The sequence below is a fragment of the Paraglaciecola sp. genome (assembly GCF_051252315.1).
Lineage (GTDB): Bacteria > Pseudomonadota > Gammaproteobacteria > Enterobacterales > Alteromonadaceae > Paraglaciecola.
Genome location: NZ_JBPOFP010000008.1, coordinates 1 through 57,671 on the forward strand (window position 1 = coordinate 1; position 57,671 = coordinate 57,671).

The window sequence follows — 57,671 nt, forward strand, 5'->3', positions numbered from 1 at the left end:
GACTCCTATTTAGAGAAAGCCCTAACCTTACGGTTAGGGCTTTTTTGCTATGTGGCGTTTGATAACGTCGCAATACGCCAAGTAGTCAAATACACATCCATGATGAAGCTCACCCAATCTTGGCATCTCGATAACTGCGTCCTGAGTTATTCTACCTTCTACATACATGTAGTCGACTGCCAGACTCCTATTTAGAGAAAGCCCCTCACGGTTAGGATTTTTTGTGTGTCTGCTAAAAATTAAAGCTCATCTAATTACTGCCTAAACGAAATGTATTTTCCACCTATCTGGTCTTTATTACCTTACTTTAAACTTTTAATCCTTAAAGGGTTGGAATAGTCAGTACTAATAAGGGGTATTTGTGAGCCAACTAATCAGTAAAATTTGTAATCCAGCGAAGTTGTTGATGGCGCAGTTTGATTATTCAACAAAGTTTATTTTACTTTGTGTCATCATGATAAGCCCCTTAGTTGTTAGCCTAGCTTTTCTGAATTACGAATATGGTGACGAAATTAGATTTACGGAAAAGGAAAAAATTGGGTTAAACATAATAAATTCGTCACAAAGAGATTTGTTTGTAATTGCTGATAGAGTCATGACAGGAAGTGGCCAATCATTACCAAGCAGTCAATTAAAACAATTAGACAACGAAATACAAATTGGTGTTGGTAGTGATGTTTCTGCTAGCCTTGCGTCGTACTATGAATCAATTACTTTAGATGACCCTGTCATTAGTTTTGATAGGTTAGCTAAGTTTATGAAAGAAGTCGCAGACTATAGTAATTTAGAGCTGGATTTGTCACTTGATACAAGTTACTTAGTGACAACATTAGTCAAAGGACTGCCAGATCTACAGCTACAATTAGCTAAAACCTTAAATCTATCGCTTCAAGTAACGGAGGTTGGCAGTTTTACTCCTGAAACCTACATTGCTTTATCAAATGCAAATCAAAAGCTTCCACTATCAATAGAGAATACTGGGCAAAATCTAGGCGTTAGTCTTAGCGCCAATAGCAACGTCAGCTATAGACTAAAAGAAGAGTGGGAGCTATTAGATAAAAAATTAGTAAGTTTAACCAATACCATTCAAAACCAAATATTGGATCCAGACGAAATATTAATTGATAACGCGGCAATTCGGTTGCTAGGCATACAATTAAATAAAGACGTTAATAATTTTTCGAAGCAAGTGATGCCTCTACTCGCTGAACTATTACAAAACAGAATTGATAAGGCGAGTTTTAAGCGAAATGTAGTGATGAGCATTTCCGCTTTAGCTGTGGTGTTGTCTTTGTATCTATTTATAGGAATGTATTTATCGGTAATTGAAAATATCAAGCGAGTATCATCAAACGTACACAAAATAGCTGATGGTGATCTATCTACCCGAGTAGAAGTCATTGGTAAAGATGAGATGCGACTAATTGCCAATGATATGAATGTTATGACCTCAAATTTACAACATTTGGTTCAACGAATTAGCCAGGCAATCGGTACTCTAAACGAATCAGCACAAAGCCTAAAACTGGTAACTCAAACAACAATTACAGGTGTAGACGAACAGCAAATTGGTACTAGAGCTATAGTCACATCAATGAGCGAGATGACCTCGTCTGCTAAGGCAGTAGACCATAACTCAGATTTAGCCTCTAGTGCAGCTATAGACGCCGACAAAGAAGCACAACAAGGCATAACCTTAGTCACTAAATTGCAGTCGGTAATGCATGATATGCAAGAAGAGTCTGAGCGTTCTCAAGTAGCAATAGAACGATTAGTTAAAGATAGTCAGGAAATAGGTCAGTTTTCTACTGCGATTAATGAAATTGCAGAACAAACAAATTTGTTATCTCTAAATGCCGCGATAGAAGCCGCAAGGGCTGGTGAACAAGGAAGAGGCTTTGCAGTTGTAGCGGATGAAGTTAGAACTCTGGCTAAAAGGACTCAGGATCAAACTAACCAAATACATTCGATCATTTCGAATATACAAAATGCAACTGAAGAAACTAAAAGTAGTATGGAGCAAAGTCGGGAACAAATGAACTTAAGTGTTCAGGAAGCCACGATCGTCGGCGAAGCACTTGAGCGAATTTCTAGTGTGATAACGGCAATTAACGACATGAGTTCCGAAATCTCCAAATCTACTTCTGCCCAATCGTTAGTGACAGATCAGGTTGCTAGCAAAGTAGAAGAGATCGCTTCTATTTCGGAAGCAACCTTAGTAGGAGCTAAGGAGACTGGTTCATCAGCTGAGCAGTTAATGGCTGTTGTAGAGACCTTGAGCCATGAATTGGCACAACTGCAAAAAGGCCATCACTAAACAGGCCTTATTTAACCCTCTAGAGTAGAGATATTACTTTTCTAGTTCGCTAAGTCTGGCTTCAAGAGCTACTAATTTTTCTCTTGTGCGCATTAATACTTGATTCTGAATATCGAATTCTTCTCGGCTGACGAAATCTAGACGGCTTAGTTGAGTTTGCAATACTTGTTTGACTTTAGCCTCCGCCCCTTCCGCCATATTTTTGACTTCAGGTGGCACTGCGTCGGTAATTTTTTTTGCAATCTCTTCAAGTTTTTTAGGATCTAACATTAGTGAATACTCTATTTAATTAGTTGGCTTGGCAGGCATAATTTCTTACAATCGTCGCCCTTCAATTACATACTGTTAAATTTAACATGAAACTTAATCCAGGTCAGAACGAAGCGGTAAATTTTATTTCTGGACCTTGTTTAGTTCTGGCTGGCGCAGGTAGCGGCAAAACAAGAGTTATCACGAACAAGATCGCACATCTAGTACGCGAGTGTGACATGCCTGCTCGTTATATAGCGGCTGTTACTTTCACAAATAAAGCTGCACGTGAAATGAAAGAGCGAGTAGGTCAAACTTTAGGTAAAAAAGAAGCCCGAGGCCTAAAGGTTTCAACATTTCATACTCTTGGCTTGAACATCATTAAATCAGAGGTAAAGGCTTTAGGAATTAAACCAGGCTTTTCTTTATTTGATGACAAAGACAGTATGTCATTGTTAAAAGATTTAACAGAAGTTGAATTAGATGGTGATAAAGAGCTATTGGCTTTATTGCAAAGCCGAATTTCCAATTGGAAAAATGACTTAATATTACCAGAGCACCTCAAAGGACAAACTTTAAGTTCATCAGATGCAGAGTTTGCTGAGTTTTATCAACGCTATCACAACCATCTCAGGGCTTATAATGCTCTAGATTTTGATGACCTGATTTGTTTACCCACATTGTTATTAAAAGCAAATGAGACTGTTAGACTAAAATGGCAAACCCGTATTCGTTATTTGTTAGTAGATGAGTACCAAGATACCAATACCAGCCAATATGAGTTAGTACGTCTGCTTGTGGGAGACAGAGCCCGGTTTACCGTTGTGGGTGATGACGATCAGTCAATATATTCATGGCGTGGCGCTCGGCCCCAAAATTTAGTGTTGTTACAAAAAGATTTTCCCCGTCTAAAAGTGATTAAGCTGGAGCAAAATTATCGCTCGTCAGAGCGTATCTTGCACTGCGCCAATATTTTAATTCAAAACAATCCACACGTATTTGAGAAGCGTTTGTTTTCTGAATTAGGGTATGGCGACCCATTACAAGTAATAGTGGCTAAAAATGAAGATCATGAAGCAGAAAGAGTGGTTGCTGAATTGATGGCTCATAAATTTATGAATGGCACTACTTACGATGACTACGCAATTTTATATCGAGGGAACTTTCAATCTCGGGTATTCGAAAAAGTATTAATGAGCAATAGAATTCCTTACAAAATAAGCGGGGGCATGTCATTTTTTGGTCGTACAGAAGTTAAAGATATCATGGCCTATTTACGTTTATTGGTGAACCAAGATGACGACAATGCATTGTTAAGAGTGATTAACACGCCAACACGTGGCATTGGTCGAGTGAGTTTGGAGAAGTTGGGAAACTTAGCTAACAAAAATAAAACATCAATGTTTGAAGCTGCATTTGATCCTTATTTACAAGATACCCTTTCTGGTAAGGCATTAGTTTCAGTTGAACAGTTCAGTCGCTGGATTGTTGAACTTTCCGATAGAGCTGTTCGCGGTGATGGAATTGCGACAATTAGAGAAATGATAAAAGCCATGGGGTACGAAGAATGGCTTTACGAAACAAGTACTAGTCCAAAAGCTGCAGAAATGGCTATGGGTAATATTAGTACGTTATTTGGTTGGATAAGCGATATGTTAGAGGGGAACGAGCTGGATCCTCCAATGACCTTACAAGAGGTGGTCAATCGTCTGATTTTGAGAGATATGATGGAGCGGGGCGAAGACGAGGATGATGCAGAGCAAGTACAATTAATGACTTTTCACGCATCAAAAGGATTAGAGTTCCCCTATGTGTTTATGGTGGGCATGGAAGAAGGTTTGTTACCTCATCAAAGTAGTATTGAAGAAGATAATATTGATGAAGAAAGGCGCCTTGCTTATGTTGGGATTACCCGAGCACAAAAAACATTATTCATGACATTAGCTAAAGAAAGAAGACAGTTTGGCGAAGTGATAAATCCAGAACCTAGTCGTTTTTTACATGAGTTACCTCAAGATGACTTGGTTTGGCAAAATAAGAAAACTAAAGTTTCAGCTGAAGATAGAAAGAAAAAGTCTGAAGTTGGCATCGCAAACTTACGTAATATGATGAATAAGAATTAGTGAATATTCACTAATTCTTATAATGCCTTAAGCTATTTTAGAGTTGTCTACATTCGCGTCAACGATGAGCTTTTCAGGCGCTTTTAAAAACTTTCCTTGTCCAAATTCACACCCAGCATCAACCAAAGCTGCGTATTGCTCTTCGGTGGCTATTCCTTCTGCAATAAGTTTAAACCTCAAATGACTAGAGATAGATAACACAGACTGAATCAATTTAAGGTTACGCTCGGATCGAGGTAATGTTTTTACAAAGTGGTGATCCACTTTTACGTAGTCAAATGGGTAAGAATACAAATAACTTAGAGACGCCAAACCACTACCAAAATTATCAAGAACTAGCGTAATTCCCGCTCTCTTCAGCGTTTTAATGGCAGGCAAAATAAATTGTGAACGTCGATTTAATGTATTTTCATCAAACTCGATGACTAACTTTTTAGGATCAACCTCTGCTTGTATAAGAAATTCGATCAGTTGTTTAGCTAATGAAGTCTGAGTTAAATGGTGAATGGATAGATTAATGGCAATCCGTTTTTCTTGCTCAGCAGGTGTTCCATTTTGCCAAGCTTTTAATACTTCACAAGCTTTGGTTAATAGATACTTATCCATCTCTACCGTTAACCCACATTGTTCAGCTACTTGCCAATACTGCTCGCGTTTAACTTTGCCTATATTTAAATGCTGCCAACGAATATAACACTCTTCGTAAAGAGGCTGTTTAGTGTTTAAATCTAATACAGACTGAGAATAGTTTTCAAAAGTACCTGCTTGAAGAACTTTTCTAAATTCGTTTTCAATTTCAAGCTCGACTAGTAACTTTTCTCGCATAGTTTTGTCGAAAATTATATACCTACCGCGGCCTAATGCTTTTGCTTGATACATAGCTGCATCAGCATCTCGTAACACTTCATCCGCTTTTTGATAACCATTTTCTAAATAAGTAATCCCAATACTGGCTCCCGAATACATATCTTTATTTTCAATGGTAAACGGTTTAGCAATAGAGCTAATAATACGAGCTGATATTTCTTCAATATCAGTGGGTGATTCAAAGTTATCAAATAGAACGACAAATTCATCACCGCCTAACCTGGCCAATAAGTCGTGGGCTCGAATACATGAATTAATTCTGTTGGCGACTTCTTTTAAAAACGTGTCTCCGGCTAAGTGCCCTAGAGAATCGTTAATTTGTTTAAACCTGTCTAAATCGATAAAAATTACAGCGAAATTGTTTGCGGCGTACCTGCCTTTATTTGCTAGAGCTAATTCAAGACGACTGTTAAACAACACACGATTTGCTAAACCGGTTAACGCATCGTGTTGAGCATCATATTCTAACTGTCTTTGCGCTAACTTACGTTCTTCGATTTGGTTTTGTAAGGAGAGGTTTGTAGAATGCAATTCTTCAGTACGTTGTTTAACCTCTTCAGCAAGACGCAAGTTATAGGCTTGTATGGCAGCAGCTGCCTGCTTTCGACTTAAAGCAACGGCTATGTGGTGTGATACAAACCGCAAAAATTCTAAATCTTTTAGTGTGTATTGTTTCGATTGCCCATAACTCTGAACGGCAATAACGCCTGATATATTGCCATCAACAACTAATGGTGCACCAATCCAAGAGTTGGATTCTTTACAAATGGCCTTTGCAACGTCCTCTGATAGTTCTTCTGCGTCTAATAAAAGCATGGCATTAGACGGATCAATTAACTCAGCACTACCTTGACGAATAATATATTCGGTTAAACCCAATCCCATTTTACGAGGTTCAATTTGGGTTTCTACTTCGTCTTTGTAGTAGGGGAAATTTAGCTCATTGGTTTCAGTATTTATCGTAGCTACATAACAGTTAGGCGCACCAATTAAACGCGCAAGAATATCGTGGATGCTAGTATAAAAATCTCCAGTATCTCCGTCGTTAGAGGCAGATAACTCAGAAATTTCAAACAAAGCCTGTTGTAGAGACTCTACTTTTTGTCTCTCACCAATTTCTTCCTGTAATTCTTGGTTAATTTGCCTGAGCTGTTTAGTTCGTTGGCGTATTGATTTTTCGGTTACTTCTCGACTTTTAACACGGTCAACACAGTTAACAATATGTTGGGAGACAAATAGTAATACTTCTAAATCTTCGTGAGAATAACGTACTGATTCGTCGTAACTTTGTACCGCGATTGCGCCAATGACTTGGGAGCCTCGTTTAAGCGGCACACCAATCCAGTCGACTGGTGTTGCGCCGAGATGCTGAACTGATAGCTCAGCTAGCTTTTCTGAGTAGGTTTCTTGGGTTAGAAATAAATGATTGCCAGTTCGTAAAATATAACCCGTAATACTGTTTTGTAATTCTTCACTGGTTAGGTTAGGTACAACATTTTCATCAAATTCATCTACAAAATAAGCGAAATCAATAGACTTGTTTTCTTCTTCATAAAAGACCACATAAAAATTTTGGGCGTTTAGGAAATTACCAATAATGTCTTGTATTGCAGGATACAAACTTGAAAGTTCGTTAATAGAACTGGCTAATTCAGAAATTTCAAATAAAGACTTTTGAATCGCTTCAGAATGTTTATATTTTTTAGTGATCTGTTGCAGCTGAGGAATAAGCTCTCTGAGCTCCTCTAGCGATAACTGATTGGTAATATTTTCTGAAGTCATTATAAAATGTAATTCGATAAATTTTGACGAAAAAGCGAGCCACTAAAAGTAAACTATTCAAACAAAAAAGACCACATATTTGCGGCCTTTTTATTTGATTGTTTGTTTAGTGCTTGAAACTTAGAGACCTTCAATCATATGTTCAATTGCGGCTTTTAGTTCATCATCAGAACAGTCACCACAAGTGCCTTTAGGTGGCATACCACCTACACCATTAATTGCGTTTTTCCATACTTGGTCAAATCCTTTTTCTAGACGAGGAGACCAATCACCAGCATCTTGTAACTTAGGCGCACCTAAAACACCAACACCATGGCATGCAACACAAGATTTATTATAAACATCTGCACCTGAACGAGGTCCAGTCGATGCTGTTTCTGCTTTCGCTCCAGCCACATGTACTTGACCAACAGGCTTGATACGAGATGCAATGTCATCTTCTGACATATCTTGCGCAACAGCTGTAGCGGCAAAAAGAACACCTAAACACATATATAAAAAGGCTTTAAATTTCACAAAATTCTCCAAATAAGCTTGCATTTACCTTTGACTAGGACAGATTATAACCACTAATGCTTTATGAACAACTGTTTAGTGCTGCCATATTTTCATACGTTCAATTTTTGGACACTTTTAACCGGCTTTTTCAATTGAGTTTAATTGTTCAACGATATGGTTTTTAGCAAAAATAACGGCACCAAATTCTGGAGATTCTTTTACGGCGACAATATCATGTTCAAACTTGGGGTTTAACCAGCTGATAATGTCTGGAGCAATTCCTCCGATAAAGCCGATTTTATCAATGCCTTCGTTAATAAATCTTTCAATAACTTTATTGATAAAATCAGCACCTTGCTTAATCAATAAGTTAGCAACTTTATCGCCGTTACTTGCATGTTGAAATACCAAAGGAGCGTATTTTGCAAACTCAAATGCAGGTGCATTGTTTAGCCTCATGGCAACATCATTTACATTTTCTGTATCTAAGAACGTTTGGGTCATAGATGTTTTAGGTCCAATTTTATCTATATCTAAAAGCACCGCTTTAATCATCTCTAAGCCAAACCAAGCACCACTGCAACTGGCATTAATCGGAAATCCATAACCTCCAATTGAAACAAGCCGCTCTTTGGTAATTCCTAACGCACTAAAACCAGTCCCAAGTATGATGACGGCGCCATCCTGTCCTTTATGTGCTCCCAATAAGGCACAATGAGCATCAGTCGTTAACTCTAGAGAATTAAAAGGGTGTTGCCAATTGTCCATAGCTTTTTGTAGTTCGGGTAAATGTAACCCTGCTAACCCTGCTCCAACCGTTAGTTGTTGCAAAGAACAATTAAGGTTAGCTGCTTTAATGGCTTCTTCTACAGATTGAATAATGGATAGTTGAGCGAGTTCGATACCGTTTATTGGGTTTGCTTGTCCACCAATACCACGTCCTAGAAAATTTAAATCTCTGTCATAAATACTAGCTCGGCATTGAGTCCCGCCTCCATCTATACCGACATAATATTGATCATTTTTCATGGGGTTGGATTCAAACATAAACAGTGCTTGGCCCTTTATTATTATTTTTATAAGTGTAATTTTATTAGACCAATTTATCAGATTTGGAATTTTGTGCAGTGATTTTCTTACTAGTCGGGGGAGTTATTGTTTAAATAAAGGGAAATAAATTTATATTAAGCATAGAAACCAAAAAGCCCCGCAATTTCTTGCAGGGCTCTGGAATAATGGTGCCCAGACTCGGGATCGAACCAAGGACACGAGGATTTTCAATCCTCTGCTCTACCGACTGAGCTATCTGGGCGTCAACTAACAAGTTTGTCTAAAAAGACGTGCCTGCTTTGCTGTGGGTGCGTATTAAACGGATTTACGCCATTCAAGTCAACCCCTTTTTAAGGTATTTTTACTGATCGCTTACAGATTGAGCAAAAACCGCCTAAATATTGCTTAATTTAGAGTTAAATTAAGCTTTAGGCGCAACATAACCTTCAATGTCTGGCTCTTTCCCTTCAAACAAATAAGCCTGCATTTGTTCTTCTAAGAACAATCGAGCAGTAGGTTCCATCATATTTAGCTTATTTTCGTTGATTAACATAGTTTGTTTCGATTGCCATTCAGTCCATGCTTCTTTGCAGATGTTATCAAATATCTTTTTACCCAAATCTCCTGGGTAAAGTTGAAAATCTAACCCCGCGGCTTCTTTTTGTAAGCGTTGGCAAAATACGGTTCTACTCATGATGATAATCTAACTCAGGTTATTAAAAATTCTTGCTGATTGTACTAAATAGTTTCTTGGTTGGCGCGGCTAATCCCACATTTTGTGGTGCGCGTAAATCAAACCACATTTGATTGTCTTCCATGATTTGTCCATCGGGTTGCTGACTCAGGTGCAAAATGACGGGGGTGATATCTAAATGAAAATGACTAAAAGTGTGGCGAAAAGGTGTTAATTCACTCTGTTGTATATCAAAGAAACCTAACTTTTGGGCTTGAGGTATGATTTGTTTAGTTGACTCTACTTCATGGAAACCCCATAACCCCCCCCATAATCCACTAGGTGGGCGCTTGTAAATTAATACCTGTTGTTGCCACATAGGGATCAGCATTATGGTTGATTTCTCTGGGATTTCCTTTTTTGGTTTCTTATGAGGAAGTTCTGCTTGCCTGCCTTGTACAAAGGCTAAACAATCTTGTGCTAGAGGGCAGGCATCACAATTGGGTTTAGATCTGCTACACAGTGTTGCTCCCATATCCATCATGGCTTGAGTGTAATCAGCGGTCCTGTTTGCAGGGGTAAGTTTGTCAGCAAACTCCCATAATTCAGTTTCAACCTTTTTGTTACCTGGCCAGCCTTCAACAGCAAAGTAGCGCGCCAGAACTCGTTTTACATTTCCATCCAAAATACTGTGATGTTGATTACAAGCTAATGCCAAAATAGCTCCGGCAGTTGATCGGCCAATTCCAGGCAGAGCTATCAGTTGTTCTAATTTATCTGGAAAACTTCCTTGGTATTCGTCTCTAATGATTTGTGCTGCTTTTTGTAAATTCCGAGCTCGTGCGTAATAACCTAAACCCGTCCAGTGATGCAGAACTTCATCTTGAGTTGCATTAGCTAAGCTGATGACACTTGGAAAGCTTTGCATAAACTTTTGGAAATACGGAATAACAGTTTTAACTTGTGTTTGTTGCAGCATGATTTCTGACACCCATACAGAGTATGGGGTTTTATTAGTTTGCCATGGCAGATTTTTACGTCCGTGTATGTCGAACCAAGCGATTATTTTTTGACTGAAATTATTGTTTATTGTTTGTTTATTGGTTGGCACAGAATTGATTACTTTGCGCTTAGGATAATTAAGCGGATAATACCTGAATATAAAGCAAAAAGTTTAATTGAGAATAAATTGTCTAATTTGAAAATAGATCAGCCGGTGGTTTTTTTGCCGGGTACTTTGTGTGATGAAAGGATATTTAATCCTTGTTGGCAATACCTTGATATTCCAATGCGCGCATTTGTACCTTTGCAATGGGCGCAGGATCTAGAGCAAATGAAAATGTTAAGCAATGATCGTTTAGCCTATTTTGAGCAAAAAGTGCATTTAGTCGGATTTTCTATGGGGGGATATATTGCAGCGTTAACTGCATTGACTAATCCAGAGAGAGTTAAATCTTTGACCTTAATTGGGAGCACTTGTAGTCAATTATCCGAGCTTGATAAAAAAAGCCGACAACAAACTTTGCGTCTAATTAAAAATAAGCAAAATATAGCCATGACAGAAAAACATCTCGCTCAGTTTTTTCATCAATCAAATCAGCAAAATGTTGACCTTAAATCGCTAGTGAAGCAAATGGAACAAGATCTAGGGGCTGGTGTTTTAATGGCTCAATACGAAGCTACTGCAGACAGAGTTAATTTGATTTCTAAATTGGCCAAGGCAAAGTTTGTAGTAAATTTACTTGCGGGTGAACATGATAAACTCGTTAGTAAAGATGCTTTTGATAACATGGTAGCTATGCTGCCTAATGCCAAAAGTCACGTTATTAAGAATGCTGGGCATATGTCACCAATTGAACAACCGCAGGTTTTGGCTACTTGGTTGGCCGAAAACATTAATAAGTAACAGATGACCAAGTTGCCAGCCTTGCATTCAGCCTGTGGCAAAGGATAATGCGCAACCATGAATGCTGTAAAATCAGTAAATATTAGAATGAGATCCTCATATGAGTCAGTTTAAAAATGAACAAGAAGCCGCAGCAGCAGGTGTTTATGTTCGAAAAATCCAAAGTTTTGTAAAAAGAGAAGGTCGTTTAACTACGGGGCAAGCTAAATCAATCGAGCAGTATTGGCCCACTAAAGGTTTAGAACATGCAAATGGAATGCAAAATTTTGCCGAAACTTTTGGTCGTTCAGCGCCTCTAGTCTTAGAGATTGGTTTTGGCATGGGCAAGTCTTTAGTCGAAATGGCTCAACATGAACCCGACAAAGATTTTATTGGTATTGAAGTGCACAAGCCCGGTGTGGGAGCTTGTTTAGGTGAAGCTGCTGAAAAAGGCGTGGAAAATTTAAGACTGTTCGAACATGATGCTGTTGAAATATTAGCTGATTGTATTCCTGATAATAGTTTAGCTCGGGTGCAATTATTTTTTCCTGATCCGTGGCACAAAACTCGTCACCATAAAAGGCGGATTGTACAAGCTGAGTTTGTGCAAAAACTTAGAGCAAAATTAGCCATAGGTGGTGTTTTCCATATGGCTACAGATTGGGAAAATTATGCAGAACACATGTTAGAAGTCATGAGTGCTGCGGAAGGGTATACGAATCAATCCTCATCCAATGACTATGTACCTAGACCTGACCAACGGCCATTAACTAAGTTTGAACAACGTGGCCACAGGTTAGGTCATGGAGTGTGGGATCTAATGTTTGAGAGAGTATCTTAATGTTATCTGCACCTAGCCAAGTTTTAATTCGAAATGAAGAAATATTAGCTACGGGAAAGTGGCTGCTGGTAAACCCAACTGATAGCTTTATTGTGTCGAGTTTAGGTCAAGCTGATGTCTCTGTTTTTCATCAATATTACGATATTTATCAACAAAGTTGTCAGCAAGGTCAGTCAGAACAGCACCATTTTTCTGCAGCATATCCGACTGATATAAAGTTTGATGGTGCGGTTATTTATGTTCCTAAGTCCAAAGAGCAATTAAAAATGTTAATTGCGAATGTGGCAGCGAGTCTTCATAAAAATGGCAGTTTATTGCTAGTCGGTGAAAATAAAGGTGGGATTAAAAGTGCGGCTAAACTTTTAGATTCAGTGTGTTCACAAACTAACAAAATAGACTCTGCTCGCCACTGTGCTTTATTTGGAGGCCAATTAGACAAAACCGTAAAAGCCTTTGATATTTTAAAATGGCAAACAGAGTTACCGATTACTGTTGCTGGTTTAACCTATCAGGTTTGTTCATTACCCGGTGTATTTAATCATGGCTCTTTAGATTTAGGGACTCAGTTATTATTAGAAAATTTACCAGAAATTAAAACAGGACGATTGTTAGACTTTGGTTGTGGAGCCGGTGTTATTGGCTGCTTTTTAGGACTTAAAAGCCCTAATAGTGAAGTGGTGATGAGTGATGTCAGCGCGCTGGCTATTCATTGTTCTAAGCAAAGCGCAAAGTTAAATGGCCTTGAAGTAGACGTTGTGGCCTCAAATGGTTTAGCCAATGTGAGCGGTAAGTATTCTAAAATTGTGACAAACCCGCCTTTTCATACTGGTATTCAAACTGACTACTCAGTGACTCAGGGGTTTATCGAACAGTTAAATAAGTTTATCTCTAATAATGGTGACTTAGTTTTGGTTGCAAATAGATTTTTGCGGTATTCTGAATTACTTGAAAAACGTTTTGGTGTTGTGAACTTGATCGAACAGACAAGTAAATTTAGTCTTTATCAGTGTAGTCGCGTTAAGTAAGGGATAATCATGAAGGTTCTTTTTGTTGTTTCGGAAGTTGAAGATCTGGTTAAAACAGGTGGCCTAGCAGATGTTGGCAAAGCTCTGCCGCTAGCTTTAACAGAGTTAGGGCACGAAGTGATTATTGTAATGCCCTATTATAGGCAACTAGCTGAAAAGTTTAACGCAGAAGACATCTGCCCAAAACAAACTTTATTTTCTGGGCATAATGCCTATGAATTTGGGATCAAACAGCTAGATTTGCAAGGTATTAAGGTCTTGGCGATAGACTATGCAGAGTTTTTTAATCGTAAAGGACTTTATGCTGACAATTATCATGCGTATCCAGATAATGCTGAGCGATTTGCATTTTTTGCTCATGCAGCTTTGAAAACAGCACAAACGATAGAATTTCAACCAGACATTGTGCACTGTAATGATTGGCATACTGCTTTGACTCCGTACTTTGTTAGCATCGACGACACTGGTTTTTTTGCTAAATCTAGAACCGTTTTTACAATTCATAATGGCGCCTACCAAGGTAGCCATGCTTTTAGAGATATTCCCTATTTGCAACCTCATTATCAATTGCACAGTCAGCTAGATGGGGACGCGTTGAATTATGTGAAAATGGGGATCCGTTATGCTAATAAAATTAACGCAGTAAGTCCCAATTATGCACAGGAATTGTTAACTCCATTAGGTTCACACTATTTATTTGAAGAATTTCAGCGCAGACAATCAGACGTTAGTGGTATTTTAAATGGGTGCGATTATAGTCAGTGGGACCCTGCTACAGATCCACATATTACCCAAAACTATCAAGTCGATAACTTGTCTGGTAAAAAGGCTTGCAAAGCTGACATTCAAAAAGAGGTGGGTTTACCTCAAAAGGCAACTATTCCGTTAATCGGTATGGTTTGTCGTTTGACTGACCAAAAAGGGTTTGGATTTATTTTACCTATTCTCGAGCAATTAATGCAGCATAAGGTGCAGTTAGCCATTATTGGTACCGGTGATCCCGATATTAGTCAAGTTTTACAAAATATCGCAGCTAAATACCCGACTAAATGTGCTTTTGTTGAAGACTTCAGCGTTCGCAAGGCGCATATGATTGAAGCCGGTAGTGATTTCTTTTTAATGCCTTCCTTGTTTGAGCCCTGTGGTTTAAATCAAATGTACAGCCTTGCTTATGGAACGTTACCTATTGTTCGTGCTGTGGGCGGTCTAAAAGACACCGTTATGGATGTTTCTGAACAGCCAGAAGATGCGACAGGTTTAGTGTTCGAGGAACCGACAGGTGCTGCTCTGTTGTCTTGTATCCAAAGAGCATTGTTGTTTTATCATGAAGATAAAAAGCAGTTTGAGCTAGTTGTGAAACGAGCAATGACAACACATTTTACCTGGAAACAGGCAGCGAAAGATTACTTGTCACTTTATCAAAGTGTGATTTGACATGTATAGAAATGCCACTTCTTTGTTATTTTGTGTTTTAGGATTAACCAATTCGCAAAAAGTGGAGGCGTTACCTAAGGAATGTATACAAGCAGAAACTCGTGTACAGTCTTGTCCACGTCTAATATATAAACAGGCTGCTGTTGCTGTACCTGTTTTAGGAGTAGAAAAAAATGGCGTTATTTGTATTTGTTTAACGGATTTTGAACAAGTAAAGAGCGCCCAAATGAGCAAGTTGGAACAAATTGATCGGCAAGTTACCTTACAAAGAGTAGCTAGAAAATATCAAATTAGTGAGGAAGAGTTGATCAAGCTCATAAAACATTAGTAACGAATATAGTTTCAATTTTGTCACTTTTAGACCAATATTGAGTTATCTATGAGATGTGAAGTATAGAATGTCGTCTGACGTAAAATATTTATCGATTAAAAGCTTAATTATATGGGTTGTTGTAGCAATTACATCAGCTTCTATCATTATTGCGTCTGGTAGTAATTTATATAATCAAATTAGCACTTATAAACAGTCACTTGAAAAAAATGTTTTGGTATTTGCCGATTTAATCAGCCGTAGTGCGGTGAAATCAATGCAAGAAGATGATAATCAAGCTGAACAGCAAAGCCTTACTGTGTTGTCGGTATCTGATGTCATAGAAAATGTACATATTTATAAAATTTTAGAAGATGACTCTATCGAGTTTTTTGCAAGCTACAATAAGCAAGGAATTGCTCCAGTAAAAGCTAAGTATACTCAAGTCAAAGAACTTACTAAACCTAGGTTTGCTGGTGGTGTTGTAGAAATTATTAGGCCAATAATTTTTGACAAAGAAATTATTGGGTACACTTATCTACGCACCACTGCCGAGCAGTTAGAAAGCCTCATCACAAAATCTATTTTAATTTCTGTTTGTGTTTCTATTGTGTGTTTATTGTTTTGTTTTATTTTCACCGTTAGATTGCAACGTTCCATCACAAAGCCGATTAATACCTTGGTTAAACTCGTTCAAAGAATTAGCAGACAAAAAGACTATTCAAGTAGAGCTGAGTTAAACGGAATAAAAGAGTTAGATATATTGTGTGAGGCGTTTAATGGCATGTTACAACGAACACAAGATCATTTGGATAGGCAAACCAAGGCTGAAACAGAGCAGGTAAGATTAAATGCTAGTTTAGAAGAAAAAGTTCAGCAACGTACCCAAGCCTTAAAAGAAGCTAATAATGAATTGATTCAAACATTAGAAAAGTTACACCAATTTCAGCGACAAATTGTTCAAAATGAAAAGATGGCGTCGCTTGGGGATATGGTTGCTGGTGTTGCCCATGAAGTTAATACCCCAATTGGGCTAGGTGTGACAGCTTCTACTATGATGTTAGATCGCCTTTCTGATTTGAGAAAATCCTATGAAGATAAAACTTTAAAAGCCAGTGCTTTGTCTAAGTTTATGATGGAAGGTGAAGAAAATCTTAATATAATCTATCGTAATCTTAATAGAGCTGCTGAGCTCATATCTAGTTTTAAACAAGTCGCTGTAGACCAGTCTTCCGAGAATAATAGAGTCTTCTCTTTTAGTAAGTTAATGGATGAAATTTTAATTTCAATGCGACCTAAATTGAAAAAAGTTCAGCATAAAATTCATGTGCATTGTGATGCAGCATTGTATGTTGAATCAAAAGCAGGGCCGATTAATCAAATCATTATTAATTTAGTTATGAACTCTATTATTCATGGGTTTGAGAATGTTGAATGTGGCGAAATTAATATATCTATAGAATTGATTGATAACTGCAAAATTAGAATGATATTTACTGATAACGGTAAAGGTATTTCTGAAGATATGCGTCAGCGAATTTTTGATCCCTTTGTAACCACAAAGCGTGGACAAGGTGGCAGTGGTCTAGGCATGCATTTGGTATACAACTTGGTCACTCAAGCTCTGAATGGTTCAATTTCTCTGACCAGTGAAGAAGAAGAGGGCGTTAAATTTGACATATTATTCCCTGTGATAAAAGTAGATGTAGATAAAATCCCGAGTGGTTCTATTGTCTAAATTTGTCTCTAAATATCGCTTTTCGTAAACAAAGTGCTAAGAAATTATTACTATATTTAAATTTTATCTAGATAAAACCCTGATAATTAGATATTTTCTGGTAAACTTTTAACTAAATTAAAAAATCAGGCCTGAAAAATGCAGACCCCAAACGTACTAATTGTTGAAGATGAAGTTGTTACTCGTACTACCCTTAAGAGCCTGTTTGAGGCTGAGGGGTATAATGTTTTTGAAGCTGAAAATGGCGAACAAATGCATGATATCTTTGAAAGCAATACCATTAATTTGGTGATCATGGATATTAACTTACCGGGTAAAAATGGTTTAATCTTGGCACGAGAAGTACGTGGCCGTAAAAATATTGGCTTGATATTTTTAACCGGTCGAGATAACGATGTTGATCGTATCTTAGGTTTAGAAATTGGTGCAGACGATTATTTAACCAAGCCATTTAATCCAAGAGAGTTAACTATACGTGCACGTAATTTATTAACTCGTACTAGTAATACTAATGAAGATGATGACTTGCCAAGTCGTGTAAGCTTCAATGGCTGGACGTTAGACGGAGACAGCAGAAGTTTAATTTCGCCAAGTAGTAAAGAATTCCGTTTACCTCGCAGTGAATTTAGAGCTTTGCATTTGTTTTTAAATAACCCTGGTAAAATCCTAACGCGTGAACAGCTTATTATGGAAATGACAGGTCGAGAATTGCGCCCTAATGATAGAACCGTTGACGTTACTATTCGTCGTATTCGTAAACACTTTGAATCAGAAGTCAGTGCAGATGATTTGATCGTAACCATCCATGGTGAAGGTTATCGTTTCTGTGGTTCGGTTGACGCGTAGAGTTGAACTTGCGTTAAAATGAATTGCTAAAAAGCTCCTTAGGGAGCTTTTTTTGTGGCTTCACAATGATCACATGACTTAGTATCTAGGGCTAGAATTCAAGGTCAATCATCTTTTTTGATTGATACAAAGCTACTTTGAGGTCGAGTCTAACTTCGATATAAGGTTTTAATTAAGTGAAAGCCAAACTTAGTTTTGACTGGCCCATGAACCTTCAGTACTTCTTTTTTAAATACGACATCATCGAAAGCCTTGACCATTTGACCTGGGCCAAATTCACCTAAATCACCTCCTTTTTTACCACTGGGGCAGAGTGAGTGCTTTTTGGCTAATTTATGGAAGTCTCCACCTTTTTCTAATTGAGCTTTGATTTTTTCAGCTTGCTCTTTTTGTTTGACCAGTATGTGACAGGCACAGGCTTTCATAATTGATTTAACTCCATAATTTTAGTGTTTATTCTGGCTTGTTTAAGCTAGGGCTGTCTGACTTGTCTTTATCAACAAACTCACCTTCAAATACTTCTCCTTGCTGATCGGAAGTATGCTTGTGATGACTATGTTGTGAATGTTGGCTAAAGTCAGCCTGAAAAGACGAATTTACCGTATTAACCGATATATGCTTGGTTAACTCTTTCGCAATGAGTGGTCGTGTTATTGGTAGGCTAAGTAAAAAACCTATGCCGTCAGTGACAAAGCCCGGTGTCACCAATAATACCCCTGCAATAACTAATAATAACCCTTCAGCCATTTCTTGGCCTGGCATTTGGCCTGACTGCATTTTTTGTTGGGCTTGGGTCAAAGTACTTAACCCTTCTTGTTTGACTAACTTAGCACCAAAAAATGCGGTTAAAATTACGATAGCGAGCGTATACCAACCGCCAATTTGTTCACCAACATTGATTAAAATAGCTATTTCAACAATGGGTAAAACGGCAAATAATATAAATAACTTTCCCAATGGAGCCTCGCGCAGTCTGTATAAAATTATAGATATAAAGGATTAATTAGTACGGATTGGGATTTTATGCAAAAAACCAAGTTCGGTATTGTTACAGAGTGTTGCTTGGCTTGTCTAATTCAAAATGATACTTGTTGAAAGTTAAACCTATTAATTTAGGTCTATACACAAGATTTAATGCTTTGTTAGGTTTGAGCTTGTATATTGAGCTTATAATTGTAATCAAAGCTCTACCATTTTATAAAAGAAGTGCTGTACATGAATGTTATCCACCGTATTTTAGTTCTAATTTTTGCAAGTGCCTTACTACTTAATCCAAGTATTGCACAAACAAATGACCCCTTAGCCGATCTATTTTCAGATGAGCCTGAGTTTCTAAAAGTTGACCAAGCTTTCCAGTTTGATTTTAAACAACAAGGTGATCAGCTAGTGCTGAGCTGGAAAATTGCTGATGGTTACTATTTGTATAAAAAACAATTTAAAGCGGTGGCTAAAAAGGCAGAGATAGGTCAACCAAGTTATCCAGTTGCAGAACAAATTGAAGATGAATATTTTGGTCTGTCAGATGTTTTTCGCAATCAACTCGATATACCTTTTGAAATTTTGTCAGCTGAACAAGGCGGGCTAGTTAAGATTAGATATCAAGGCTGTGCCGATGCCGGTTTATGTTATCAACCCATGATAAAAGAGGTGTTCCTGGAAGAAGTGATTGCGCAGACCAGCACAGTTACTGCTAACGATTCGGTGAGTGTATCAGAGCAATTTGAATTAGCCGATTTATTGTCAAGTGAGCAAAGTTTAGTTTGGACCTTATTATTGTTTTTAGGTTTAGGAATAGGTTTAGCTTTTACACCATGTGTATTTCCTATGTATCCAATATTGTCAGGTATTGTGATTGGTCAGGGTAAACAAATTAGTACTTCACGGGCTTTTAGCTTGTCATTTATTTACGTACAGGGCATGGCAATTACTTATTCTTTATTAGGGTTAGTGGTTGCTTCAGCCGGAGTGCAGTTTCAAGCTAGTTTGCAACATCCGGCTATTCTCATAGTGTTAATTACGCTGTTTGTGTTGTTGGCGGTAGTGATGTTTGGCGCATATGAATTACAGCTCCCTTCATCTTGGCAAGAAAAGCTAAATTCTCTTAGTAACAAACAAACCAGTGGAAGTTATTTTGGGGTGTTAGTCATGGGGGCTATTTCGGGTTTAGTCGCGTCACCATGTACTACAGCACCCTTAACTGGAATTTTACTGTTTATCGCTCAAAGTGGTGATTTGGTATTAGGCTTTTCTGCATTATATGTTTTGAGTTTAGGTATGGGGATCCCCTTAATTCTGTTTGGCATCACAGGTGGAAAACTGCTGCCCAAAGCTGGAAACTGGATGAATGTGGTTAAAGTAACCTTTGGTTTTATGATGTTAGCTGTGGCCATCATGTTTGTAGAGCGTTTAGTTACCCATATAGCCACAGACTTTGCTTGGAGCCTGTTAGGTTTAGCTACGTTTAGTTATTTTTATGTGATGAACCAAGATAGCCAAACATCGTTTTATAAAGGCGTTAGAAGTTTACTGATATTTGTCGGGCTTTTTAGTTCTGCGGGATATGGTTACCTAACTGTTAACGAATTGGCTGGCAATAGTTCTGTCTCTAAAACTGTCACTCAAAACGATGTGCACACTAAGTTCTTAGAAGTGGTGAGTTTACAAGACTTTGAGTTGCAAGTGGCTAAAGCCAATGCACAAGGTAAAACAGTTATGGTAGACCTTTATGCTGACTGGTGTGTAGCGTGCAAAGAATTTGAAAAATACACTTTTCCAGATCAAGAAGTGGTAAAGGCTCTAAATAATACTGTGTTAATGCAAATTGATTTGACTGATAACACTCAGAGCAATTTAGACTTTCAGGAGCATTTTTCGGTATTAGGTTTGCCGACTATACTGTTTTTCGATTTAAATGGTAAAGAGATACCTTCATCAAGGGTGACTGGGTTTATGCGAGCGGCACCTTTTGCTAAACATGTGAATAGTTTATTCAATTAATTGGCTGGGCTAAACTAACTTAGCGAGTGCCAAATATTTTGTCACCCGCATCACCTAGCCCAGGCAATATATAACCTTTTTCATTCAATTTTTGGTCAATGGCAGCAGTATAGATATCTACATCTGGGTGTACTTCTTGCACTGCCGCTATGCCTTCAGGCGCGGCTACTAAAAATAGACCCATAATATCAGTACATCCTTTTTGTTTGAGCAGGTCAATTGTGGCGATAAGTGTTCCTCCTGTGGCTAGCATGGGATCGACTATCAAAGCGGTACGAGCTGAAACGTCTTTAACAACCTTGTCAAAATAAGCCACGGGTTGCAGAGTTTCTTCATTTCGATATAAGCCCACAACACTAATTTTTGCATTGGGTATGAGTTTTAAAACGCCATCTAACATGCCTAAACCAGCGCGAAGAATAGGAACAATCGTTATCTTTTTTCCTTTTATCTTTTGAGTTTTAATTACGGTATCGTTCCAACCTATGATCTCGGTTGATTCAGTAGCTAAATCCCTTGTGGCTTCATAAGTGAGTAAATTTGCTACTTCGCCTGCTAGTTCTCTGAAGTCTTTACTGCTTAAATCTTTTTGTCGCATTAATCCAACTTTGTGTTGAATTAAGGGATGCTGAATCGCTTTGACTGACATCAGTGTTCTACCTTGAAATGTGGTGGTCTTTAACTAAGTGTAACCCATGGGCTAACAACTCTGGATAAAACTGTTGAAAACAGTGGTTAAATATTTCTCGATTCTGTTTCAGAAAGTCCTCTGCTTTGGCTGCAAATTCAATTTTGCCTTTGAGTCGTTGTTCAATCGCTGAAAATGCCCTAAAGCAAGTTTCTTCATGCCGGTATTCATGTAACCACTGATACGTTAGTAGATGAGCAGATTGTTGTTGAAAATGTCGATTCTCAGACATCGAGAACGTTTTTAATTCAGCATAAAACGCAGAAAATATTTGTTGGTAACTTTGCTTCGAGTATTTTTGCCAGTTTTGCATTAATAAATAGTCAAAATATATGTCAATGACCACACCCGCCATTCTGCGAATGTTGTTGGGAAATAGTTGTTTTAAATGACAAACTTGAGAGTGGGAGTCTGTATATTGATCAATACTCCTATGTAGTCGAATGCCTCTTTCGATTTTTTCAGGAAGATAGGTTAGGTCACTACCTTTTACAAAGTCACCAAGGAAGTTTCCCAGCATACTCGTTTGAGTATGTTCGGCGATATGGATGTGAGCAATGTAATTCATTTTGAAATAAACTCTAATTAAAACTACAAAAAGTATAAACTTTGCAGTAATCTTCGCTGATAAGACCAGTATTTTGCTGTTAAATTCTGCTTTCTCACTATAATAGTGCGATTGTATTTGTTTTTGTGTGTTTATTGCACAAAATAATGATTTTAAAAAGCTTTTATTGGATTCGTTTAAGGCAATTTAGAGTTGTTTAATTAAAATGGCAAACCTGTGAAATTACTAGTAATCAATGGCCCTAACTTAAACATGTTAGGTAAAAGAGAGCCAGATACCTATGGCCACCAGAGTTTAGAAACAATTAATCTAGGCCTTGAAAAGTATGCACAATCTTTGGGTTTTGAGGTGAGCTTTGTGCAATCTAATGCTGAGCATGTGCTAATTGATACTATTCACAACGCATTTAACAAAGTAGATTTTATCGTAATCAACCCCGGTGCGTTTACTCATACCAGTGTTGCCTTAAGGGATGCATTACTGAGTGTTTCGATTCCTTTTATCGAAGTGCATTTATCAAACGTACATGCAAGAGAGTCATTCAGACAACATTCGTATTTATCTGATGTAGCACAAGGTGTCATATGTGGGCTTGGTTCACAAGGTTACGAATTTGCTATAGCCGCGGCTAAGAATTTTTTAAATAAATAATTGTCAGCAAAATCATTGCTGATTAATCTTCAGAGAGAGAAAAATGGATATACGTAAAATAAAAAAATTGATTGAGCTGGTTGAAGAATCAGGCATATCTGAGTTAGAAATTACTGAAGGTGAAGAGTCAGTACGAATTCATCGTGGTGGTGCGGCTAGTCAAGCAGTTGCGCCAGTACAATATGCTGCACCAGTTGCACCGGCCGCAGCACCTGTTTCAGCAGCTCCTGCTCCTGCGGTAGAATCAGCTTCACCTGCAATATCTGGTCATGTTATCCCGTCGCCTATGGTTGGAACTTTCTATCGTTCATCTTCACCAGAAGCCAAACCTTTTGTTGAAGTAGGCCAAAAAGTTAATGTAGGTGATACCTTGTGTATTATCGAAGCTATGAAAATGATGAATCAAATAGAGTCAGATAAAGCAGGTGTTGTGAAACAAATTCTTGTTGATAACCAAGAGCCAGTTGAGTTTGATCAACCAATGTTTGTGATTGAATAAAGGCTAATGACCATGCTTAATAAAGTCCTAATCGCAAACCGTGGCGAAATTGCCCTAAGAATTTTGCGCGCATGTAAAGAGTTAGGTATTAAAACAGTAGCTGTGCATTCAACTGCTGATGAATCTCTAAAACATGTATTGTTGGCTGATGAAACTATTTGTATTGGTAAGGCTTCTGCTACAGAAAGTTATTTAAATATTCCTAGAATTATTGCTGCAGCTGAAGTAACAGACGCCCAAGCTATTCACCCAGGATATGGTTTTCTCGCCGAAAATGCCGATTTTGCTGAAGCCGTAGAAAAAAGTGGTTTTACCTTTATTGGTCCTTTGGCTGACACTATTAATTTAATGGGAGACAAAGTATCTGCTATTAAATCTATGAAAGCCGCTGGTGTTCCTTGTGTTCCAGGTTCAGACGGTCCATTAGGCAATAACGACGCCCGCAATAAAGAACTCGCTCGTGGTATTGGATATCCCATCATTGTAAAAGCTGCTGGTGGCGGCGGTGGTCGTGGTATGCGTGTTGTGCGTAGTGAAGAAGAGTTAGTGTCTTCTATTGCTATGACTAAAAGCGAAGCAGGCGCGGCCTTTAATAATGATGTGGTTTACATGGAAAAATTCCTAGAGAATCCGCGTCATGTAGAAATTCAAATTTTGGCTGATGGTCAGGGTTCTGCTATTCATTTGGGTGAACGTGATTGTTCAATGCAAAGACGCCATCAAAAAGTAGTTGAAGAAGCTCCTGCACCAGGTATTACACAAGAAATGCGCGAAAAAATTGGCGCCGAATGTTGTCAGGCTTGTGTTGAAATTGGTTACCGTGGAGCGGGTACATTTGAATTCTTGTTTGAAAATGGTGAATTCTACTTTATTGAAATGAATACTCGTATTCAGGTTGAGCACCCTGTGTCAGAAATGATCACTGGCGTTGATTTAATTAAAGAGCAACTCCGTATCGCTTCAGGACAAAAATTAACTATCAAGCAAGAAGATGTGAAAGTTAAAGGACATGCTATTGAATGTCGTATCAATGCTGAAGATTCAAAGACATTTATACCTAGCCCAGGTAAAATTACTAAGTTCCATGCGCCAGGTGGTTTAGGTGTAAGATGGGATTCACATATTTATGCTGATTATTCAGTACCACCTTATTATGACTCTATGATTGGTAAACTCATTACCTATGGTGAAACTAGAGACGTTGCAATCGCTAGAATGCAGCATGCTTTGGATGAACTTGTCATTGGTGGCATTAAAACAAATATTGATTTGCAGAAAAGTATAATGGCCGATGAAAGCTTTGCAGCTGGTGGCGCAAATATACATTACTTAGAGAAAAAACTAGGTATACATGAATAGTTAATCAGCAAATTTTTAACAATAAAAAAGAGCGAATTATCGCTCTTTTTTTTATGCTTTAAATTCACTTTTACCTAACTAAAATATTCGTTAGCTGTCCTGCGACATTTTACGCACTACTTCTACCATATCTTTGGTGCTTTCACTGATTTCGTTAATGGTCACGCCAGTTTCTTGGATTAATGACATCCCTTGTTCTGCAAGTTCTACAATTTGTTGTACAGATTGAACCGCTTCATTTGATAGTTGATTGTTTTCTTTTACTACCTCGTCTATTTCTGCAGTCGATTTACTGGTTCTGCCAGCTAACTGTCTCACTTCATCAGCCACTACTGCAAATCCTCGGCCTTGTTCACCAGCTCGTGCGGCTTCTATCGCGGCATTTAATGCCAATAAATTAGTTTGGTCTGCAATGGCAGTAATAGTATTCACAATATTACTAATTTGTTCTGATTGGTTACTAAGTGAATCAATACTCGCTGCAGCATCAGACAAACCCGTAGACACTTTTTGCATGGCTGAAATGGCTTTATTTACAATGTTATTACCCTTGGTCGAAATTTCATCAGTTTTCACTGATGACTCATAGGCTAATTCACTGGTTTTATTTGCCGCTTCTACTGTGCTGGTTTGGTCGGTCGCGAACTTAATGACCTTATAAAGGTTGCCTTCAGCATCAAAAATGGGATTGTAAGTTGCATCTAACCATATAGTTCTGCCATCTTTAGCAATTCGTTCAAATCTTCCTGATACAAATTGGCCTGAGTTAAGCTGCTGCCAAAATTGACGGTAGGCTTCGGAATGGGCAACTTCTGTACTGCAAAACATTTTGTGATGTCGACCAATTATTTCGGATTCGACATAACCCATGGTTTGATAGAAATTTTCATTTGCTGCGAGAATATTACCTTTGATATCAAACTCAATGGTTGCCATTGAACGGGATACTGCTTCAGATTGAGCTTTTAACTCATGCATTGATTGCACTGTGTTGGTCATGTCTGAAGCTATTTTTACGACCTTTTCGACTCGTCCATTTTCGTCTAATACTGGACAATAACTAGCGGCAAGCCAAATGTTTGACCCGCTACGTGTGACCCTTAAAAACTCACCATTTGTGGGGGTTCCATTTGCAAGGTTTGTCCATAAATCTTTGTATTCTTGACTGTTCACTAAGTCGGGTTTACAAAAAATACGATGGTGTTGACCGACTATATCTTGAAGGCTGTATTCCATTGTTTGTAAAAAGTTTTCGTTGGCCGTCAGTATGTTGCCTTGGGGATCGAATTCTATCATTGCCATGGATTTCGAGAATGCGGTGATTACAGATTCAACACTTTTTTTCTGCTGAGTAACTTGGTTTAATTCTGCGGATAAATCATTTTTTTTACTAAAAAATGCCATCGATATCACTCCTTGTTGTTTAATATCATAGCCCTGATAGGTTCAATTCGTGCAAGTAACGGATTGCTGGACAGGTTTAATTAATATTCTATCGACACTTTATAAAGTTTTAACAGTTATTTTTTAGTGTGTATACCCATTAAGTGATTTAAAATCGGCATACAAACTATAAAAGTAGAAATGATAGATGCCTTGGATCCAGCTTAAAATTAATAGCCAAGCAGAATACGCAGAGCAAATTGGCGATATGCTAACGGCAAATGGCGCTCAAGCAGTGACCTTTGTTGATGCTAAAGATACACCCATGTATGAACCTAAACCTGGTGAAGTGCTTTTGTGGCCTGATACACAAACAGTGGGTCTGTACGATGCTAACTATGATATGCAGAAAGTGATAGCACAATTAGAAAAATCTAAAGTATTAGGAAAAAATTTCGTTCATAAACTAGATCAATTAGAAGACAAAGATTGGGAAAGAGAATGGATGGAAAATTTCCATCCCATGCAGTTTGGAAAGCGGTTATGGATTTGTCCTAGTTGGCGTGACGTGCCTGATCAAAATGCAGTCAATGTGATGCTTGATCCAGGCTTGGCGTTTGGCACTGGTACACACCCTACGACAAGTTTGTGTTTGAAATGGTTAGACAGTCTAGAGTTAACCCAATCGCTAGTTGTAGACTTTGGTTGTGGTTCGGGCATCTTAGGTATTGCTGCACTTAAATTAGGCGCTAAACGTGTTGTAGGAATTGATATAGACCCTCAAGCTCTATTGGCTAGCCAAGATAATGCTAACCGTAATGACATTGGTGAGTTAATTGAATTGTATTTACCCCAAGACCAGCCAGAGTTAGAAGCCGATGTCGTATTGGCCAATATTCTAGCAGGTCCTTTAAGGGAGCTTAGGGAAGTGATTACCGCTTATTGTAAACCCGGTGGAAAACTAGTGCTCTCGGGAATTTTGGATAACCAAGCTCAAGAAATTAATGATTTATATAGCGTTGATTTTGATATGGAACCTATCGAAATAGATGGTGAATGGGCTAGAGTGTCAGGTAAAAGAAAAGGTTAAATAAAATCTAATCATACATACAAAGCCAAGCAGTTGGCTAAAGGAATGGAAAATGAAACTAATTATACAATTAACAAAGCGGCTCGCTTACGCTGTGATTTTAAGTGTTTTAAGCTTTCAACTATTAGCACAGCAGGCAGTGGTTACTGAAGCCCAAAAAGAAACTGCCACCCAACTCATTCAAACAGCACTAAAAAGCGAACTTGGGTTTAGCATTGTGGAATCCTTAACCACAGAGATTGGTCCTCGTTTAGGTGGTTCTGAGGCCGAAAAACGGGCGCGTGGCTGGGGGGTTAAGTTAGGTAACCGTCTTGGTTTTGATAAAGTCAGCATTGAAAAATTTAGCATGCCATTTTGGGATAGAGGCCATTTACATATATCGTTAACCTCTCCTTACCAACAAGATTTATATGGCACGGCTTTAGGAGGCGCTGCGGCATCTAAGAAAAACATCGATGCTAGCGTGGTTTATTTTCGTGATATCCACGCCTTGAGTGCTGTGAAAGATGACGCGTTAGTTGGAAAAATTGCTTTTGTTGATGGTGACTTGTTAGTAAAAAGCCAAACGGGAGCTGGTTATGGCCAAGCGAATCAACGCAGAAGAATAGGTTGGCAACATGCACAGCGAGGTGGTGCCGAGGCATTAGTGGTACGTTCTGTTGGATCTGATTCACACCGGTTTCCCCATACAGGCATGATGAGTAAAAATGAAGACAAGTGGGCCGAAATTCCGGTTATCGCTATTTCTAATCCAGACGCCGATCATCTGCGCAGATTACATAGTTTAGGTAAACCGTTGAATATGTCTTTGCATTCAGAATCCAAATGGAAAGGTGAAGTCAGTAGCGGTAACGTGATTTTGGATTTAATTGGTAGCGAAAAACCTGAAGAAATTGTGTTAATTGGCGGCCATTTAGATAGCTGGGACTTAGGAACCGGCGCAGTAGATGATGGCGCTGGGGTTGCCATTACAACTGCAGCAGCAGCTCTGATAGCCAAATTGCCCAAGCGACCAAAACGTACTATACGTGTAGTGATGTTCGGAGCCGAAGAGGTTGGTTTGCTAGGAGCTTTTGCCTATGCAAAACAGCACAAAGACAATTTGTTTAATCACGTGGTTGCCACAGAATCTGACTTTGGCGCACAAACCATCTGGCAACTAGTCTCGAATGTGAATCCACAAGCAACAGAGCTTATGGATGAAATTGCTAAAGTCTTATCTCCACTAGGCATTGTACGTGGTGGTGCAGATGTTGCCGGTGGTGGCCCAGACATTATTCCGCTGGTAGAGTTGGGTGTACCGACTATTCGATTAAATCAAAATGGTCGAGACTATTTTGATTTACATCACACACCTGATGACACGTTGGATAAAATCAACCCAGATGAGCTTGCTCAAAACGTCGCGGCTTACGCTGCAACAATTTATATGATTGCAGATTCTGATGTGGAATTAAAAAGTAAATAATCATTCATACCGTTCACCTTCAGTAAGTTCATAACTGAAGGTGAATGGTACTCGTCACCCCTCATTTATTTTGCCCATTGTAAATAGGTATTTGTTTAATCGGAATACTCTTGCATTAAACAATATTCGAACAGCATAACAGTGCTATAGTGGTCTGCTTATCTTAGTTTATCTATCACCTCCACCAGTTTGGGTAAGCAGACTTATCGTCTGTCGATTTTGTGACTCTAATACATTTTTTCTTGTGTTCTTTTCATAACACCGGCTTTTCGCCTTTACACCACATGGTTATATGAAATGAATATTGAAATTATTACAACGCTTAGCAGCACCCTAAAAGAAACTGGCTTTGGCCTCCATTCATCTTGTCTTGACGTTTTGGGATCTATTAAACGTACAGGAAATAATGCTCGATTAACCGTATGCGAATCTACTAAAGACTTGCATGCCATCGTTGCCAGAAAACCCGATCTGGTATTTTTAGCTGCTAAATATTTGCCAATAAAAAATGGTGATAACATTTGGTTTTCTGACTTTTTTGCAAAACAAAAAATAACCTTCTCTGGCTCGGATCGTAAAACACTTAAGTATGACTCTGACAAAGTGTTAGCAAAGGTTCATTTAAAAAATATGGGCATTAACACGGCACATCACTTTACAGCTATTCCCAAACAATATTCTTGTCAGGATGAACTGCCATTAAATTTCCCGTTGTTTGTAAAGCCTATTGATGCGGCTAATGGTAATGGCATTGACGACTTATCTTTTGTTAATACCTTTGCTGAATTTGAAGCCAAAGTACTGTCAATCTATGCCTTATATAACCAACCTGCTTTAATAGAAGAGTATTTAGGTGGTAGAGAGTTTACTGTTGCGATTATATGCAACAGCGTGGGAGAAATGACCACATCTTCAATAGAAGTATCACCACCAGAATCTTCTAAAGGGTTAAGAATTTTAGGCAAAGACGTTAAACTAAATGATACTGAATGTTTAAAGAAAGTTGAAAATGCTGAAGATTCCCACCACATAAATAAGCTAGCCCAAGCTGCTTTTTTAGGGTTAGGTGTGAGAGGTTTTGGCCGTATCGACATTAAAATGAACAACAAAGGGCAGTGCTTTTTTATGGAAGCGAATCTTGTGCCGGGCATGACTCTTGGAAGCAGCTATTTTCCAAAGGCATGTGAGTTAGCGAGTAACTTACAATACGATGATGTGATTAGTTTAATGCTCGAAGAATGTTCAGGCAGAGTGATATCGGAAAGAGCGCTTAAACAACAAGGTAAACATTGGCCTCGCGCATTAGTAGCAGAAGTTTAAGCCTGTATACTCAAACAAATTATCGAGAGGTTGACGCAAAAGTGAATTACCAATGTTAATTGCCCAGCATATCAGTAAGCAGTTTGGTTCATTTCAAGCATTAAATGATGTTTCCTTTGAAATTAACAAAGGCGACATTGTCGGTTTTTTAGGTAAGAATGGCGCAGGGAAAAGCACATTAATGCGTATTCTAACCTCATTTCTTTCTTCGTCATCAGGCACTGTAATCATTGATGGCGAAGACATTGCTAAACATTCATTAAATATTCGACGGAAAATTGGCTATTTACCTGAAAGGCCTCCTCTGTATGAGGATATGACTGTGCTGCGTTACTTAAAGTTTGCCGCGCAAATAAAAGAAGTGCCCAATAATAGACTGCAGTTTCAAATAGCCAAAGTGTTGGAGGAATGTCATCTCGAACAGGTTCAAAACAAAACTATTTCAACGCTCTCAAAAGGTTATAAACAACGAGTTGGTATTGCTCAAGCGATCATTCATGAACCTAAGCTATTGATTTTAGACGAACCTACTAGTGGTTTAGATCCGATACAAATTCAACAAGTCTTAATGTTAATTAAAAGCCAGCAAGAGCAAAGAACAGTCTTATTAAGTACCCATACTTTGACTGAAATAGAGCAGATCGCACAGCGTGTCTTGATGATTAAAGCGGGCGAAGTTGTGCTCGATGACTCATTGAATAATCTATTAAAAAACAAAGACTCTTCACAATCACTAACCTTAGAGCAAGTTTTTATCAACTATCATCAAGAGCAAACTCCAACACAAGCGCTTGTATCAAATGAATAAAGTCATGGCGTTAATAAAAAAGGAGCTATATAGCTACTTTAGCTCACCCATTGCCTACATTATTTTGATTGCAATACTCACTTTGTTTAATGTGTTCTTTTTTCTCATTATCGACCAGAATCGAGAGGTGTCATTAAGAGAGGTTTTTCAACTCATGGAGTTTATGTTGGTATTCTTTATACCGCTATTAACGATGAAAATGTTTTCGGAGGAAAAATCAAATGGCACGATGGAGTTTTTACTGACAACTCCCTTAACACACACGCTGATTGTGTTAGGAAAATACTTCAGCATGTTGATTTTCTATACCCTTCTGATTGGTTTGACGGGAGTTTACTACATTATTGTTGAGTATTATGGTTCGCCTGATCGAATGGGCACTTTGTCAGGATATGTTGGAATTTGGTTAGAGGGGGCATTTTTTATTGCTGTTGGCTTACTCACTTCGTCTTGGACATCCAACCAAATAATTGCGGCAATTGTGTCTTATATAATATTGTTTTCTCTCTACTTTTCGACCAGCTTGACCCAATATTTTTCTGGCTCAACCGCAGAGTTCTTTACACAGCTTAGTACCCGTACTCATCTTGAAAACTTCTCAATAGGTGTTATCACACCTAGCGACTTGGCTTATTACATTACTGGAATATTGCTTTGTCTGGTACTAACAAGGTTGAGTATCGACAATAGGTTGTGGGAATAAATGAACAAATTTAAGATTAATCTGCAGCGGTTAGTTAAAGCGCCATTATTATGCGGTTTTGCTCTTTTAAACTTTGTTATTGGCGTGTCATTTTTTTACATTGAGCAGCAGTTTAGCTATCTAGCCATTGGATTAACTGTTATCAGTGGGGTGGCTTTTTTATTATCATTTTGTTTGATTATGACCCGCAATTTTGGGGAAACTCAATCGGATCGACAGGCGACAATATTCAATCCAAAAGGTTGGAAAAAACTAGCCATTATCATTTGTATTATTGCAGGTAGTTTAGCTTTTATAGTCGGCAGTAATTATTTGGCTAACACCTCATCGATAAGATGGGACGTTACACAAGACAAACAGCATACGTTGTCTGAAAACACCCTCGAATATATCAGCAGCTTGACGAGTGAAGTGCAATTGACGGCTTTTTATGTTGGTCTTCCCCCTAAATACCTAGAAGATCTATTCAACGAATATGCAAGAGCTTCCAATGGTGTGATTAAGACTGAAATTATCGACCCATTCGAAAAAATTGCTTATGCCGCGAAATTTGGTAATGCCATAAATGGCAAGGAGCGAAAAGTCATTGTTCAGTCTGGCGATAACCGTAAAGACCTTGATTTTACCAAGGCTGTTTTGCCTGAAGAAAAGTTAACCAATGGCATCGCCCAGGTTAGCCGCACAGCAAGAAAAGCTTACTTCCTTGCTGGGCATGGTGAGTATTCAAGCTCGAGTGAAGAATATGCAGGGTTGTCCAAGTTCAAACAACTGTTAGCAGACAATAATATCCTTAGTGAGTCATTAATGTTGGGTATTAGTCAGTCTATTCCTACTGATTGTGACGTGTTGATTATTGCTGGCCCAAGAAATGAATTAACTCCAAATGAAGAAACACTTATCAGCCGTTATTTAACAAAAGGCGGGGACGCTTTATTTCTTATTGAAAACACCTTAGTGACAACACCCGACAAACCGTTAAGTCCACAACAATTGCAACAAAACCCGAGCTTAAACTCATTACTAAACCCGTGGGGGCTCAATGTTCAATCTGACATTGTGGTTGACCTAACTAATCATGTGGGCGGTGATGTAGGTAGTCCAGCAACAAAAAATTACCAGCAACACAAGGCGCTAACTGAAGGTTTAGATTACACCTTTTATGTTCGTCCTCGTTCTATCCGTATTCTGGGTGCGCCCTCCAATATAAAACATGCTGTTATCGCATCGACGGCTTCAGCAGATAATAGTTGGGCTGAAACAGACCGAACCTTAAATATAGAATTTGACCCCAATATTGACACAAAAGGCCCTGTGCCATTTTCATATGTCGTACTTGGAGAAAAGAATACCGAGATCCAGCAAGAACATAAGTCTTCAGATACAAGATTGATCGTGTTCACTGACGCAGATTTTCTAACCAATGTTTATATCGATCAATATAGTAATGCACAGATGGGGCTCAACCTTATAAACTGGTTAGTAGAGCTTGATTACCAGACACTTGTGAATCAAAAAGAAATAAAGGTCGAACGATTAGACTTAACCAGCAAACAGAAACGACAAATTATAGTCATACTATTTTTATTGCCTTTTTTATTGGTTGTTACTGGGTTGGTCATTTGGTTAAGGGCAAAAGCAGTAAACTAAGACTTTCGACCGTCAAGGAATACGCAAAGCTAGAGTAACTCTGGTAGAGCAGGGTGTACCGACTATTCGATTAAATCAAAATGGTCGAGACTATTTTGATTTACATCACACACCTGATGATACGTTGGATAAAATCAACCCAGATGAGCTTGCTCAAAACGTCGCGGCTTACGCTGCAACAATTTATATGATTGCAGATTCTGATGTGGAATTAAAAAGTAAATAATCATTCATACCGTCCACCTTCAGTGAGTTCATAACTGAAGGTGGATGGTATTGGATTTCCCCTTATTTCTGCCTATTAAGTTGGGTTGACTTCGGCCATTAGCGGGCGAATATGAACCACTGCTTCACGCCCAAAGCGGTCTAAACAGCTTAACTGGTACACTTGGTGACAAATGATACGTTTCAGCGAACCGGACCCCACAGGTTGTGGACTTAGGTTTTGTGTGGCAATCAATTCTGAAATAGATTTTCTGGTATTTTCAGTTATCTCAAACTGAACGGGTTGCTGTGTTTTCTTCTGAACAACAATTGCCCGAGATTGGATAATATTGCCGTGACAAACATCTCTGACCAGCAATGCGACGAGATCGCAACCACGCAACTTGCTGTCTATTGCCAGATTAAAAAGTGCTAGGTCTCTTGTCTTGTTGGGTAGTTCTAACCGTATTCGAATAGACCAAATTTGTTGAAGTTTGAGCGGTAGCTTCTGTCCAATAAGTTTATTTTTGTTCCAAGGCTCTTTGGGAACATAAATGGTTAAGGCATACATGAAAGTTCTCCTATTTAACGGAGATATAAGTATGGTACCTAAATATAAGTTTGGCAGATTAAGCCTGACTTCGGCCAAAAGCAGACATTATATTTAAAAAAGACGCTATAGGCTGGATAATTGACTATTGAGCTTACTACCCAATATTCCACTGATGTTTATGTTTATATTCATCATATCCAAAGTAACGTTCTTTAAAACCCTTTAAAGCTCCTTCGTATTGAGAAAGAATTAAAATAGCATCGCTATACTGAGGTAGCATTTCACTATCTAGCATGTCCAAATATTTATATTCCGGTTCTTCCTCCATTATTTTTCGCATATCTTCAAGAAGTCTATTAACAATTTTAACTTTGCTTTCGCTCAATGTTTCGGCTGGCTTTTTGCTGCCGAGTGCCTTTAATTCCTTGTATAAATGAGAAAAAACCTCAAAGAACGAATCGTAAGCCTCAGCCTTGTCGGATGAAATTAATTTTCGAGCACTATTAGGCATTACTTCTTTTCCTTAATTTTTCTAGGGGGAGCGGTACGTATCTCTTCATCACTGTCAGACAATTCATACAACCATTTACCATAGCTAATGTGGATGTTATCCGCTCTCATCCGCTCTAGTTCCCCTAGGTATGACGTGAAGACGAAAGTTGCATCGCTGTTTGTCGGCACATCATCGCTATCGAACTGTTCAAATCCATCCAAAGGTTTGTATTCGGTACCTAACAAATTGTTTGCAACTGTAAGCGCTGAATTTAGAAATCTTAACTTGAATGGATTAATGATCTTCCCCCGATACCGTAGACACTCAGCTCGCTTCAGAATATGTATTTTCATATTCGTCAGGGGGTACATGGCCAAGGTGGCTATGTAATCTTGTTCTATTGTAAAACACTTCAATATAATCAAACAAATCAGCTCTTGCATCACTTCGACTTGCGTAGACTTTTCGCTTTACCCGTTCTGTTTTTAGTGAATGAAAAAAGCTTTCTGCAACAGCATTATCTAGACAATGACCTCTGCGACTCATACTTGGTACCAAGTTATGGGCGGCTAAGAAATCAAGGTAGTCACCACTGGCATATTGGCTACCTTGATCACTATGTACAATAACCTCTTTTGCTTTAGGTCTTCGCCATACAGCCATCAGTAGTGCTTTAATAACAATGTCTGATGTCATTGTCTGTTGCATTGACCAACCAATCACTTTGCGTGAGAACAAATCTAAAACGACAGCCAGATATAGCCACCCTTCATAGGTTTTGATGTACGTTATATCTGCGACCCAAGCGGTATCAGGTTCACACACAACAAATTGCTGTTGTAGGTGATTATCTGCTGCAATATGAGTGGTAGAAGCCGACCCAGGCAAAGACGTGTCTTGCCGTAAATATTTACCTTACACTTTGTAGCGATGAAGGTACAGATTCTGCCCGTATTTTTTGGTTAGGTGGCGAATTCTCATTACGTTAAATAGATTCCGGCCAAAAAGCACACCGGAATGACGAAAATTTAAAAACTAATCAGAACAGTCATTGTAAATGCTGTTTTTAATTGACCTGTCTATTCGTATACTGCTTTTTATCTTTGTCGGCAACGCCGATGCTTTTGACTTTCTCTCGACTCCAAGTTTTCCGAGCAACGCAGACAAATAGAGGAAAAATGACAGGGATGTCATTTTAGCAAAGTGTGTCGGGAACATTTCTTTGCGACCTCTATTTGGCAAGTCGCGCAGGATTAAAAACTTGGTTGGAGAGCGGCATTTTTCTGGTAACTCTTTTTTTGCTGTTGTAAAAAGAGTTACTGGCTAGCCATGGAGGGCAGTCAAAAATGCAATGGATTGCGGTGAACGTAGTGAATAATCTTAGTTAGCGAAGCTCATAAAGTGGCTATGCCATATGTGAGTTTTACGAATGCTTTGTGTGCGAAGCACATAGATGAACGAAGTGAATGCTTTTAGAATGAAATAAAAATGGTGCCGACTACCGGAGTCGAACTGGTGACCTACTGATTACAAGTCAGTTGCTCTACCAACTGAGCTAAGTCGGCACTGTTTTTAAAACAAAGTGACGCTGCTTACAGGTTGTTGGTAAGTGAGTTAATTAACTCTCTAGCCCTGAAAGCGAGCGCTATTCTATTCAGATACAAACGTTTGTCAATTAATTAGTTGAAATAGTTTTCAACTGCTTATAATTTCGCCAAACGTTCGGCTTCATCCTTTAACATGGGGAAATATTCTAAAGGTACATGTTTTGATAATTCGTTGATTGATAGTGCTAATTCAGCATAACTATCAGCAACTAAATTAAAGTGCCCCATTTTGCGTTTTTCTCGTGGTGTTTTTCCGTACCAATGCAAATGACATCCAGGGATGCTTAACATTTCTCTACTAAAACTCGAACAACCGATAATATTGATCATAGCAGTAGGTGACGTCACTTTGGTTGAGCCTAAAGGGAGCCCTCTAACTGCACGGATGTGGTTTTCAAACTGACAAGTATCTGCACCTTGTTGTGTCCAATGGCCTGAGTTGTGAACCCTAGGAGCAATTTCATTAACTAATAAAGTATCGCCAATCTGGAAGAATTCTACTGCCAATACGCCTACATAATCTAAAGACTCTGCCAATTTATTAAAAACTTGCTGTGCTTGTTGATTTAATGCGTCATTAACATTGGTCGCCGGCGCGATAGAAACGTGTAATTGACCTTGGTAGTGTAAGTTTTCAGCAAGGGGATAATAAGCAAGTTGGCCCTTTGTGTTACGAACAGCCACAAGTGAGAGTTCACGCTCAAAACGCAGCATTTTTTCAACGATTAAAGGGACTTTCTTAAGATCAAGTGCAGACAGGGTTTGCTTTAAACCTGCGAGTTCACTTTTGTCTTGCATGCGCCATTGGCCATACCCATCATAACCATCACGACTGGCCTTGATGATGAGTTGTTCACCTAACTTTTCGACGGCCGCGTCTAATTGTTCAATGTCTGTAATGATTTCGAAAGGACAATTAGCAATATCGAGCTTTTCAAGTAACTTTTTTTCACGTACTCGATCAGCGCCGGTCAAAATGGCTTCTGCTGAAGGTTTCAGTTTCCCACTTGCATGCATTTTAGCTAATAGGTCTTCAGGAACATGTTCAAACTCAGCAGTGACTGCGTCCACTTCTTGTAACATGGTATCGAGTGAATGATTGCTGACAAGTTTAGTCACAGGATCAACCACCTTGTGGTTTGATACATCAACAGCTTGAACTTCAACGCCAAGTGGTGCTGCTGCTAAAGACATCATTCTCGCAAGTTGGCCCGAACCTAAAACTAAAATACTCATACTTTAGGTAGTTCCAATTCTTCTTGAGCAAGCACTGTTGCAGTTTGTTCTGTTCTAAAGTTGATAATGGCTTGTTGAACCTTTGGATCTTGCAAACCAACAATTTGAGCGGCGAGTAAACCAGCATTGGCCGCTCCTGCTTCGCCTATGGCTAAGGTACCTACCGCTACACCTTTAGGCATTTGTACAATCGACAGCAACGAATCTATGCCGTTAAGTTGACTAGAACGAACAGGTACACCAAATACGGGAAGGTGAGTATGCGCCGCTATCATGCCAGGTAAGTGAGCTGCGCCACCTGCGCCACCTATGATTACCTGAAACCCCTGTTCTGCGGCTTGTTCTGCAAATTCAGTTAAAAGGTCAGGAGTTCGGTGTGCTGAAACAACTTTGGCGGTATATTCCACACCAAGTTTTTCTAACATCAAGGCTGCTTGTTGCATAGTAGGCCAATCAGATTTTGAGCCCATCACTATTGCCACTTTAGGCATAAGGTTTCTCGCTTAATTAATTTTAAATTGAGTAGATGTTTGAATTGCTAAAAATAAACATCTCTAAAATTTCAAGCCGCGTATTGTAGCCTATCGTTGGGGCTGAATAAACCTAAAGGTAATTTGGGCCATTTTTAGTATTTTTTATGACGAAAAACTTATGCCAACAAGGGGATTTAGGATGCCAATTTTTAGAAGATATCTAGAAACTAAATGTTAGTAGTGTCACCTTTGTAAGGGCTTTTTAAACAGGCATAAAAAAATCCGCTGACAGAACTCTGAGAGCGGATTATTTATTATGGTTTTATTACTAGGTTTTTTGTCTGCGCATTGCAGTGAAGAATTCATCATTGGTTTTTGTCATAGACAATTTACCAATTAAAAATTCCATTGCGTCAATTTCAGACATTTCGTGCACAATTTTACGTAGTATCCACATTTTCTGTAATTCGTCTTGAGTGGTCAGTAACTCTTCACGACGGGTACCTGAACGATTGTAATCAATTGCAGGGAACACGCGTTTTTCAGCAATTTTACGGTTCAGGTGTAATTCCATGTTACCTGTACCTTTAAACTCTTCGTAAATAACTTCATCCATTTTAGAGCCAGTGTCGATAAGTGCTGTGGCTATAATGGTTAAACTACCACCTTCTTCGATATTACGTGCAGCACCAAAGAAACGTTTAGGCTTATGTAAAGCATTGGCGTCTACACCACCGGTTAATACTTTACCTGATGAAGGTATAACTGTGTTGTATGCACGGGCTAAGCGAGTAATTGAATCTAATAAAATAACTACATCTTTTTTATGTTCAACTAAACGCTTCGCTTTTTCGATAACCATTTCTGCAACTTGAACATGGCGACTGGCTGGTTCGTCGAACGTTGAAGCGACTACTTCGCCACGTACTAAACGTTGCATTTCTGTTACTTCTTCTGGGCGTTCGTCAATCAACAATACCATCAATAAACATTCTGGATGATTAGCTGCGATTGATTGCGCTATGTTTTGTAAAAGTAACGTTTTACCTGCTTTTGGTGGCGCAACGATCAAACCACGTTGACCACGGCCAATAGGGGAGGCTAAATCTAAAACGCGAGCAGTAATGTCTTCGCTACTGCCGTTTCCTCGTTCCATGGTTAGTCGTTCGTTAGCATGTAATGGGGTCAAGTTTTCAAACAATATTTTATTACGGGCGTTTTCTGGACGATCGTAATTAACTTCGGCAATTTTAAGCAGGGCAAAATATCGTTCACTGTCTTTAGGTGGGCGAATTTTCCCGGCAATAGTGTCACCAGTACGTAAATTGAAACGTCTTATTTGACTAGGTGATACGTAAATATCATCCGGACCTGCCAAATATGATGAGTCATTGGAACGTAAGAAGCCAAAGCCATCTTGAAGAATTTCTAATACACCATTTCCGAAAATGTCTTCGCCGCTTTTAGCGTGAGATTTTAAAATAGAAAATATGATGTCTTGTTTGCGGGCGCGAGCCATGTTTTCTAGCTTCATTTCTTCGGCTAATTTAACTAGTTCGCTGATCGGTTTATTCTTGAGTTCCGTTAGGTTCATAATTGGTGGGTCTTTATGCTAGATGCTTGTCTTTACAGTCAAGTTTGTTTGAATGATTCAAAGGTATTTACTTTTATTAATCTCTGATTTGAGCTAAATACGGGTCTGTTCAGGTGTGAACACAAGTAAAACTTAGCATCATTAATTCAGATAGTCTAGTGAAATTGTTTTCTCTGTGAGTGACACGAGTAAAGGTATAAACTTTTAAATAATAAAAAACTCAGCTATTGCTGAGTTTTTTATTAAGTTAGTAGTAACAAAAATAATTAAATATTTTCGTTTAAAAATTCTACTAGTTGGGCTTTTGATAAAGCGCCGACTTTAGTTGCAGCGACGTTTCCATCTTTAAATAACAATAAAGTTGGAATTCCACGAATACCATACTTAGGTGGTGTTTCGTTATTTTCATCGACATTCAGCTTGCCAACTGTTAACTTGCCGTCAAACTCATCGGCCACTTCGTGTAGAATTGGTGCGATCATTTTACAAGGGCCACACCATTCAGCCCAAAAGTCAACTAACACAGGACCAGCAGCATTGATAACATCGGCCTCGAAACTATCGTCAGACAAGGTGATAATTTTGTCGCTCATTTTTTTCTCCGTAATTTTTTCTTACGCTGATATATATTCAACGTATTAATGATTGTTATATAGAAACTGGTTTTTAATGCAAGCAATGATAAGCTATAAGCTATGCAAACAACACATTTAACCGAAACACATTTTTCAGACTTAGCCATTCACCCGCAGGTTGTTGAAGCTTTATCTGCCGCGAATTTTAATCACTGTACGCCTATTCAGGCTTTGAGCTTACCTCCTTTACTCGAAGGTAATGATATTGCAGGTCAGGCACAAACAGGAACCGGTAAAACCATTGCTTTTTTGGTTGCGACTTTTCACTATTTGTTAACTAACCAACAAGACTCAAAACGTCAGCCTAGAGCAATTATTATGGCTCCAACCCGTGAGCTTGCTGTGCAAATATTTAATGACGCTGAATTGCTTAGCAAACACACTGGTTTGTCACTTGGACTCATTTATGGGGGCGAGGGTTATCAAAGTCAACGTGAAAAGTTACAAGAAGGTGTAGATATTATTATTGGTACCACCGGGCGTATCATTGATTACTACAAACAGAACATCTTTTCGTTAGACAATATCCAAGTAGCGGTGTTAGACGAAGCCGATCGAATGTTTGATTTAGGGTTTATTAAAGACATTCGATATTTATTTAGAAGAATGCCTAAACCAACTGAACGCTTGAGTATGTTGTTTTCGGCAACCTTGTCTTACAGAGTGCAAGAGTTGGCCTATGAACACATGGATAACCCTACTCACGTACAAATTGAACCAGAGCGTAAAACGGCAGAACGAGTAAAAGAAGAATTATTTTATCCGTCAGATGATGACAAACCCTATTTGTTATTGACCTTGATGGAAGAAGAATGGCCAGAAAAAGCCATTGTTTTTGCAAATACTAAACATAGTTGTGAACGCGTATCTGATTGGCTAGAAGCAGATAATCACAGAGTTGGTTTGTTAAGTGGTGATGTCCCACAAAATAAGCGACTTAAAATATTGGAAAACTTCACTTCTGGTGGAATTGATATTTTAGTGGCAACCGATGTTGCTGCCCGTGGTCTACATATTTCTTCTGTAAGTCACGTATTTAATTATGATTTACCAGACGATGCAGAAGACTATGTGCATCGTATAGGGCGTACAGGACGCGCAGGGCAAAGTGGTACCTCTATCAGTTTTGCTTGTGAGAAATACTCACTAAACTTGCCTGCCATAGAAGAGTATGTTCAGCACTCTATTCCGGTGACAGAATATAACCCGAATGATTTAATTCGAGATGTCTCGCCACCTAAACCAAGGTTTAAAAAACGTATGCAAAATGGCAGAAGCCATCAAAAACGTCATTCAGGACCTCGCCCAAATCGAAATAGATGAATAAAGAACACGTAGAAGTCATAGCTCCCTTTGCTCAACCAGAGCAGTTGTATGCTGCAGTAGATTTAGGCTCTAACAGTTTCCATATGGTGGTTGTTAGAGTGTCTGCTGGAAGTGTACATATAATAGGAAAAGTAAAACAAAAAGTGCGTTTGGCTGCAGGTCTAGACGAGAATATGGTGCTCGACCAAGCTAGTTTAGATCGTGGTTGGAATTGCCTTAGGGTTTTCGCAGAACGTCTACAAGATATCCCTTTACCTAATATTAAAATCGTTGGTACCGCTACGCTTCGCTTAGCTGCCAATGCTGATGTGTTTATTAATGAAGCCGAAAAAATTCTTAATCACAAATTAAATGTTATTGATGGTGAAGAAGAAGCTAGGCAGATCTATTTGGGTGTTGCATACACTTCTGCCAATCAAGGCAACTCGTTAGTTATTGATATCGGAGGTGCTAGCACCGAGGTCATTGTGGGTAACGACATGAACCCTATTCATCTCGTTAGTATGAATATGGGTTGTGTTACTTTTAAAGAGCGCTTTTTTGCTGATGGCAATATATCTGAACAAGCATTTGAAAACGCAATCCAGCATGCTAAATCTTTATTAGAACCAATAGCCGAAGACTTTTTGAGTTTTAATTGGCAACAATGTCTTGGGGCTTCTGGTACGCCTCAAGCCATTACAGAAATATTGGTGACACAAGGCATTAGTGACTCCATACGTCTTGATTATTTACACAATTTAAAGTTGCAATGTATCGACTGTGTGACGATCCCAATGTTAGACATTGATGGTTTAACAGAGTCTAGACGAGCCATATTTCCCAGTGGACTAGCTATTCTGATTGCCTTATTTGAAACTTTAGATATTCAAGAAATGCAAATCTCAGGTGGCGCTCTGAGAGAAGGGCTCATTTATGGCATGTTAGACAACATGCAGCAAAATGACAGGCGAACGCAAACCCTTGAACAAATTATTGATAGGTTTCACATCGAGGCAGAGCATGCCAACCGTGTAAAAAACCTGTCATTAACTATGTTTAAGCAAGTTCAAAAGCAGCTTGAGTTAAACAAGATTGAATGTGAACCCATGTTAATTGCAGCTTCCATGTTAAGCGAATTGGGCATGCACATCGAATATAAACAGCACCATAAACATGGGGCGTATATATTAAGTTATTTACCTATGGTGGGTTATACCCAGCAACAAGTTTCAGGTATTAAAACGTTAGTGCAAAGTCACAGGCAAGATATTTTGTTAACGGCTTTTGAATCTTTCCATCCGGATGTACGTAATGCCCTGCAAGTACTAACACGTATTTTGCGTTTGGCGTGTATTTTATCTATTCGTCGTAAAGACCATTTATTGGCTGAATTTGATTTAAAGACTAATAGTGAAGAGTGGGTGCTTACTTTCCCTAAAGGATGGCTTAAATCGCATCCATTAATTGATGCTGAACTGGCTAATGAAAAGTGGCAACAACATAAAGTAGGCTGGAAGTTGGAGTGTAACTAACCAGCATTAATTGTTGGTTACAAAAATTTAGTAAACTCCTAGCTTGCGGTTTATCAAAGCTAAATCTTATTATTCGAGTTTTTAAAAGTGTAAAACTCTAAACAATATTTAGTAACATATTTTCTATCCTATTAAATCTATGCAAATTAGACATTTGCCCTTCTCTTCAGTAAGGTTGATATTCTTCCCTATATTTTTGTAATTTAAATATGCTGAATATTTTTGGAACAGGTAAGTATTTACAGGATGTAAGCCAAGCGTCGCTTTCTAGTATGTTAGAAACCCTGCAACTGGAGAAACCTTCAGGCATCTTTATTCTATGTTGTGACGAAAGTTATCATCAGCTAGATTTTTTTGATGCATATTTAAAGACGATCTCTTCACCCGTATTTGGTGGGGTGTTCCCCGCAATAGTTTATAAAGGAAAAACAGTTAAAAAAGGCATGGTGCTGATCCCAGTATTTATGCCGATTGAAGTCAAATTGTATCCAAATCTGCAAACAGTGACAGAGTCTGAATTGAAATTCGATTTTGAATTAAACCAATATCAATCCTTGATGGTCTTGGTTGATGGTCTCTCACGGAATATTGATTATGCGTTGAATCAAATCTTTTTGCATTACGGGCAAAGTATAAAAGTTTTTGGAGGTGGAGCCGGCTCTTTAAGTTTTGAACAAAAGCCTTGTTTGTTTTCCAATCATGGCATGAGTGCGGATGCCATGCTTATCGTGGCAATTCAATTGGATTTTAATTTGGCAATTGGTCATGGTTGGGAAGTGTTGGCGGGACCATTTTTAGCCAACCAAGTAGATGATAATCGTATACTGCAGCTTAATTTCCAACCGGCACTACAGGTATATCAACAAGTCGTTGAACAGCATGATGGCCGCTTGTTTGGCGAAAACGAATTTTTTGATATAGCAAAAACTTATCCATTTGGTATTCAACGTTTAGATGACGATATATTGGTGCGTGACCCTGTAACCAGTGAGGGTAATGCATTAGTTTGTGTCGGTAAAATACCTGAAAATACCATGCTGTATGTGTTAAGTGGCCAATCAGAACATTTAATAGATGCCGCTGTTTTGGCCGTCAAAAGTACGATAAAAACCACTTCGGATGCTCAGGGAGTTCTTTTTGATTGTATTAGTCGAAACCTTTTCCTAGAAGAAAAGTTTGACACCGAATTAGAACAAATATCCTCTACTTTAGGTACTGAATCCAGCTTGTTTGGTGCGTTAGTACTTGGAGAAATTGCATCAGGACAGTCAGGTGCAGTGCATTTCCATAACAAAACAGCAGTGGTAGCTGTTGTAACTGAATAGGGAAATAGATACATGGACGCTATCGCTCGCACATTACAGCTAATTTCTATTCAGCACGAATTGTCTATGACAATTGGATCAGATTTAAATCTTGAAAAAATGCTTAGTTTATTTATGCAAAGGGCTCAGCTTCGCCTTAGTTTGAGTGCGGTATCTGTGATCCATAATTTGTCCACGGCAGATGAAAGTAGCCATGGTACTAATCATATTAGTTTTTCATTTCCCAAAAATTGTGACTTAGAAAATGATTTTTTGCTTAAAAATGCAGGGGAGTTATTCAAACAAAAAGTTAATACTTATTATCAATGTAAATTACATGATTATTTTTACTATTTATTTGTAATTCCCAATTTTGGAATTTTAATTCTAGAGCGAAAACATCAAGCTATAGAAGCAACAATTCTTGAAGCTCTTAGTCCATTAGTCGAAAAGTTGGCTACCAGTTGTTTAGCTTGTGTTGAACATCAAAATCTAATTGAAGAAATATCTGCCAGAAAAAATGCTGAACAATCTCTCATTCAACAGTCATTGTTAGATCCACTGACCGGTCTGCCCAATCGAAAAATGTTTAATATGAGTTTAACTCAAGCCTTGGATAGATCAGCACAAAGTAAGCATTTTGGTGCTGTCTTATTTATTGATTTAGACCGCTTTAAAGTGATTAATGATAGTTTTGGTCACAGTGTTGGCGATGAAGTTTTAAAATTTATTGCGCAGCGGTTTTTAAAATGTGTCACCAAAGATGACACTTTTGCACGTATGGGGGGAGATGAGTTTGTATTGTTGGTAACAAACTTGAGTCAAGATAAGAGCAAAGCCGTGAATAAAGCGAAAGGGATAGCGCAGGAGCTTTCGGCTCAATTGTCTAAACCTCTTTATATCGATGAAAATAGCTTTTCTGTCACTATCAGTACAGGGATAAGTTTGTTTCCTTTGGAGGAAGCTTCGGATCTGAGTGCTCAACAACAATGCAATTCTTTATTAAAAAATGCTGATTTAGCTATGTATCGAATTAAGCATGGAAATCGTAATGGTTATGGTTTTTTTAGCTCAGAGATGCAGGCTTATTCTGATAAACGGACTCAAATTGAGAAAAATTTGAGATTGGCAGTTGCCAGAAATGAACTTGAATTGTTTTATCAACCACTGGTTAATTCGAGTGCTGAAATGATTGCCGCAGAAGCTTTGTTAAGATGGAATAGTCCACAATTGGGGCAAGTTAGTCCCGCAGAATTTATTCCAATTGCCGAGGAATCTGGCTTAATCATAGATATTGGCCAATGGGTAATAATCGAAGTGTGTAAGTTGCTGCAACAGATAAATACCGACCTAAACTCTAATAAACCCAGTTATATTAGTATTAATGTAAGCCCGAGGCAGTTTAGCCAAGCTAATTTTGTACAACATTTTGTATCGATTTTAGATGAGCACAAAATTAACTATAGACATGTTCGAATCGAAATTACCGAAGGTGTGGCGATAGACAATGTCGAATTGGCAATTGCAAAACTGAAAATGTTAAAGGAATTTGGCATTGACTGTATGTTAGACGACTTTGGTAGTGGTTACTCCTCACTGTCTTATTTAAATAAACTACCGTTACAAGCAGTTAAGATAGACCGAAGTTTTATCAAAAATATAGAAAGCTCGAAATATCATCAACTGATTGTTAATGCGGTATGCGATATATGTGATTATTCGCAACTAGAGTGTATTGCCGAAGGTGTCGAAACCCAATCTGAAGCCGGCTATTTAGTTGGTAAAAATATTAGCTCCATACAAGGTTATTATTTCCACAAACCAAAACCGCAGTCAGAATTTCTAACGCTAATGCAATAAGACTATATTTATTGATTGATCTTATAAGCTTTTTTTAAGCAGTAACTTTCTGATGTTGGCTAATTGGGTTTTAGAAATATTGATAAAGACGGTAGACCACGAACTTGTTTGTCGTTAGATGAATAGGGTATTCGTACATACGACGCCCACGTAGGGGCGTTGCAAGAAATTGTTGGTTAAGTCACACACTTATTTAGATTTTTAATTGTTCAGAAGTTGCGCGGCTTGCTTAGCAAAGTAGGTCAGAATGCCATCTGCTCCTGCTCGTTTAAAGGCTAATAGTGATTCTAGAATCACTTGTTCTTCGTTCAACCAACCATTAGCAAAGGCGGCTTTGTGCATAGCGTATTCGCCACTTACTTGATAAGCGAATGTTGGTACTTTGAATTCGTCTTTGCAGCGTCTCACAATATCTAAATACGGCATGCCAGGTTTGACCATGACCATGTCCGCCCCTTCTTGCAGATCTAGAGCAATTTCTCGTAGTGCTTCATCAGAGTTGGCGGGATCCATCTGGTAACTCTTTTTATCGCCACCTTTGATATTGCCCGCTGATCCCACTGCATCTCTAAAAGGCCCGTAATAAGCCGAAGCATACTTAGCTGAGTAAGCCATGATACAAGTGTTGATATAACCATTTTCTTCCAATGCTTGTCGTATGGCACCAATACGGCCATCCATCATGTCTGACGGCGCCACAACATCAGCGCCTGCTTCGGCGTGAGATAAAGCTTGTTTGATTAAGACTTCAATGGTTTCGTCATTTAATACATAACCACTTTCATCAATCAGTCCATCTTGACCGTGAGATGTAAAAGGATCTAAGGCAACGTCTGTGATCACTCCAAGCTCAGGAACCGCGGTTTTTAATGCTCGCACTGCTCTTTGTGCTAGACCTTGAGGGTTAAAGGCTTCTTTGGCACATAAGGATTTAGCTTCTGCGGGTGTCACAGGAAATATGGCAATAGCCGGGATACCTAATTCTGCTAGCTCTCGAGCTTCTTTAACCAACAGGTCGATAGATAACCTTTCCACACCAGGCATTGAAGAAACAGTTTCTTTTTGGTTTTCTCCTTCGAGCACAAACATAGGGTAAATGAGATCATTTACACTTAGCTGATTTTCGGCCATTAATCGGCGGGTAAAGTCTTGTTTACGTAGTCTGCGCATGCGACTTTGAGGAAATTGTTCGAACATTGTGGATCCTGTTGAGCTAGTTAGTTGTGAATTAATTCACTTCCTAATATTTTGTTTCTTCCAGTATTTTTAGCTTTATACAATTGTTTGTCGGCTAAAGCCAATAATGAATCTTCTGATTGTTCTGCTATGGCAGTTGCGACCCCTGCACTAACAGTAATTTGTACTTTTACGTCATCAATAATAATTGGTGTATCTGCAATGGTTTGACGAATTCTCTCAATTAAATCCAAGGCGCCGGTCAACTCTGTGCTAGGTAGAATAAGTGCGAACTCTTCGCCCCCGTAACGGCACACATAGTCACTAGGCCGTTTGAGTGCGGCTTGAATAGTCTGTGCTACTGTTTTTATACACTCGTCGCCGACTAAGTGACCATACTGGTCGTTAACACTTTTAAAGTGGTCTATGTCTAACATGACTATCGAGAGTTGTGTTTGTTCTCTTCTGCTTCTGCGGACTTCAGCTTGATATTTTTTGTCAAAATAACTGCGATTTTTTATGCCAGTGAGTGCATCTAAAGTGTTCTTTTTTTCTAATTCTCTATTGATTTCAGACAATTCTCGTAAGGCTATTTCTAATTCTAAAGTGCGTTCTTGTACTTTATATTCAAGCTCTTCAGTTTCATTTTCTTGTTCTGACAGCTTTTTTGCTTGGTTAAGTAATAGTTGTTTGTCTTCTGTTAATGTCTTTATTTCTGTTTGCCATAGGTTTTTCTGTATTTGAATATAGCTTGTTAAGCTTGAAGTAGTGACAAAGTAGGCTTTGAGTAAAAGGCCGCTCAATAATAAAAAGGCAGACAAATACACATCAAAGGACTGATTTATATTCTGGATTAATTGAACCAATACTAATATCGAAAATATGGCCCAACCGATTGTTAATGCTTTTGCCGGTTTCTCTTTTTTATGCCAAGCATAGGCGTTGAGTATGACAAGCAGAGTGAGGCCAATACCGGCAAAAATAAAACTCAAATACATAGCTGTATTTGCAGCAATAAATAGATTTACTCCAACAAGGATTAACAAGATAAACAAATAAGCCTTTATTGTTAGGTCTATCACTTGGCTTGTTTTATGTATTTTTAGAATTGAACGGCAGTGCATGATTGCTGTTATTATTGCCATTAATAAAGCTAGGTTGATTATAAGGTTGAGTGGATAAACTGAGATAAACTCAAGGCTTAATCCTTCATCCGAAGCAAAGTGAAGAGGGAATGAGGTTAACACTGAACAGGTGAGCGCAGTAACAGCAGCGTACCAACCAAATTGCGCTGATTGAGTGTATAAGTAAATACTTAAATTGATAAAGCTCAAGGTTAAAATGCAAGGGAGTAAAAAACCCACTAAGTCACTCATGGGGGTAAACAAAAAAGAAGCCGTGAGTAGTATTAGTAAAACGCAGCTACCACCGTATGTTAACCAATGCTGACGATTTTTTTCTGCACTTAGGTTAAATCCCATTAAGTGTTCCTAAGGGAGTGATGTTAAACAGAGTTTGAGTATTACGCATGTTAGCTGTGTTTACCTCCCTGAGTTCTACCTTCATGAGCTCGGCTACTTTCTCAGCAATGAACGGCAAATAGGCTGGTTCGTTATTTCCTTTATCGACCTTACGGTTATTTGCTAAACCTTTGGGCCGTAAATAGGGGGCGTCTGTTTCTAATAGTAAGCGTTCTAGTGGCAAATGTTGTAATGCTTCGCGTAAGTCAATTCCTCGTTTGAGATCGCATGCCCAACCAGTAATGCCAATATAAAATCCTAACGCTAAGTACTCTGCCATTTGTTCTTTATTACCCGTAAAACAATGCGCTACACCACCAACTAAATCATTTTTGTATTTTTGCAATAAGGTGATTTGTGAATCAAATGCATCTCTTTCATGTAAAAAAACTGGCAGCTTTAATTCACAAGCAAGATTTAATTGTTGTTCAAATGCATAGGTTTGATCGGTTGGCGTTGAAAAGTTTCGATTAAAATCGAGTCCACATTCACCAATAGCAACTACTTGAGGATTATTCGCGAGCTGTTTCAAGTGTGAGTACGTATCTTGGTTAAATTCACTGGCATGATGAGGATGTACGCCAGTGGTTGCATATAAGTGTTTAGGGTGGAGTGTCGTTAATTCTATAGCTTGCTGGCTAATTTCTAGAGAAGTGCCTGTGATAATGATTTGATTAACATTGGATGCGATAGAACGGCTTAGCACTGGCTCTAGATCGAGTCTTTTATCCGTAAAGTTGACCCCAATATCACACCAAAACATAAGGCTAAGTTCCCATTGTGAAACGTGTTGTTAGATTATCAAATGAATACCAATATTTTACTCAAGAGATACATGAAGAAATTTTAGTTGGTTTCAGCTTCTTCATCTTCATTGTTTTCATCGTCGGGCTTTGGACGTGAATATACACTACCAACAATTATGCCAAATTCGTACAGAATCCACATCGGTATTGCCAACAGGGTTTGAGAAATAATATCAGGTGGTGTGAGTAACATGCCCACTACAAACACGCCAACAATCACATAGGGACGTTTAGCTCGCAGTGCATCGGGGGTTGTCATTCCTGTCCAGCACATCAGTACTATTGCCACAGGAATTTCGAAAGATAAACCAAATGCAAAAAATATTTTCAATACAAAATTTAAGTAGCTGCTAATGTCTGTATTTATAACAACGCCTTCAGGGGCAACACTGCTGAAAAAGGCAAACGCTAAGGGAAAAACCACATAATAAGCAAAGGCCATTCCTAGATAGAAGAGCAAGGTGCTTGAAAAAAGTAAGGGGGCAACTAAGCGTTTTTCATTTTTATATAAGCCTGGAGCTACAAATCCCCAAATTTGATAAAAAACCATTGGAATAGCGATGAAAAATGATAAAACCATGGTTAATTTAAAAGGCGCAAAAAATGGAGAGGCGACGTCTGTCGCTATCATCTCAGCGCCCTCGGGTAAGGTGTCTAATAAAGGTGTTGCTAACCAGTGATATAGATCTTGAGCAAAATATACCAGGCATAAAAACACTACAAAGACACTTAAGAATGCCTTCATTACGCGACTTCTAAGCTCAATTAAATGGGCAACTAAGCTGTTGGGTTCGGACACTTTTATTGCTCTTTAGAATAGGGTTTTTGTACAGATTTTGCTGCTTCACGGAGTTCGTCAACAGATTCCTGTAATTCAGGGGAGAGATTTTCTAAGTTAGTTTGTTCCGCTTTTTTAAGATTTTCGTGTAGTTCATGGATTTTAAATTGTTGTTCTACTTCTTGTTTAAATCCATTTGCCATACCTTTTATACCACGCACTGTTTTCATGGTTGAGCGCACTGCCCCAGGTAATCTTTCTGGGCCAAGTACAATTAAGGCTAATACACCAATAATCAATATTTCAAAAAAGCCAATATCAAACATTAACTAGACTCTTTCTGTTCACTCTTGGTTTGCTTTGCTGATGCATCTACAGATTCCGTTGATTTGTCTTCAACTTTTTCATCTGGCTTTGACTCAGCTTTTGCAAAATCTGCATCTTTGTTTGTTTTGTTATCAGCGTCTTCGTCGCTCATGGCTTTTTTAAAGCCTTTTAAAGCGCCGCCTAAGTCACCACCCATTCCACGTAATTTTTTTGTTCCGAATAATAAAACCACAATAGCTAGGATAATTAGCAGCTGCATAGGACTAATGCCAAACATAAAATACTCCAATATTTTTAATCTACTTCATTATACGTTTCTACAAGAAAAGGTCACTGGGTTTGATGGTTTTAAATGTAAATTAATAATATAAGTCTAGGTTACTGAAAGAAAATTCACTTAAGCGGCTTTTATAACTGCTAAAGTTATCTTAACGGATAAAGTACAACTGGTTTTGTTGATAAGGTTGGGTATTTGAAACAAATATGGAAAATACTGCTGGTTTGTATGGTTTATATTGGGCTATTTAGCTCAGTTAACGCACAACAAAACCAGCAAGATTATCTTTGGTTAGACTCTATGCACACTAATGTAGTGAGTTCTGTGGGGTCAACAGCTGTTTGGTTTGATAACTTTTTTGCCTTAGAAGATTTTCCTACAGATACCCCTGCAAATGGTGAAGCACGAATACGTTTAGGCTGGGAGCCTAGAAGCAGAGATTTAAATGAGTTTGAAACGCGGTTTAAAGTGCGTTTCAAACTACCGAAATTAAAAAATAGGGTTGATGTCATTTTGTCTGATTATGATGATGAGCAAGCTGATAGCTCTCTAAATGTTTTACAGAATCAAAGTTACCCAGAACAAAATCGTTTTAGTTTGGCTTTGCGTTGGAAGAGTACACCTGATAGCGGTTTTTCTCATCGATTAGGAATCGGCAGAAAACTACAAGTATTTGCTAAAAGTCGATATCGTAACTTTCATCAGCTTTCCCCTAAAACGTCATTTCGATGGGAAACTGCCGCATATATATATTCTAAGGATGGTTTCGGGGCAGAAGTCACGGGCCAATTTGGATATGATTTTAGCGATTCAGACCTCTTCCGTTTTAATAATCATTTTTACTTTAGAGACAGAACGAACGATTGGTTTTGGCAGCACAATTGGCAAAATCTAAAACAACTAGATGCAGATACGGCTTTGATCAGTGGCCTGTATTTGGAAGGCAATAGCCAACCTAACTATAGAATTGAAGAGTATTTGATCAGTACCCGATGGAGAAAAAATGCTTTAAGAGAATGGCTTTTTTTTGAATTAGAACCCTTTGTAATGTGGCGCCGAAATGAAGGCTTCTCAGCTTCTTATGGCATTGCTCTTAGGGTTGAAGGATATTTTAGTAAATATTAAGTGAATTGTTTTAGTCGTAAATAATCAGTCCTTTTTAATTTTCCATGCTGCAACCCAACTTATGACACCCATAACCGCGCCGGTAATGCTTGGCCACATTAAACTCTGATAAATAGGTAAAACGCTAGCCACAATAATAAAGGTGCAACCAATCATAACGAGTTGACTACTTTTATGTTGTTGTTTGAGTTGATTTTGCTGCTTTTCAAATTGTAGTCTTTGTTGTTCTGGCAGGGTTTTAACCTGTTTCAATGAATCGTAAATTAAATCAGGTATCTCTGGTAATTTTTCAGACCAAAAAGGTAGGTTGGCTGATATTTTGTTATACATCGCTTTAAAGCCAATTTGCTCTTTTAGCCAGTTTTCTAAGAAGGGTTTAGCGGTTTGCCAAAGATCCAGTTGTGGATATAACTGACGGCCCAAACCTTCGATGTATAACAAGGTTTTTTGTAGTAATACGAGTTGTGGTTGTATCACCATATTGAATCGTCTAGCGGTGTTGAACAGTTGCAACAACACATTGCTAAACTCAATTTCAGCTAAAGGTTTTTTAAAAATGGGTTCACATACTTTACGAATTGACGCTTCAAAATCATCTATATCTGTGTCGGAAGGTACCCAGCCTGAATCTACATGCAGCTCTGCTACTTTCCTATAATCGCTATTAAAAAAGGCGATAAAATTTTCAGCTAAATATCGTTTATCTTCGCGGGTTAATGTACCAACTATGCCGAAGTCTATGGTGATATATTGTGGGTCTTGTGGGTTTTCGAATGCAACAAAAATGTTGCCAGGATGCATGTCTGCATGAAAAAAACTATCTCTAAAAACCTGGGTAAAAAAGACTTCAACACCACGTTCGGCTAATCGTTTTAAATTAGTATTACGAGCTGTTAATTGTTCAATATCTGAAATTGGCGTGCCGTAAATTCGCTCCATAACCAATACATTTCTATGGCAATAGTCACTGTATATTTTGGGGACATACAAGGCAGGAGAGTTTTCAAAGTTTTGCTTAAATTGAATGCCATTAGCCGCTTCGTGGGTCAGATCTAGCTCATCGATTATGGTGCGCTCATATTCTTCGACTACTTCTACTGGACGTAATCGTTTACCGTCAGGCAGTAGATTTTGTAACACGCCCGCTAAGGTACGCATTAACTCTATATCAGATTGAATAGTTTGTTTTATGTTGGGGCGGATGACTTTGACCACGACATCTTGTTCTTGGCCTGTGGTTTTATTTTGTAGCTTGGCAGAATGCACTTGAGCAATGGATGCTGACGCCAATGGTTTTGTATCAAATTCGCTGAATAACTCGTCAATCGAGGTCAACCCAAAGGCATGGCGAATGATTTGTTGAGCTTGTTCACTATCAAAGGGCTCTACTTGATCCTGAAGAATGCTTAATTCTTTAGCGATATCACTAGGCAATAAGTCTTTGCGTGTTGATAACATTTGGCCAAATTTAATAAAGACAGGACCTAACGTCTGTAGGGCTAATCTTATTCGTGTACCCTCAGACTTGTCTTTGTGTTTATTGCCTAACCAAAAGAACAAGCCGCGACCTAACTTAGCGTACCAAGGTAGCCATTTATTCGGGATCATTTCATCTAACCCATGTTCTAACATGACTTTGTTTATGTGATATAGGCGAAATATTCTCACTGGTCTGGTGATCCCTTATCCGGTTTGTTTTCTGCTAAGGCCGCTTGTTCTAGAAATGTAATTCTAGCTGCTAATCGTTCGGTGTTACTGCGTAACTCACTTACGTCTTCGCTAAACAAAATAAACTCATTTTGAGAAATAGTGACAGAGTTTGGTTGACGTAGGTTTGCGGCTAGTTTTTCTGCTGTTTTATCTAATTGATTTTTTGTTTTTTCAAAAAAGGATTTTGTAGTCGAAAAGGTTTGGTGAGCCACAATGTCACCGGTATATTTAGAAAGTTGTTCTTCCCAATCTATATCCAACTCTTTTATCAAACTACTGAAAGTCTGGGCCACATAGATATCACCAATAAGGTTTAATTTTTTTCGCTGAATAAGTTGGGTCAATTGACTTGAATCTTTTAGTTTAGGTAAGGTTTCTAAATTTAATTCAATGAGACAATCAACAGCTGGGTCTGACGCTTCGTCAGGTGCAATTCTTACATCTATCTGATCGGAAAAACTAAATAATAACGGCCATGGCAGTTCTTTTATTGTGACTTGTAACGATTTACCGGACAACTTACTTAAGCGCTTCTGGCTATCGGAGTCAAGTTCGAGCAAGCCGTTTAAGGCGAGTTCGATCCCTGAGGTGACAAGTTGCGGTAATGGCATATTAGAATTTAAAACCTCGATGCAAAGCGACTATGCCCCCAGTCAAATTATGATAAGTGGTTTGTTCAAAACCTGCATTATCCATTATGCTTTTTAATACTTCTTGCTCCGGATGCATACGAATTGACTCGGCTAAATATTGATAGCTATCCCCATCATTTGCCACTAGTTGGCCAATTTTAGGTAAAAGATGGAATGAATACGTATCGTAAACTTTATTTAATAATTCGTTATTAGGTTTGGAGAATTCTAATACCAATAAGCGACCACCTGGTTTTAAAACTCGGTACATAGAAGCAAGGGCTTTGTCTTTGTCAGTAACGTTTCGAAGACCAAAAGCAATGGTGATAATATCGAATGTGTTATCGGGAAAAGGCAACTCTTCGGCATTTGCTTGTACATAATCCACATTACCCACTATGCCTAGATTACGTAATTTATCACGACCTACTTTTAACATAGCATCATTGATGTCAGCCAATATAACTTGACCTGATTCGCCAACAATTCTCGAAAACTTAGCGGTTAAGTCGCCTGTTCCTCCAGCAAGATCGAGAACATTGTGTCCTGCTCTAACTCCGCTGCAATCTATTGTGTAACGCTTCCATAAGCGGTGGATACCTAAAGACATTAAATCATTCATAATGTCATATTTAGCTGCAACAGATTGAAACACGTCTTTTACCATGTTTACTTTTTGATTTTTGTCTACCTGTTTAAAGCCAAAATGAGTCGTATCTTGCTGTTGGGTATGTGACTCGCTTGAGTTTGAATCGCTCATGAATGTTCCTAAGATCTAATCTGTTGCTAGTTTACCCAATAAAGAAGCGAGTCAACAGAGTTGGTTTGGTAATTTTATATCTTGGGTATAAATTTGCGTGAGCTTGAAGGCAATCTAGTTAATTTGAATCTGGATAAGATACAGAAGAGCAGGGGGAGAAGGTGAAGCTACCCAACTGACTTATTTAGCCAGTTGGGTTTAATACGACTTATAAAGATTGAATAATTTTATCTAAACCAAGTTTAGATTTAGCTACAGATTCCACTTCATTTAGTCCATTTGGATATTCTTCTTGTTCTAGCACTAACCAGCGTGTGCCGCCATGTTCCATTTGGGTTTTGATGAGTGTCGCCCAATCATAACTGTCTTGACCGATGAAAGGACTTTTGCCCGTTTCTTTGGCATCTTTTCCTTTGTAAGTTCTGATTTTTATGTGGGTGGTTAAAGTACGGCCGGCATATTTTTTTACATATTCGACAGCATTTTGTTTGGCAAAATTTACCCAGCCCACATCTAATTGTAGAAATACACTTTTAGGCGTGTTTTGAGCAATGTAATCCCAATATGTCGAGCCTTCGAAAGAGTCAAACTCCATATCATGGTTGTGATAACCCATAAGCAAACCTTTTTCAGCGAGCTTAACTGACAATGCTGTTAATTCTTTGGTTAAATCTGCAACACCATCAGCACTCCATGCGCGACCATCTGCTGGAATAATGATTAACTCAGCACCTAGTTTTTGATAAAAGTCTAAGGTGGGGGCTAACTTGTCACCACGTAAATGCTTAAAACCCACATGAGCGCCACTGGCTTTTAGCCCGATTGAGGCTAAATATGTTTTTAAACCTTCAGGGTCGTTTGCATAACTACCAAAGTTACCAGCAAATTCTACTCCGCTAAATCCCATTTCTGAGATATTTTCTAGGGTGCCTTTAAAATCGGCTTTAAGTGCATTTTTGACTGACCAAAGTTGCACGCTGACTGGAGGCACCTGAATGCTATCAGCTTTGTTTGTCTGTGTACTAGAACAAGCAGTTAGTCCGACCAAAGTCAGAGCTAAGTAGCAAGATAGTATAATTTTTCTCATGTTGTATACCTTCGGTTATTTGCTTAGTGAGCAAACTAATAGTTAAAAATTAATGAGCTATTTTTTTCTTCTTTTTCTTGCCTTTTAGAGTGGTTAAAAAGGCGACTAAATCACGTATCTGGGGCTTGGTAAGAATATAATTCATTGGTGGCATACCTGATGCTGGTCGTTGAATATTCTTGATTTCAGATTTCTGATACGTCTTAAGCCCTTCGTCTTCTTTTCCTAGCGTGAGCGTTGTTTCGGTTTCAGCGTAGAATAGTCCACTAATCACTTCATTGTTATGCATAGTAAGATTAAACGTACCGTAGCCAGGAGCGATTGTGGCACCTGGATCAACCATGGCTTCTATTAGGTACTCGGCAGAGTATTTTTTACCTACGTCACTCAAGTCTGGGCCTACATTTGAACCTTTACGATTAACGATATGACAACGAATACATTGAGCCGACCCATTTGTATAAAATAAGTTGCTACCTGTTTGTCGGTCTCCACCTAATAGGGCGCTTGAAAACTGAGTTAGCACATCACTGTTTTGCATTTTTTGTTGGTACTGATTAAGCAAATTTTTCACCTTAGGGGTGCTGCTCTTTTCTGCTGCTGATATCAGTTCTAAAGCGTAAGCACCTTCACCTTCTCCTTTAAGCAAGGCTTCAAGTTTCTTAGAAATTAGCTCATCGATTTTAGAGTTTGTTTTCTCAGGCATGCTTGATAAAGCAATTTTATTTAAATTAATTGAGTCAGACGATAAGAACTTAGCAAGAGTTGTTTGGCCTGCTTTTGAATCGTTACCCAAGACAATTTTTAAGGCTGCTTTCTTTATTTTATTTCTTTTAGAAGTAAGTAGTTGCTTGCTTACTGCAAGGCCTTTGGATTTAAATCTTTCAGACAATAAGCTCAACGCTTGAATTCTAATATCTTCATCAGCTGTTTGATCTTGAGCAATCTTAGCCAAGACAGTTTCAGATAACTCAAACTCATACATTTTAGCAATGCGCATTGTCTGGACTAATGCTTGGCCTTTGGTGCTGTCGAAAAGATTAGGCAAGGATTGAACAACTAGGTTATCAATATTTGCACGAGACTTATTTGCTAGAGTGGGTAAACCTGTCACTGTGTCGATCGGGTTAAGGTCATTCCAACCTTCTATTGCTGCCAAAGCTTCTGAGGCCAGACGCCCATTTAAACCTTGGTGACTAGCATAAGTTAACAGTCGTTTAGCATTTTCAATACCACCTTCGTTGAAGTTCGCATTAATAATTCTATGATGCACAAATTCTTCAACTGGATTATTAGCTTCAAGTTTTGGATTAAGTAGTGCTGCCACTTTCCCTCGCACATTTACTAAGGCTTTATCATCGATGGCTACTATTGCTTCGTTGACTAAATCTTGTGAGTTATCAGTTAAAAAGTCTGCAACTTGTTCATCTTTTAATGCACGTAAGGCTAACAGTACAGCTAGACGAACCTCTTCGGATTGATGATTTTTATGCTGGATCCAATGTTTTTTATCGACCCCTCTTAATGTCATCACAAGGGCATGACGTAGCCATAGGTCTTTGTCTGTTATTTGAATTAGCTTTTTAACAACTATGGGAATAGCACTTGCTGAGCCAATTTTCCCTAAACCAATAGCTGCATACATAGCGGTTTGATCATTGTTATCCGCTAAGCTCTTAATCAAAGCATTTTGAGCAAAATCAGCACTATGATCGCCAAGTACTCGTGCAGTTTGAATACGTACCTGTTCATTCGTGTCTTGCAAAAGAGGTATCAAAGAAGCTAGTTTTTCTTTGCTAATTGTGTGATTAAGTACTAATTGGCTTAGACCCCAAATACTATGGATACGAGAAAA

General features: G+C 38.5%; 52 protein-coding genes, 2 tRNA genes and 3 pseudogenes (1 of these 57 running past the window's edge). 25 read left to right on the top strand and 32 right to left on the bottom strand.

Annotated elements, in window-relative coordinates; genetic code table 11:
- The first annotated feature begins 361 nt into the window (after positions 1-361).
- A complete protein-coding gene (locus ACSHXM_RS02515; protein ID WP_435687151.1) occupies positions 362-2,317 on the top strand; it encodes a methyl-accepting chemotaxis protein in 1,956 nt (651 codons plus the stop codon).
- Between the two features lie 33 nt (positions 2,318-2,350).
- On the opposite strand, the gene ubiK is transcribed toward ACSHXM_RS02515, so the two are convergent.
- Positions 2,351-2,587, bottom strand: coding sequence for a ubiquinone biosynthesis accessory factor UbiK (ubiK, locus tag ACSHXM_RS02520; RefSeq protein WP_435687152.1), 237 nt, complete (start codon positions 2,585-2,587; stop codon positions 2,351-2,353).
- Positions 2,588-2,673: 86 nt separating this feature from the next.
- Here ubiK and rep point away from each other — a divergent pair, with 86 nt between their 5' ends.
- The gene (rep, locus tag ACSHXM_RS02525) at positions 2,674-4,689 is read left to right on the top strand and encodes a DNA helicase Rep (RefSeq protein WP_435687153.1); all 2,016 of its coding nucleotides are present in this window, start codon (positions 2,674-2,676) and stop codon (positions 4,687-4,689) included.
- Between the two features lie 27 nt (positions 4,690-4,716).
- On the opposite strand, the gene ACSHXM_RS02530 is transcribed toward rep, so the two are convergent.
- From ACSHXM_RS02530 to mutY, 6 genes are all read right to left on the bottom strand, one after another.
- Entirely contained in the window at positions 4,717-7,338 is a 2,622-nt protein-coding gene (locus ACSHXM_RS02530; protein WP_435687154.1) for a sensor domain-containing phosphodiesterase, read from the bottom strand.
- A 120-nt stretch (positions 7,339-7,458) separates the two neighbouring features.
- The gene (locus tag ACSHXM_RS02535) at positions 7,459-7,854 is read right to left on the bottom strand and encodes a c-type cytochrome (protein ID WP_435687155.1); all 396 of its coding nucleotides are present in this window, start codon (positions 7,852-7,854) and stop codon (positions 7,459-7,461) included.
- A 117-nt stretch (positions 7,855-7,971) separates the two neighbouring features.
- Positions 7,972-8,883, bottom strand: a complete 912-nt coding sequence (locus tag ACSHXM_RS02540; RefSeq protein WP_435687156.1) for a BadF/BadG/BcrA/BcrD ATPase family protein — start codon at positions 8,881-8,883, stop codon at positions 7,972-7,974.
- Positions 8,884-9,072: 189 nt separating this feature from the next.
- Positions 9,073-9,148 (bottom strand) — tRNA-Phe (locus ACSHXM_RS02545).
- 159 nt (positions 9,149-9,307) lie between these two features.
- Positions 9,308-9,580, bottom strand: coding sequence for an oxidative damage protection protein (locus ACSHXM_RS02550; protein ID WP_435687157.1), 273 nt, complete (start codon positions 9,578-9,580; stop codon positions 9,308-9,310).
- A gap of 22 nt (positions 9,581-9,602) precedes the next feature.
- Positions 9,603-10,670 carry an A/G-specific adenine glycosylase gene (gene mutY / locus ACSHXM_RS02555; RefSeq protein WP_435687158.1) on the bottom strand — a complete coding sequence of 356 codons (1,068 nt, stop codon included), beginning with the start codon at positions 10,668-10,670 and terminating at the stop codon, positions 9,603-9,605.
- Between the two features lie 78 nt (positions 10,671-10,748).
- Here mutY and ACSHXM_RS02560 point away from each other — a divergent pair, with 78 nt between their 5' ends.
- The 7 genes from ACSHXM_RS02560 (at position 10,749) to arcA (ending at position 17,638) form a co-directional block, all read left to right on the top strand.
- Positions 10,749-11,465 (top strand): alpha/beta fold hydrolase, encoded by a 717-nt coding sequence (locus ACSHXM_RS02560; protein ID WP_435687159.1) that lies wholly within the window; start codon positions 10,749-10,751, stop codon positions 11,463-11,465.
- Between the two features lie 100 nt (positions 11,466-11,565).
- Positions 11,566-12,285: a tRNA (guanosine(46)-N7)-methyltransferase TrmB gene (trmB, locus tag ACSHXM_RS02565; protein ID WP_435687160.1), complete on the top strand. Its 720-nt coding sequence runs from the start codon at positions 11,566-11,568 to the stop codon at positions 12,283-12,285.
- Positions 12,285-13,310, top strand: a complete 1,026-nt coding sequence (locus tag ACSHXM_RS02570; protein WP_435687161.1) for a methyltransferase — start codon at positions 12,285-12,287, stop codon at positions 13,308-13,310. Before trmB ends, ACSHXM_RS02570 begins: the two co-directional genes overlap by 1 nt.
- Before the next feature lie 9 nt (positions 13,311-13,319).
- A complete protein-coding gene (gene glgA / locus ACSHXM_RS02575; RefSeq protein WP_435687162.1) occupies positions 13,320-14,744 on the top strand; it encodes a glycogen synthase GlgA in 1,425 nt (474 codons plus the stop codon).
- Position 14,745: 1 nt separating this feature from the next.
- Positions 14,746-15,072: a hypothetical protein gene (locus ACSHXM_RS02580; protein ID WP_435687163.1), complete on the top strand. Its 327-nt coding sequence runs from the start codon at positions 14,746-14,748 to the stop codon at positions 15,070-15,072.
- A 70-nt stretch (positions 15,073-15,142) separates the two neighbouring features.
- Positions 15,143-16,792: a HAMP domain-containing sensor histidine kinase gene (locus ACSHXM_RS02585; protein WP_435687164.1), complete on the top strand. Its 1,650-nt coding sequence runs from the start codon at positions 15,143-15,145 to the stop codon at positions 16,790-16,792.
- A gap of 138 nt (positions 16,793-16,930) precedes the next feature.
- Positions 16,931-17,638, top strand: coding sequence for a two-component system response regulator ArcA (arcA, locus tag ACSHXM_RS02590; RefSeq protein ID WP_435687165.1), 708 nt, complete (start codon positions 16,931-16,933; stop codon positions 17,636-17,638).
- A 149-nt stretch (positions 17,639-17,787) separates the two neighbouring features.
- Here arcA and ACSHXM_RS02595 read toward each other — a convergent pair whose 3' ends face one another.
- Together ACSHXM_RS02595 and ACSHXM_RS02600 are read right to left on the bottom strand one after the other, a co-directional pair.
- Positions 17,788-18,063 (bottom strand): peptidylprolyl isomerase, encoded by a 276-nt coding sequence (locus tag ACSHXM_RS02595; protein WP_435687166.1) that lies wholly within the window; start codon positions 18,061-18,063, stop codon positions 17,788-17,790.
- Positions 18,064-18,091: 28 nt separating this feature from the next.
- Positions 18,092-18,595, bottom strand: a complete 504-nt coding sequence (locus ACSHXM_RS02600) for an FxsA family protein (protein ID WP_435687167.1) — start codon at positions 18,593-18,595, stop codon at positions 18,092-18,094.
- Between the two features lie 258 nt (positions 18,596-18,853).
- Between ACSHXM_RS02600 and ACSHXM_RS02605 the strand changes: the two genes are divergently transcribed.
- Positions 18,854-20,635 carry a protein-disulfide reductase DsbD gene (locus tag ACSHXM_RS02605; RefSeq protein WP_435687168.1) on the top strand — a complete coding sequence of 594 codons (1,782 nt, stop codon included), beginning with the start codon at positions 18,854-18,856 and terminating at the stop codon, positions 20,633-20,635.
- Between the two features lie 19 nt (positions 20,636-20,654).
- On the opposite strand, the gene upp is transcribed toward ACSHXM_RS02605, so the two are convergent.
- Together upp and ACSHXM_RS02615 are read right to left on the bottom strand one after the other, a co-directional pair.
- Entirely contained in the window at positions 20,655-21,284 is a 630-nt protein-coding gene (gene upp, locus ACSHXM_RS02610; RefSeq protein WP_435687169.1) for a uracil phosphoribosyltransferase, read from the bottom strand.
- 7 nt (positions 21,285-21,291) lie between these two features.
- Entirely contained in the window at positions 21,292-21,891 is a 600-nt protein-coding gene (locus ACSHXM_RS02615; RefSeq protein ID WP_435687170.1) for an ACP phosphodiesterase, read from the bottom strand.
- Between the two features lie 216 nt (positions 21,892-22,107).
- On the opposite strand from ACSHXM_RS02615, the gene aroQ reads away from it, so the two are divergent.
- From aroQ to accC, 3 genes are read left to right on the top strand one after another with little or no spacing between them, the layout of a single operon-like run.
- Positions 22,108-22,542, top strand: coding sequence for a type II 3-dehydroquinate dehydratase (gene aroQ, locus ACSHXM_RS02620; RefSeq protein WP_435687171.1), 435 nt, complete (start codon positions 22,108-22,110; stop codon positions 22,540-22,542).
- 43 nt (positions 22,543-22,585) lie between these two features.
- Positions 22,586-23,041, top strand: a complete 456-nt coding sequence (gene accB, locus ACSHXM_RS02625) for an acetyl-CoA carboxylase biotin carboxyl carrier protein (RefSeq protein ID WP_435687172.1) — start codon at positions 22,586-22,588, stop codon at positions 23,039-23,041.
- Between the two features lie 12 nt (positions 23,042-23,053).
- On the top strand, positions 23,054-24,400 hold the full coding sequence (gene accC / locus ACSHXM_RS02630; protein ID WP_435687173.1) for an acetyl-CoA carboxylase biotin carboxylase subunit: 1,347 nt from the start codon (positions 23,054-23,056) through the stop codon (positions 24,398-24,400).
- Between the two features lie 90 nt (positions 24,401-24,490).
- On the opposite strand, the gene ACSHXM_RS02635 is transcribed toward accC, so the two are convergent.
- On the bottom strand, positions 24,491-24,976 hold the full coding sequence (locus ACSHXM_RS02635; protein ID WP_435687215.1) for a methyl-accepting chemotaxis protein: 486 nt from the start codon (positions 24,974-24,976) through the stop codon (positions 24,491-24,493).
- Between the two features lie 42 nt (positions 24,977-25,018).
- Positions 25,019-25,804: pseudogene (locus tag ACSHXM_RS02640) on the bottom strand (PAS domain-containing protein); the annotation flags it as partial.
- A 187-nt stretch (positions 25,805-25,991) separates the two neighbouring features.
- On the opposite strand from ACSHXM_RS02640, the gene prmA reads away from it, so the two are divergent.
- From prmA to ACSHXM_RS02675, 7 genes and pseudogenes are all read left to right on the top strand, one after another.
- Complete coding sequence (gene prmA / locus ACSHXM_RS02645; protein WP_435687174.1) at positions 25,992-26,873, top strand: 50S ribosomal protein L11 methyltransferase; 882 nt, start codon at positions 25,992-25,994, stop codon at positions 26,871-26,873.
- A 52-nt stretch (positions 26,874-26,925) separates the two neighbouring features.
- On the top strand, positions 26,926-28,341 hold the full coding sequence (locus tag ACSHXM_RS02650) for a M20/M25/M40 family metallo-hydrolase (RefSeq protein ID WP_435687175.1): 1,416 nt from the start codon (positions 26,926-26,928) through the stop codon (positions 28,339-28,341).
- 297 nt (positions 28,342-28,638) lie between these two features.
- Positions 28,639-29,661: a D-alanine--D-alanine ligase gene (locus ACSHXM_RS02655; RefSeq protein ID WP_435687176.1), complete on the top strand. Its 1,023-nt coding sequence runs from the start codon at positions 28,639-28,641 to the stop codon at positions 29,659-29,661.
- Between the two features lie 52 nt (positions 29,662-29,713).
- The gene (locus ACSHXM_RS02660; RefSeq protein ID WP_435687177.1) at positions 29,714-30,469 is read left to right on the top strand and encodes an ABC transporter ATP-binding protein; all 756 of its coding nucleotides are present in this window, start codon (positions 29,714-29,716) and stop codon (positions 30,467-30,469) included.
- 4 nt (positions 30,470-30,473) lie between these two features.
- Complete coding sequence (locus ACSHXM_RS02665) at positions 30,474-31,172, top strand: ABC transporter permease (protein ID WP_435687178.1); 699 nt, start codon at positions 30,474-30,476, stop codon at positions 31,170-31,172.
- The gene (locus tag ACSHXM_RS02670; protein WP_435687179.1) at positions 31,173-32,819 is read left to right on the top strand and encodes a GldG family protein; all 1,647 of its coding nucleotides are present in this window, start codon (positions 31,173-31,175) and stop codon (positions 32,817-32,819) included.
- A gap of 46 nt (positions 32,820-32,865) precedes the next feature.
- Positions 32,866-33,045, top strand: a pseudogene (locus ACSHXM_RS02675) (peptidase M28 family protein); the annotation flags it as partial.
- A 75-nt stretch (positions 33,046-33,120) separates the two neighbouring features.
- On the opposite strand, the gene ACSHXM_RS02680 reads toward ACSHXM_RS02675, so the two are convergent.
- The 8 genes and pseudogenes from ACSHXM_RS02680 to trxA all read right to left on the bottom strand — a co-directional run bounded on the left by ACSHXM_RS02680 (position 33,121) and on the right by trxA (position 39,572).
- Positions 33,121-33,594: a hypothetical protein gene (locus ACSHXM_RS02680; RefSeq protein WP_435687180.1), complete on the bottom strand. Its 474-nt coding sequence runs from the start codon at positions 33,592-33,594 to the stop codon at positions 33,121-33,123.
- A gap of 136 nt (positions 33,595-33,730) precedes the next feature.
- Positions 33,731-34,087, bottom strand: coding sequence for a hypothetical protein (locus ACSHXM_RS02685; RefSeq protein WP_435687181.1), 357 nt, complete (start codon positions 34,085-34,087; stop codon positions 33,731-33,733).
- A 306-nt stretch (positions 34,088-34,393) separates the two neighbouring features.
- A pseudogene (locus tag ACSHXM_RS02690) lies at positions 34,394-34,930 on the bottom strand (IS3 family transposase); the annotation flags it as partial.
- A gap of 628 nt (positions 34,931-35,558) precedes the next feature.
- A tRNA-Thr gene (locus ACSHXM_RS02695) sits at positions 35,559-35,634 on the bottom strand.
- A 138-nt stretch (positions 35,635-35,772) separates the two neighbouring features.
- Positions 35,773-36,912, bottom strand: coding sequence for a 5-(carboxyamino)imidazole ribonucleotide synthase (locus tag ACSHXM_RS02700; protein ID WP_435687182.1), 1,140 nt, complete (start codon positions 36,910-36,912; stop codon positions 35,773-35,775).
- Positions 36,909-37,403: a 5-(carboxyamino)imidazole ribonucleotide mutase gene (gene purE, locus ACSHXM_RS02705; RefSeq protein WP_435687183.1), complete on the bottom strand. Its 495-nt coding sequence runs from the start codon at positions 37,401-37,403 to the stop codon at positions 36,909-36,911. The genes ACSHXM_RS02700 and purE overlap by 4 nt, the downstream gene beginning before the upstream one ends.
- A 310-nt stretch (positions 37,404-37,713) precedes the next feature.
- On the bottom strand, positions 37,714-38,979 hold the full coding sequence (gene rho, locus ACSHXM_RS02710) for a transcription termination factor Rho (RefSeq protein WP_235313325.1): 1,266 nt from the start codon (positions 38,977-38,979) through the stop codon (positions 37,714-37,716).
- 266 nt (positions 38,980-39,245) lie between these two features.
- Positions 39,246-39,572, bottom strand: coding sequence for a thioredoxin TrxA (gene trxA / locus ACSHXM_RS02715; protein WP_235313324.1), 327 nt, complete (start codon positions 39,570-39,572; stop codon positions 39,246-39,248).
- Positions 39,573-39,674: 102 nt separating this feature from the next.
- Here trxA and rhlB point away from each other — a divergent pair, with 102 nt between their 5' ends.
- The 4 genes from rhlB (at position 39,675) to ACSHXM_RS02735 (ending at position 45,618) form a co-directional block, all read left to right on the top strand.
- Positions 39,675-40,937 carry an ATP-dependent RNA helicase RhlB gene (rhlB, locus tag ACSHXM_RS02720; protein WP_435687184.1) on the top strand — a complete coding sequence of 421 codons (1,263 nt, stop codon included), beginning with the start codon at positions 39,675-39,677 and terminating at the stop codon, positions 40,935-40,937.
- Complete coding sequence (locus ACSHXM_RS02725; protein WP_435687185.1) at positions 40,934-42,454, top strand: Ppx/GppA phosphatase family protein; 1,521 nt, start codon at positions 40,934-40,936, stop codon at positions 42,452-42,454. Before rhlB ends, ACSHXM_RS02725 begins: the two co-directional genes overlap by 4 nt.
- A gap of 209 nt (positions 42,455-42,663) precedes the next feature.
- Positions 42,664-43,779, top strand: a complete 1,116-nt coding sequence (locus ACSHXM_RS02730; RefSeq protein ID WP_435687186.1) for an FIST signal transduction protein — start codon at positions 42,664-42,666, stop codon at positions 43,777-43,779.
- 12 nt (positions 43,780-43,791) lie between these two features.
- A complete protein-coding gene (locus tag ACSHXM_RS02735) occupies positions 43,792-45,618 on the top strand; it encodes a putative bifunctional diguanylate cyclase/phosphodiesterase (RefSeq protein WP_435687187.1) in 1,827 nt (608 codons plus the stop codon).
- A 201-nt stretch (positions 45,619-45,819) separates the two neighbouring features.
- Here the strand turns inward: ACSHXM_RS02735 and hemB are convergent, their stop codons facing one another.
- The 6 genes from hemB to tatA all read right to left on the bottom strand — a co-directional run bounded on the left by hemB (position 45,820) and on the right by tatA (position 50,502).
- Complete coding sequence (gene hemB, locus ACSHXM_RS02740; RefSeq protein ID WP_435687188.1) at positions 45,820-46,815, bottom strand: porphobilinogen synthase; 996 nt, start codon at positions 46,813-46,815, stop codon at positions 45,820-45,822.
- A 20-nt stretch (positions 46,816-46,835) separates the two neighbouring features.
- Positions 46,836-48,275, bottom strand: a complete 1,440-nt coding sequence (locus ACSHXM_RS02745) for a sensor domain-containing diguanylate cyclase (RefSeq protein ID WP_435687189.1) — start codon at positions 48,273-48,275, stop codon at positions 46,836-46,838.
- The gene (locus tag ACSHXM_RS02750) at positions 48,265-49,077 is read right to left on the bottom strand and encodes a TatD family hydrolase (protein ID WP_435687190.1); all 813 of its coding nucleotides are present in this window, start codon (positions 49,075-49,077) and stop codon (positions 48,265-48,267) included. The genes ACSHXM_RS02745 and ACSHXM_RS02750 overlap by 11 nt, the downstream gene beginning before the upstream one ends.
- Before the next feature lie 83 nt (positions 49,078-49,160).
- Positions 49,161-49,919 carry a twin-arginine translocase subunit TatC gene (tatC, locus tag ACSHXM_RS02755; protein ID WP_435687191.1) on the bottom strand — a complete coding sequence of 253 codons (759 nt, stop codon included), beginning with the start codon at positions 49,917-49,919 and terminating at the stop codon, positions 49,161-49,163.
- A gap of 2 nt (positions 49,920-49,921) precedes the next feature.
- Positions 49,922-50,224 carry a Sec-independent protein translocase protein TatB gene (tatB, locus tag ACSHXM_RS02760; RefSeq protein ID WP_435687192.1) on the bottom strand — a complete coding sequence of 101 codons (303 nt, stop codon included), beginning with the start codon at positions 50,222-50,224 and terminating at the stop codon, positions 49,922-49,924.
- A complete protein-coding gene (gene tatA / locus ACSHXM_RS02765; protein WP_435687193.1) occupies positions 50,224-50,502 on the bottom strand; it encodes a twin-arginine translocase TatA/TatE family subunit in 279 nt (92 codons plus the stop codon). Before tatA ends, tatB begins: the two co-directional genes overlap by 1 nt.
- Before the next feature lie 195 nt (positions 50,503-50,697).
- Between tatA and ACSHXM_RS02770 the strand changes: the two genes are divergently transcribed.
- A complete protein-coding gene (locus ACSHXM_RS02770; protein WP_435687194.1) occupies positions 50,698-51,627 on the top strand; it encodes a hypothetical protein in 930 nt (309 codons plus the stop codon).
- Positions 51,628-51,651: 24 nt separating this feature from the next.
- Here the strand turns inward: ACSHXM_RS02770 and ubiB are convergent, their stop codons facing one another.
- The 5 genes from ubiB to ACSHXM_RS02795 form a co-directional block, all read right to left on the bottom strand.
- Positions 51,652-53,295 (bottom strand): ubiquinone biosynthesis regulatory protein kinase UbiB, encoded by a 1,644-nt coding sequence (gene ubiB / locus ACSHXM_RS02775; protein ID WP_435687195.1) that lies wholly within the window; start codon positions 53,293-53,295, stop codon positions 51,652-51,654.
- Positions 53,292-53,948 (bottom strand): ubiquinone biosynthesis accessory factor UbiJ, encoded by a 657-nt coding sequence (locus ACSHXM_RS02780; RefSeq protein WP_435687196.1) that lies wholly within the window; start codon positions 53,946-53,948, stop codon positions 53,292-53,294. The genes ubiB and ACSHXM_RS02780 overlap by 4 nt, the downstream gene beginning before the upstream one ends.
- Before the next feature lies 1 nt (position 53,949).
- The gene (gene ubiE / locus ACSHXM_RS02785) at positions 53,950-54,729 is read right to left on the bottom strand and encodes a bifunctional demethylmenaquinone methyltransferase/2-methoxy-6-polyprenyl-1,4-benzoquinol methylase UbiE (RefSeq protein WP_435687197.1); all 780 of its coding nucleotides are present in this window, start codon (positions 54,727-54,729) and stop codon (positions 53,950-53,952) included.
- Positions 54,730-54,937: 208 nt separating this feature from the next.
- Positions 54,938-55,816 (bottom strand): sugar phosphate isomerase/epimerase family protein, encoded by an 879-nt coding sequence (locus tag ACSHXM_RS02790; protein ID WP_435687198.1) that lies wholly within the window; start codon positions 55,814-55,816, stop codon positions 54,938-54,940.
- Between the two features lie 49 nt (positions 55,817-55,865).
- On the bottom strand, positions 55,866-57,671 hold the 3' portion of the coding sequence (locus ACSHXM_RS02795; protein ID WP_435687199.1) for a DUF7133 domain-containing protein. 1,524 nt of this gene lie beyond the right edge of the window; the window shows 1,806 of its 3,330 coding nt (coding positions 1,525-3,330); its start codon lies beyond the right edge, outside the window — the gene reads right to left on this strand; it ends in the stop codon at positions 55,866-55,868.

Coding starts and splice junctions, on each gene's coding strand:
- trxA (WP_235313324.1), bottom strand. CDS start 39,572: ATGAGCGACAAAATTATCACCTTGTCTGACGATAGTTTCGAGGCCGAT.
- accB (WP_435687172.1), top strand. CDS start 22,586: ATGGATATACGTAAAATAAAAAAATTGATTGAGCTGGTTGAAGAATCA.
- upp (WP_435687169.1), bottom strand. CDS start 21,284: ATGTCAGTCAAAGCGATTCAGCATCCCTTAATTCAACACAAAGTTGGA.
- tatB (WP_435687192.1), bottom strand. CDS start 50,224: ATGTTTGATATTGGCTTTTTTGAAATATTGATTATTGGTGTATTAGCC.
- prmA (WP_435687174.1), top strand. CDS start 25,992: ATGCCTTGGATCCAGCTTAAAATTAATAGCCAAGCAGAATACGCAGAG.
- ACSHXM_RS02790 (WP_435687198.1), bottom strand. CDS start 55,816: ATGAGAAAAATTATACTATCTTGCTACTTAGCTCTGACTTTGGTCGGA.
- ACSHXM_RS02660 (WP_435687177.1), top strand. CDS start 29,714: ATGTTAATTGCCCAGCATATCAGTAAGCAGTTTGGTTCATTTCAAGCA.
- rho (WP_235313325.1), bottom strand. CDS start 38,979: ATGAACCTAACGGAACTCAAGAATAAACCGATCAGCGAACTAGTTAAA.
- ACSHXM_RS02780 (WP_435687196.1), bottom strand. CDS start 53,948: ATGCCATTACCGCAACTTGTCACCTCAGGGATCGAACTCGCCTTAAAC.
- hemB (WP_435687188.1), bottom strand. CDS start 46,815: ATGTTCGAACAATTTCCTCAAAGTCGCATGCGCAGACTACGTAAACAA.
- ACSHXM_RS02685 (WP_435687181.1), bottom strand. CDS start 34,087: ATGCCTAATAGTGCTCGAAAATTAATTTCATCCGACAAGGCTGAGGCT.
- ACSHXM_RS02680 (WP_435687180.1), bottom strand. CDS start 33,594: ATGTATGCCTTAACCATTTATGTTCCCAAAGAGCCTTGGAACAAAAAT.
- ACSHXM_RS02735 (WP_435687187.1), top strand. CDS start 43,792: ATGGACGCTATCGCTCGCACATTACAGCTAATTTCTATTCAGCACGAA.
- ACSHXM_RS02585 (WP_435687164.1), top strand. CDS start 15,143: ATGTCGTCTGACGTAAAATATTTATCGATTAAAAGCTTAATTATATGG.
- ACSHXM_RS02730 (WP_435687186.1), top strand. CDS start 42,664: ATGCTGAATATTTTTGGAACAGGTAAGTATTTACAGGATGTAAGCCAA.
- ACSHXM_RS02605 (WP_435687168.1), top strand. CDS start 18,854: ATGAATGTTATCCACCGTATTTTAGTTCTAATTTTTGCAAGTGCCTTA.
- purE (WP_435687183.1), bottom strand. CDS start 37,403: ATGCCTAAAGTGGCAATAGTGATGGGCTCAAAATCTGATTGGCCTACT.
- trmB (WP_435687160.1), top strand. CDS start 11,566: ATGAGTCAGTTTAAAAATGAACAAGAAGCCGCAGCAGCAGGTGTTTAT.
- ACSHXM_RS02650 (WP_435687175.1), top strand. CDS start 26,926: ATGAAACTAATTATACAATTAACAAAGCGGCTCGCTTACGCTGTGATT.
- ACSHXM_RS02530 (WP_435687154.1), bottom strand. CDS start 7,338: ATGACTTCAGAAAATATTACCAATCAGTTATCGCTAGAGGAGCTCAGA.
- ACSHXM_RS02745 (WP_435687189.1), bottom strand. CDS start 48,275: ATGGGATTTAACCTAAGTGCAGAAAAAAATCGTCAGCATTGGTTAACA.
- tatA (WP_435687193.1), bottom strand. CDS start 50,502: ATGTTTGGCATTAGTCCTATGCAGCTGCTAATTATCCTAGCTATTGTG.
- ACSHXM_RS02750 (WP_435687190.1), bottom strand. CDS start 49,077: ATGTTTTGGTGTGATATTGGGGTCAACTTTACGGATAAAAGACTCGAT.
- ACSHXM_RS02725 (WP_435687185.1), top strand. CDS start 40,934: ATGAATAAAGAACACGTAGAAGTCATAGCTCCCTTTGCTCAACCAGAG.
- ACSHXM_RS02700 (WP_435687182.1), bottom strand. CDS start 36,912: ATGAGTATTTTAGTTTTAGGTTCGGGCCAACTTGCGAGAATGATGTCT.
- ACSHXM_RS02595 (WP_435687166.1), bottom strand. CDS start 18,063: ATGAAAGCCTGTGCCTGTCACATACTGGTCAAACAAAAAGAGCAAGCT.
- ACSHXM_RS02580 (WP_435687163.1), top strand. CDS start 14,746: ATGTATAGAAATGCCACTTCTTTGTTATTTTGTGTTTTAGGATTAACC.
- ACSHXM_RS02655 (WP_435687176.1), top strand. CDS start 28,639: ATGAATATTGAAATTATTACAACGCTTAGCAGCACCCTAAAAGAAACT.
- ubiK (WP_435687152.1), bottom strand. CDS start 2,587: ATGTTAGATCCTAAAAAACTTGAAGAGATTGCAAAAAAAATTACCGAC.
- ACSHXM_RS02665 (WP_435687178.1), top strand. CDS start 30,474: ATGGCGTTAATAAAAAAGGAGCTATATAGCTACTTTAGCTCACCCATT.
- ubiE (WP_435687197.1), bottom strand. CDS start 54,729: ATGAGCGATTCAAACTCAAGCGAGTCACATACCCAACAGCAAGATACG.
- ACSHXM_RS02670 (WP_435687179.1), top strand. CDS start 31,173: ATGAACAAATTTAAGATTAATCTGCAGCGGTTAGTTAAAGCGCCATTA.
- accC (WP_435687173.1), top strand. CDS start 23,054: ATGCTTAATAAAGTCCTAATCGCAAACCGTGGCGAAATTGCCCTAAGA.
- rhlB (WP_435687184.1), top strand. CDS start 39,675: ATGCAAACAACACATTTAACCGAAACACATTTTTCAGACTTAGCCATT.
- ACSHXM_RS02540 (WP_435687156.1), bottom strand. CDS start 8,883: ATGTTTGAATCCAACCCCATGAAAAATGATCAATATTATGTCGGTATA.
- ACSHXM_RS02615 (WP_435687170.1), bottom strand. CDS start 21,891: ATGAATTACATTGCTCACATCCATATCGCCGAACATACTCAAACGAGT.
- glgA (WP_435687162.1), top strand. CDS start 13,320: ATGAAGGTTCTTTTTGTTGTTTCGGAAGTTGAAGATCTGGTTAAAACA.
- ACSHXM_RS02550 (WP_435687157.1), bottom strand. CDS start 9,580: ATGAGTAGAACCGTATTTTGCCAACGCTTACAAAAAGAAGCCGCGGGG.
- arcA (WP_435687165.1), top strand. CDS start 16,931: ATGCAGACCCCAAACGTACTAATTGTTGAAGATGAAGTTGTTACTCGT.
- ACSHXM_RS02570 (WP_435687161.1), top strand. CDS start 12,285: ATGTTATCTGCACCTAGCCAAGTTTTAATTCGAAATGAAGAAATATTA.
- rep (WP_435687153.1), top strand. CDS start 2,674: ATGAAACTTAATCCAGGTCAGAACGAAGCGGTAAATTTTATTTCTGGA.